The organism is Agromyces sp. NPDC060279 (assembly GCF_042726785.1).
In the GTDB taxonomy this organism is placed as follows: domain Bacteria; phylum Actinomycetota; class Actinomycetes; order Actinomycetales; family Microbacteriaceae; genus Agromyces.
Genome location: NZ_JBHXBK010000006.1, coordinates 56,709 through 112,526 on the forward strand (window position 1 = coordinate 56,709; position 55,818 = coordinate 112,526).

Annotated in this window: 51 protein-coding genes (2 of these 51 running past the window's edge); 23 read left to right on the top strand and 28 right to left on the bottom strand. The window is 72.3% G+C overall.

Translation table 11 applies throughout. The features are described from left to right. The 5 genes from add to rplJ all read right to left on the bottom strand — a co-directional run. Nucleotides 1-445, bottom strand: the 5' portion of a protein-coding gene (gene add, locus ACFWE1_RS14890; protein ID WP_376934190.1) for an adenosine deaminase. It extends 527 nt beyond the left edge of the window; 445 of the gene's 972 nt are visible here — the first part of the coding sequence; the start codon lies at nt 443-445; its stop codon lies off the left edge, out of view. Between the two features lie 10 nt (nt 446-455). Continuing rightward, a complete protein-coding gene (locus ACFWE1_RS14895) occupies nt 456-1,250 on the bottom strand; it encodes a nucleoside phosphorylase (protein ID WP_376934191.1) in 795 nt (264 codons plus the stop codon). Nucleotides 1,251-1,343: 93 nt separating this feature from the next. Then, nucleotides 1,344-2,444, bottom strand: a complete 1,101-nt coding sequence (locus ACFWE1_RS14900; protein ID WP_376934192.1) for a BMP family protein — start codon at nt 2,442-2,444, stop codon at nt 1,344-1,346. 255 nt (nt 2,445-2,699) lie between these two features. Next, nucleotides 2,700-3,092 (bottom strand): 50S ribosomal protein L7/L12, encoded by a 393-nt coding sequence (rplL, locus tag ACFWE1_RS14905; RefSeq protein ID WP_189085699.1) that lies wholly within the window; start codon nt 3,090-3,092, stop codon nt 2,700-2,702. Between the two features lie 43 nt (nt 3,093-3,135). Next, on the bottom strand, nt 3,136-3,651 hold the full coding sequence (gene rplJ / locus ACFWE1_RS14910) for a 50S ribosomal protein L10 (protein ID WP_189085698.1): 516 nt from the start codon (nt 3,649-3,651) through the stop codon (nt 3,136-3,138). A gap of 439 nt (nt 3,652-4,090) precedes the next feature. Here rplJ and ACFWE1_RS14915 point away from each other — a divergent pair, with 439 nt between their 5' ends. After that, on the top strand, nt 4,091-5,821 hold the full coding sequence (locus tag ACFWE1_RS14915; RefSeq protein WP_376934193.1) for an MDR family MFS transporter: 1,731 nt from the start codon (nt 4,091-4,093) through the stop codon (nt 5,819-5,821). 10 nt (nt 5,822-5,831) lie between these two features. Further along, on the top strand, nt 5,832-6,269 hold the full coding sequence (locus ACFWE1_RS14920; protein ID WP_376934194.1) for a MarR family winged helix-turn-helix transcriptional regulator: 438 nt from the start codon (nt 5,832-5,834) through the stop codon (nt 6,267-6,269). A 161-nt stretch (nt 6,270-6,430) separates the two neighbouring features. Here ACFWE1_RS14920 and ACFWE1_RS14925 read toward each other — a convergent pair whose 3' ends face one another. Next, a complete protein-coding gene (locus tag ACFWE1_RS14925; RefSeq protein WP_376934195.1) occupies nt 6,431-7,984 on the bottom strand; it encodes a sensor histidine kinase in 1,554 nt (517 codons plus the stop codon). Beyond that, entirely contained in the window at nt 7,981-8,721 is a 741-nt protein-coding gene (locus tag ACFWE1_RS14930) for a response regulator transcription factor (RefSeq protein WP_376934196.1), read from the bottom strand. The genes ACFWE1_RS14925 and ACFWE1_RS14930 overlap by 4 nt, the downstream gene beginning before the upstream one ends. A 226-nt stretch (nt 8,722-8,947) precedes the next feature. On the opposite strand from ACFWE1_RS14930, the gene ACFWE1_RS14935 reads away from it, so the two are divergent. The 3 genes from ACFWE1_RS14935 (at nt 8,948) to ACFWE1_RS14945 (ending at nt 11,811) form a co-directional block, all read left to right on the top strand. Beyond that, on the top strand, nt 8,948-9,361 hold the full coding sequence (locus ACFWE1_RS14935; RefSeq protein WP_376934197.1) for an SIP domain-containing protein: 414 nt from the start codon (nt 8,948-8,950) through the stop codon (nt 9,359-9,361). 192 nt (nt 9,362-9,553) lie between these two features. Continuing rightward, complete coding sequence (locus ACFWE1_RS14940; RefSeq protein ID WP_376934198.1) at nt 9,554-11,068, top strand: ABC transporter permease; 1,515 nt, start codon at nt 9,554-9,556, stop codon at nt 11,066-11,068. Between the two features lie 71 nt (nt 11,069-11,139). Further along, nucleotides 11,140-11,811 carry an ABC transporter ATP-binding protein gene (locus ACFWE1_RS14945; RefSeq protein WP_376934310.1) on the top strand — a complete coding sequence of 224 codons (672 nt, stop codon included), beginning with the start codon at nt 11,140-11,142 and terminating at the stop codon, nt 11,809-11,811. A gap of 120 nt (nt 11,812-11,931) precedes the next feature. On the opposite strand, the gene ACFWE1_RS14950 is transcribed toward ACFWE1_RS14945, so the two are convergent. The 7 genes from ACFWE1_RS14950 to ACFWE1_RS14980 all read right to left on the bottom strand — a co-directional run bounded on the left by ACFWE1_RS14950 (nt 11,932) and on the right by ACFWE1_RS14980 (nt 20,049). After that, the gene (locus tag ACFWE1_RS14950; RefSeq protein WP_376934199.1) at nt 11,932-12,972 is read right to left on the bottom strand and encodes a sugar phosphate isomerase/epimerase family protein; all 1,041 of its coding nucleotides are present in this window, start codon (nt 12,970-12,972) and stop codon (nt 11,932-11,934) included. Further along, complete coding sequence (locus ACFWE1_RS14955) at nt 12,969-13,838, bottom strand: sugar phosphate isomerase/epimerase family protein (RefSeq protein ID WP_376934200.1); 870 nt, start codon at nt 13,836-13,838, stop codon at nt 12,969-12,971. Before ACFWE1_RS14955 ends, ACFWE1_RS14950 begins: the two co-directional genes overlap by 4 nt. 116 nt (nt 13,839-13,954) lie before the next feature. Then, a complete protein-coding gene (locus tag ACFWE1_RS14960) occupies nt 13,955-15,163 on the bottom strand; it encodes a substrate-binding domain-containing protein (RefSeq protein WP_376934201.1) in 1,209 nt (402 codons plus the stop codon). Continuing rightward, nucleotides 15,163-16,341, bottom strand: a complete 1,179-nt coding sequence (locus ACFWE1_RS14965) for an ABC transporter permease (RefSeq protein WP_376934202.1) — start codon at nt 16,339-16,341, stop codon at nt 15,163-15,165. Before ACFWE1_RS14965 ends, ACFWE1_RS14960 begins: the two co-directional genes overlap by 1 nt. Then, on the bottom strand, nt 16,338-17,441 hold the full coding sequence (locus tag ACFWE1_RS14970) for an ABC transporter permease (RefSeq protein WP_376934203.1): 1,104 nt from the start codon (nt 17,439-17,441) through the stop codon (nt 16,338-16,340). Before ACFWE1_RS14970 ends, ACFWE1_RS14965 begins: the two co-directional genes overlap by 4 nt. Continuing rightward, nucleotides 17,438-18,946 carry a sugar ABC transporter ATP-binding protein gene (locus ACFWE1_RS14975; RefSeq protein WP_376934204.1) on the bottom strand — a complete coding sequence of 503 codons (1,509 nt, stop codon included), beginning with the start codon at nt 18,944-18,946 and terminating at the stop codon, nt 17,438-17,440. The genes ACFWE1_RS14970 and ACFWE1_RS14975 overlap by 4 nt, the downstream gene beginning before the upstream one ends. Next, nucleotides 18,943-20,049, bottom strand: a complete 1,107-nt coding sequence (locus ACFWE1_RS14980; RefSeq protein ID WP_376934205.1) for a Gfo/Idh/MocA family protein — start codon at nt 20,047-20,049, stop codon at nt 18,943-18,945. Before ACFWE1_RS14980 ends, ACFWE1_RS14975 begins: the two co-directional genes overlap by 4 nt. Nucleotides 20,050-20,164: 115 nt before the next feature. Here ACFWE1_RS14980 and ACFWE1_RS14985 point away from each other — a divergent pair, with 115 nt between their 5' ends. Then, complete coding sequence (locus ACFWE1_RS14985; RefSeq protein ID WP_376934206.1) at nt 20,165-21,352, top strand: ROK family protein; 1,188 nt, start codon at nt 20,165-20,167, stop codon at nt 21,350-21,352. Nucleotides 21,353-21,361: 9 nt separating this feature from the next. Here ACFWE1_RS14985 and ACFWE1_RS14990 read toward each other — a convergent pair whose 3' ends face one another. The 4 genes from ACFWE1_RS14990 to ACFWE1_RS15005 all read right to left on the bottom strand — a co-directional run bounded on the left by ACFWE1_RS14990 (nt 21,362) and on the right by ACFWE1_RS15005 (nt 27,001). Beyond that, the gene (locus tag ACFWE1_RS14990) at nt 21,362-22,378 is read right to left on the bottom strand and encodes a LacI family DNA-binding transcriptional regulator (protein ID WP_376934207.1); all 1,017 of its coding nucleotides are present in this window, start codon (nt 22,376-22,378) and stop codon (nt 21,362-21,364) included. A gap of 10 nt (nt 22,379-22,388) precedes the next feature. Then, a complete protein-coding gene (locus ACFWE1_RS14995) occupies nt 22,389-23,354 on the bottom strand; it encodes a nucleoside hydrolase (protein WP_376934208.1) in 966 nt (321 codons plus the stop codon). A gap of 20 nt (nt 23,355-23,374) precedes the next feature. Further along, on the bottom strand, nt 23,375-25,594 hold the full coding sequence (locus tag ACFWE1_RS15000) for an arylsulfatase (protein WP_376934209.1): 2,220 nt from the start codon (nt 25,592-25,594) through the stop codon (nt 23,375-23,377). 66 nt (nt 25,595-25,660) lie between these two features. Then, on the bottom strand, nt 25,661-27,001 hold the full coding sequence (locus tag ACFWE1_RS15005) for an MFS transporter (RefSeq protein WP_376934210.1): 1,341 nt from the start codon (nt 26,999-27,001) through the stop codon (nt 25,661-25,663). Nucleotides 27,002-27,195: 194 nt separating this feature from the next. Between ACFWE1_RS15005 and ACFWE1_RS15010 the strand changes: the two genes are divergently transcribed. Both ACFWE1_RS15010 and ACFWE1_RS15015 read left to right on the top strand, forming a co-directional pair. Continuing rightward, nucleotides 27,196-27,858: a YqaJ viral recombinase family protein gene (locus ACFWE1_RS15010; RefSeq protein ID WP_376934311.1), complete on the top strand. Its 663-nt coding sequence runs from the start codon at nt 27,196-27,198 to the stop codon at nt 27,856-27,858. Continuing rightward, a complete protein-coding gene (locus ACFWE1_RS15015) occupies nt 27,855-28,643 on the top strand; it encodes an alpha/beta fold hydrolase (RefSeq protein ID WP_376934211.1) in 789 nt (262 codons plus the stop codon). The genes ACFWE1_RS15010 and ACFWE1_RS15015 overlap by 4 nt, the downstream gene beginning before the upstream one ends. On the opposite strand, the gene ACFWE1_RS15020 is transcribed toward ACFWE1_RS15015, so the two are convergent. Both ACFWE1_RS15020 and ACFWE1_RS15025 read right to left on the bottom strand, forming a co-directional pair. Further along, nucleotides 28,582-29,289: a Pr6Pr family membrane protein gene (locus tag ACFWE1_RS15020; protein ID WP_376934212.1), complete on the bottom strand. Its 708-nt coding sequence runs from the start codon at nt 29,287-29,289 to the stop codon at nt 28,582-28,584. The two genes, ACFWE1_RS15015 and ACFWE1_RS15020, sit on opposite strands and share 62 nt — an antisense overlap. Before the next feature lie 37 nt (nt 29,290-29,326). Further along, entirely contained in the window at nt 29,327-30,286 is a 960-nt protein-coding gene (locus ACFWE1_RS15025) for a DUF5937 family protein (protein ID WP_376934213.1), read from the bottom strand. 56 nt (nt 30,287-30,342) lie between these two features. Here ACFWE1_RS15025 and ACFWE1_RS15030 point away from each other — a divergent pair, with 56 nt between their 5' ends. Next, a complete protein-coding gene (locus tag ACFWE1_RS15030; RefSeq protein ID WP_376934214.1) occupies nt 30,343-31,704 on the top strand; it encodes an MFS transporter in 1,362 nt (453 codons plus the stop codon). Here the strand turns inward: ACFWE1_RS15030 and ACFWE1_RS15035 are convergent. From ACFWE1_RS15035 to aceA, 3 genes are all read right to left on the bottom strand, one after another. After that, nucleotides 31,701-32,255 (bottom strand): GNAT family N-acetyltransferase, encoded by a 555-nt coding sequence (locus tag ACFWE1_RS15035; protein WP_376934215.1) that lies wholly within the window; start codon nt 32,253-32,255, stop codon nt 31,701-31,703. The two genes, ACFWE1_RS15030 and ACFWE1_RS15035, sit on opposite strands and share 4 nt — an antisense overlap. Nucleotides 32,256-32,327: 72 nt before the next feature. Continuing rightward, nucleotides 32,328-33,992, bottom strand: a complete 1,665-nt coding sequence (gene aceB, locus ACFWE1_RS15040) for a malate synthase A (protein WP_376934216.1) — start codon at nt 33,990-33,992, stop codon at nt 32,328-32,330. Nucleotides 33,993-34,063: 71 nt separating this feature from the next. Continuing rightward, complete coding sequence (gene aceA / locus ACFWE1_RS15045; RefSeq protein ID WP_376934217.1) at nt 34,064-35,398, bottom strand: isocitrate lyase; 1,335 nt, start codon at nt 35,396-35,398, stop codon at nt 34,064-34,066. A 362-nt stretch (nt 35,399-35,760) separates the two neighbouring features. Between aceA and ACFWE1_RS15050 the strand changes: the two genes are divergently transcribed. The 5 genes from ACFWE1_RS15050 (at nt 35,761) to ACFWE1_RS15070 (ending at nt 41,669) form a co-directional block, all read left to right on the top strand. Further along, nucleotides 35,761-36,918, top strand: a complete 1,158-nt coding sequence (locus ACFWE1_RS15050) for an ABC transporter ATP-binding protein (protein ID WP_376934218.1) — start codon at nt 35,761-35,763, stop codon at nt 36,916-36,918. Between the two features lie 55 nt (nt 36,919-36,973). Further along, entirely contained in the window at nt 36,974-38,158 is a 1,185-nt protein-coding gene (locus ACFWE1_RS15055) for a spermidine/putrescine ABC transporter substrate-binding protein (RefSeq protein ID WP_376934219.1), read from the top strand. After that, nucleotides 38,151-39,077: an ABC transporter permease gene (locus ACFWE1_RS15060; RefSeq protein WP_376934220.1), complete on the top strand. Its 927-nt coding sequence runs from the start codon at nt 38,151-38,153 to the stop codon at nt 39,075-39,077. The genes ACFWE1_RS15055 and ACFWE1_RS15060 overlap by 8 nt, the downstream gene beginning before the upstream one ends. Then, nucleotides 39,074-39,916 carry an ABC transporter permease gene (locus ACFWE1_RS15065; protein ID WP_376934221.1) on the top strand — a complete coding sequence of 281 codons (843 nt, stop codon included), beginning with the start codon at nt 39,074-39,076 and terminating at the stop codon, nt 39,914-39,916. The genes ACFWE1_RS15060 and ACFWE1_RS15065 overlap by 4 nt, the downstream gene beginning before the upstream one ends. 97 nt (nt 39,917-40,013) lie before the next feature. After that, nucleotides 40,014-41,669: an amidohydrolase gene (locus ACFWE1_RS15070; RefSeq protein WP_376934222.1), complete on the top strand. Its 1,656-nt coding sequence runs from the start codon at nt 40,014-40,016 to the stop codon at nt 41,667-41,669. Nucleotides 41,670-41,761: 92 nt separating this feature from the next. Here ACFWE1_RS15070 and ACFWE1_RS15075 read toward each other — a convergent pair whose 3' ends face one another. The 3 genes from ACFWE1_RS15075 to ACFWE1_RS15085 all read right to left on the bottom strand — a co-directional run bounded on the left by ACFWE1_RS15075 (nt 41,762) and on the right by ACFWE1_RS15085 (nt 44,011). After that, on the bottom strand, nt 41,762-42,220 hold the full coding sequence (locus ACFWE1_RS15075) for a hypothetical protein (RefSeq protein ID WP_376934223.1): 459 nt from the start codon (nt 42,218-42,220) through the stop codon (nt 41,762-41,764). A 125-nt stretch (nt 42,221-42,345) separates the two neighbouring features. Next, complete coding sequence (locus tag ACFWE1_RS15080; RefSeq protein WP_376934224.1) at nt 42,346-42,990, bottom strand: GNAT family N-acetyltransferase; 645 nt, start codon at nt 42,988-42,990, stop codon at nt 42,346-42,348. Nucleotides 42,991-43,093: 103 nt separating this feature from the next. Further along, nucleotides 43,094-44,011: an NAD-dependent epimerase/dehydratase family protein gene (locus ACFWE1_RS15085; RefSeq protein WP_376934225.1), complete on the bottom strand. Its 918-nt coding sequence runs from the start codon at nt 44,009-44,011 to the stop codon at nt 43,094-43,096. 236 nt (nt 44,012-44,247) lie between these two features. On the opposite strand from ACFWE1_RS15085, the gene ACFWE1_RS15090 reads away from it, so the two are divergent. The 8 genes from ACFWE1_RS15090 (at nt 44,248) to ACFWE1_RS15125 (ending at nt 52,891) form a co-directional block, all read left to right on the top strand. Beyond that, nucleotides 44,248-44,628 (top strand): winged helix-turn-helix transcriptional regulator, encoded by a 381-nt coding sequence (locus ACFWE1_RS15090; protein WP_376934226.1) that lies wholly within the window; start codon nt 44,248-44,250, stop codon nt 44,626-44,628. Nucleotides 44,629-44,812: 184 nt separating this feature from the next. Next, complete coding sequence (locus tag ACFWE1_RS15095) at nt 44,813-46,339, top strand: DUF222 domain-containing protein (protein ID WP_376934227.1); 1,527 nt, start codon at nt 44,813-44,815, stop codon at nt 46,337-46,339. Beyond that, nucleotides 46,336-46,923: a cysteine hydrolase family protein gene (locus ACFWE1_RS15100; protein WP_376934228.1), complete on the top strand. Its 588-nt coding sequence runs from the start codon at nt 46,336-46,338 to the stop codon at nt 46,921-46,923. Before ACFWE1_RS15095 ends, ACFWE1_RS15100 begins: the two co-directional genes overlap by 4 nt. Before the next feature lie 226 nt (nt 46,924-47,149). Beyond that, nucleotides 47,150-48,658 (top strand): helix-turn-helix domain-containing protein, encoded by a 1,509-nt coding sequence (locus ACFWE1_RS15105; RefSeq protein WP_376934229.1) that lies wholly within the window; start codon nt 47,150-47,152, stop codon nt 48,656-48,658. Between the two features lie 130 nt (nt 48,659-48,788). Beyond that, nucleotides 48,789-50,240 (top strand): NAD(P)/FAD-dependent oxidoreductase, encoded by a 1,452-nt coding sequence (locus ACFWE1_RS15110; protein ID WP_376934230.1) that lies wholly within the window; start codon nt 48,789-48,791, stop codon nt 50,238-50,240. Beyond that, nucleotides 50,237-50,653 (top strand): cupin domain-containing protein, encoded by a 417-nt coding sequence (locus ACFWE1_RS15115; RefSeq protein WP_376934231.1) that lies wholly within the window; start codon nt 50,237-50,239, stop codon nt 50,651-50,653. The genes ACFWE1_RS15110 and ACFWE1_RS15115 overlap by 4 nt, the downstream gene beginning before the upstream one ends. Nucleotides 50,654-50,713: 60 nt before the next feature. Further along, entirely contained in the window at nt 50,714-52,090 is a 1,377-nt protein-coding gene (locus ACFWE1_RS15120; protein WP_376934232.1) for an NAD-dependent succinate-semialdehyde dehydrogenase, read from the top strand. Then, entirely contained in the window at nt 52,091-52,891 is an 801-nt protein-coding gene (locus tag ACFWE1_RS15125) for a nitrilase-related carbon-nitrogen hydrolase (protein ID WP_376934233.1), read from the top strand. It begins immediately after the preceding gene. A gap of 37 nt (nt 52,892-52,928) precedes the next feature. Here the strand turns inward: ACFWE1_RS15125 and ACFWE1_RS15130 are convergent, their stop codons facing one another. Both ACFWE1_RS15130 and ACFWE1_RS15135 read right to left on the bottom strand, forming a co-directional pair. Continuing rightward, a complete protein-coding gene (locus ACFWE1_RS15130; protein ID WP_376934234.1) occupies nt 52,929-53,525 on the bottom strand; it encodes a TetR family transcriptional regulator in 597 nt (198 codons plus the stop codon). Continuing rightward, on the bottom strand, nt 53,522-55,003 hold the full coding sequence (locus ACFWE1_RS15135) for an APC family permease (protein ID WP_376934235.1): 1,482 nt from the start codon (nt 55,001-55,003) through the stop codon (nt 53,522-53,524). The genes ACFWE1_RS15130 and ACFWE1_RS15135 overlap by 4 nt, the downstream gene beginning before the upstream one ends. A 144-nt stretch (nt 55,004-55,147) precedes the next feature. Here ACFWE1_RS15135 and ACFWE1_RS15140 point away from each other — a divergent pair, with 144 nt between their 5' ends. Then, on the top strand, nt 55,148-55,818 hold the 5' portion of the coding sequence (locus tag ACFWE1_RS15140; protein WP_376934236.1) for a P1 family peptidase. 472 nt of this gene lie beyond the right edge of the window; only the first 671 of its 1,143 coding nucleotides appear in the window; its start codon is at nt 55,148-55,150; the stop codon falls past the right edge of the window.

The window sequence follows — 55,818 nt, forward strand, 5'->3', positions numbered from 1 at the left end:
CCGCGGCGGCGGCCGCCCGCGCGACGGCGAGGTTCGTCGCCTCGTCGTGGTGGCGGAGGGCGGCGACCACCGCGCCCGAGGGCATCCCGCTCGCAGCGCTGCCCGCGGCCATCCCCCGGGCGACCGCGGCGACGACCTCGGCGAGGCCCCGGTCGTCGTCGGCGTGAGTCGCCGGTCCGAAGCGCAGCTCCAGGTAGTCCTGGCCGCCGGCCGCGGCATCCTCGACCGCCTCCCTGGCGATCCGCTCGATCGCGTCGAGCCGGCGGAAGAACGGATAGCTCGCGGCGACCTTCTCGAGGTACACGGTGAGATCCGCGGGCCCGTCGAGCCGGAGCGCCCGCGCCCAGCCGGCGGGCGGCTCCGGCACGCCGGCCCCCCGAGCGAGCTCGGCGGCCGTCTCCGGCCGCACCCGCCCCTCGAGGTGGCTGTGCAGGTTGATCAGCATCGGCCGGTGATTAGAGCTCGAGCCGCACGGCGGTCTCGAGCGCCGCCTCGATGCTGCGCATCCACCCCTCCTTGAGCGCCTCCTTGACGCCCGAGTAGAGGCTCGTGCCGTCGTAGAGGTTGCTCGAAGTGGAGCAGATCATGCCGGCCCGCACGCCGCGGAGGCGCGCGACGACGAAGATGGCCGAGGCCTCCATCTCGACGTTCGTGACGCCGAGCTCGTGCAGGGTGGAGATCCACTCGGGGGTCTCCGCGTAGAAGGCGTCGTCGCTGACGCTGATGCCGGTGTGCACCTTCGCCTGCGTGCCCTCGGTGAGCTCCCGCGCGGTGCGGGCGAGCTCGGCGGTGATCGCGAGGTCGGGGACGGCCGGGTACCCGGTCATCGCGTACGCCGCGGTCGTGCCGTCGTTGCGGAGCGAGCCCTCGCTCACGAGCAGGTCGCCCGGCGCGATGCCGGCCTGCAGCCCGGCCGAGGAGCCGACGCGGATGAACGAGGTCACCCCGACCCGGACGAGCTCCTCGACCGCGATCGCCGCCGAGGGGCAGCCCATCCCCGTGGAGGTCGCCGTGATCCGCCGCCCCTTGTAGTCGCCCGTCATCGTGAGGTGCTCGCGCTGGTGCGCGACCGTGCGCACGTCGGTGAGGAACTCGGCGATCATCGGCACCCGGAACGGGTCGCCGGGCAGCAGCGCCACCGTCGAGACCTCGCCGGGCGCGACCCCGATGTGGTACTGGCGTTCGCCGATCCCGGCGCTGGCCTTGTCGACGGCGGTGGCGGACTCGGCGGTGGAGGTGGTCGTGGTCATCGTGGCGCGGGCCTTTCGTTCGGGTGCGCGGAGTGCGCGGGCAGGGGGATGCGCGGGAGCGCGATCGGCGGCGGAGCGGGGCGGATGGCCCGCTCAGGCCTTCGGGGAGGAGGGCGACTCGACGACGAACTCGCCGGAGACGATCTGCTGGCGCAGCTCCTCGACCTCGTCGAGCAGGGCCGGGTCGATGCGCGACTCCCAGTCGTGGGTCGGCGCGATGCCGACGCCCTCGTTCTCGAGCGTGCCGATGTAGGGGGTGCTCGAGAAGTCGCCGTCGGCCGCCGCGAGGGTGACCTCTTCGGCCGCGGTCGTGAGGTTCTTCAGCACCGAGGTCAGGTAGTACTGGCGGAACTTCGGCACGGCGTTGTAGACGTCGCCGTTCACGCCGATGATCGCGAGGTCGGTGCCGCGCTCCTCGGCGACCGCGGCGCTCGCCTCGAAGAGGCGCCCGGCGACGGGCATGACGACGTCGGCGCCCTGGTCGAGCAGGCCCTCGGTGAGCGTGCGGGCCTTGATCTGATCGTCGAAGCCGCCGACGAAGAGGCCGTTCTGGGCGGCCTTGTCCCAGCCGAGCACCTTCACGTCGGTGCCGTGGGTCTCGTTGTAGTGCGCGACGCCGTCGGCGAAGCCGTCCATGAACACGGTGACCGAGGGGAACGGCATGCCGCCGTAGGTGCCGACCGCGCCCGTCTTCGTGACGCCCGCGGCGAGGTAGCCGGCGAGGGCCGCAGCCTGGGCGGTGTCGAACAGCACGGGCTTCACGTTGTCGAGCGTGAGCGGGGCACCCTCGGCGTCGGTCACGGTGCTGTCGATGAGCGCGAAGTCGACCTCCGGGGCCTGCTGCGCGGCATCCCTGGTGGCGTTCGCGAGGGCGAAGCCGACCGTGACGATGAAGTCGCAGTCCTGCTCGACGAGGCCCTGGATGTTGCCGGCGTACTGGTCCTCGGTGTTCGAGTCGGCGGTGAGCACCTTGGTCCCGAGCTCGTCGGCCGCAGCCTTCACGCCCTCGTAGGTGAGCTGGTTGAAGTCCTTGTCGTCGAAGCCGGTGATGTCGGAGACGGCGCAGGGGGTGAAGTCGCTCGCGGCGGCCGCATCGTCGCTCGACGTCGGCGCGGCGCCGCAGCCGGTGAGGAGCAGTGCCACGGCGCCGACGGTCAGGCCGGCGGCGAGCAGGGGTCGGGGGAAGCTTCGCATCATGACGTCCTTGTCTGGGGGCGGAGGACGCGGGGCACTCGCTCCCCGCGCAGTATGATGTTATACCTCTCGCTGGACGAAGGCAATGGTCGATGCGCGCGGCCGCGCGGACCGGCGCTCGAGTCGGCTCGCGGCAGCGCCGGACCGGCCCGGAACGACGGATGCCCCGTGCCGAACGAATCGGCACGGGGCATCCGTGTACTGCAGCGACGTTCGTCGCCTCAAGCGGGGTGCACTCGCGGGGAGTGCGCCGGATTACTTGAGGGTGACGGTGGCGCCGGCCTCCTCGAGGGCGGCCTTGGCCTTCTCGGCGGTCTCCTTGTTGGCGCCCTCGAGGACGGCCTTCGGAGCACCGTCGACGACGGCCTTCGCCTCACCGAGGCCGAGCGAGGTGAGCTCGCGGACGACCTTGATGACCTGGATCTTCTTGTCGCCGGCGGCCTCGAGGACGACGTCGAACGAGTCCTTCTCCTCCTCGGCGGCGGCGTCGCCACCACCGGCGGCGGGCGCACCAGCGGCCGCGACGGCGACCGGGGCGGCGGCGGTGACCTCGAAGGTCTCCTCGAACGCCTTGACGAACTCCGAGAGCTCGATGAGGGTGAGCTCCTTGAACGCCTCGAGCAGCTCTTCAGTCGAAAGCTTTGCCATTTTTCTCTCCTTGTTGTGTACTCACCGCAGCGTGGCTCGCGCCTTACGCAGCGGACTCCTGCTTCTCGCGCAGCGCGTCGACCGTGCGGACGGCCTTCGACAGCGGCGCGTTGAACAGATATGCGGCTCCGAACAGCGAGGCCTTGAAGGCACCGGCGAGCTTCGCCAGCAGCACTTCGCGGGACTCGAGGTCGGCGAGCTTGCCTACCTCTTCGGCGGTCAGGGGCTTGCCATCGAAATAGCCGCCCTTGACCACGAGGAGGGGGTTCGCCTTGGCGAAGTCACGCAGCGACTTCGCGACGGCGACGGGGTCGCCGTGCACGAACGCGATCGCCGACGGCCCCGCGAGGGCGTCGTCGAACGCCGAGATGCCGGCGTTGTTCGCGGCGATCTTGGTCAGCGTGTTCTTCACCACGGCGTAGCTCGCGTCCCCACTGATGGACTTGCGCAGCTCCTTGAGCTGGGCAACAGTGAGGCCGCGGTATTCGGTCAGCAGAACGGCGGTCGAGCTCTGGAACATCTCCTGGAGCTCGGCAACCGCGGCTTCCTTGTTCGCCATGGCCACTCCTTGTGTCTTCATCGCGCATCGCGGTGACGATGCACGGCCTGGGAGCGCTGGCATGAAAAAAGCTCCGGCGCAGACGCGCGGAGCTTCGGGCCGGAGAATTCCGGAGAGACTTCGTCACACCTGCGCGGGCCCCTTGCTCTCGCAAGAACTTCGGTCGAACCCCTTCGGGCACGACGACCAGCGGTCTTTGGCTCGGATTAGCGTACCCGACCCCGGCGCATCCGCCAAATCCCCCTCCCCACAACTCAGGAACATGTGGCGGTTATGCGCGGCGGGGCATCCGGCGAGCCCAGGGATGACGCGGATGCCGATTCGATTCTTCCTGAGTTGTGAAAAGAGGAGGGGAATAGTTGACCGAGGTCGATAGTTGACGTACATCAACGACAGGTATATCGTTGACGCACATCAACTTTCTACGAGGACTACTTCTTTGACGTCTCAGCTCACCGCCTCGACCACCGAGGCACCCCGCTCCGCCCGTGAGGTGTTCACCGCACTCTCCGGGCTCATCATGGGCATGTTCGTGGCCGTGCTCTCCGGCACGGTCGTCTCGACCTCGATGCCCGTCATCATCGCCGACCTCGGCGGCGACCAGTCCGCCTACACGTGGGTCATCACCGCGAGCCTGCTCGCGACCGCCGTCTCCACCCCGATCTGGGGCAAGCTCGCCGACCTCGTCGACCGCAAGGTGCTCCTGCAGCTCGCGCTCGGCCTCTTCGTCGTCGGCACGGCGATCGCCGGCTTCGCGCAGGACACCGGCATGCTCATCGCCGTCCGCGTCGTGCAGGGCCTCGGCGCCGGCGGCCTCATGTCGCTCGTCATGATCGCGGTCGCGCTCATCATCTCCCCGCGCGAGCGCGGCAAGTACATGGGCGTCGTCGGCGGCATCATGGCGCTCGCCACGATCGGCGGCCCGCTCCTCGGCGGCGTCATCACCGACGCCTTCGGCTGGCGCGCCAACTTCTTCATCGGCATCCCCTTCGCGGTCGCCGCGATCATCATGATCCAGCGCACCCTGCACCTGCCGAAGCCGAACCGCGAGCGCGTGCGCATCGACTACCTCGGCGCCGTGCTGCTCACCGTCGGCGTCTCCGTGCTCCTCATCTGGGTGTCCATGGGCGGCAGCCAGTTCGAGTGGGACTCCATGCAGAGCTACCTCATGATCGGCGGCGCGGTGATCGCGCTCCTCGCCTTCATCGTGACCGAGTTCTTCGTGGCCGAGCCGATCGTGCCCATGTCGCTGTTCCGCAACCGCACCTTCACCCTCTCCGTGATCGCCTCGATCTCGGTGGGTGTGGCGATGTTCGCGACGAGCGTCTTCCTCGCGCAGTACTTCCAGCTCGCCCGCGGCGCCACCCCGACCGAGTCGGGCCTCATGACGATCCCGATGATCGTCGGCCAGATGGGCGCGTCGATCGGCATCGGCCAGCTCGTCTCGCGCTTCGGCAAGTGGAAGGGCTGGATGCTGCTCGGCTCCGCGCTCATCATCGCGGGCGTGAGCCTCATGTCGACGCTCCGCTACGACACCGACTTCCTCTGGGTCTCGGTGTACATGGTGATCCTCGGCGCCGGCCTCGGCATGGTCATGCAGAACCTCACCCTCATCGTGCAGAACGACACCCCGGCCTCGCAGCTCGGCGCCGCGAGCTCGAACGTGAACTTCTTCCGCTCGATCGCCGGCACCATCGGCGTGACGATCATGGGTTCGGTGCTCGCCAGCCAGGTGACAACCCACATCACCGACGGGCTCGCGAAGTTCACGCCGTCCTCGGCCGACGAGGTCGCGGCGCTCAAGGGCCTCGCGTCGGGCAACGTGCCGAAGGTCGGCGAGCTCCCCGACACGATCCGCGTGATCGTCGAGGGCGCCTACGGCCACGGCATCGCCGACGTGTTCATCATCGCCATCCCGCTGGCCGTGCTCAGCCTCATCGCGATCGCCTTCCTGCCGAACAAGCCGCTGTCGACGAAGAACGCCGCGCAGTCGCTGGCCGAGGAGGCCGAGGAGGTCGCCATCGACCTCGCTGAGGCCGAGACCGGCTCGCCGGCCACCGCCTCGGTCGCGATCGGGCGGGCGGATGCCTCGCGCGAGCCGCGCCCGGCAACGGATGCCGAGGCATCCACCGCCGCCTCGGAGGACGAGCCGGCCCCGGCCCGCAAGTAGCATGAGTGCCATGACCGAGTCCTCCGTCGACGAGGCGATCGCGCGCGTGGAAGACCAGCTCTCCGTCGTGTTCGGCCGCGCCCGCACCGTGTGGAAGGAGGCGGCGCAGCAGATCCACCCCGAGCTGAACCCGGCCGGCTACAAGCTGCTGTCGACCGTCGTGCGACTCGGATCCACGAACGCCCACGTGCTCGCGGAGCTGTTCGACATGGACAAGAGCGTCGTCAGCCGCCAGCTGCGCATGCTCGAGGAGGTCGGGCTCGTCGAGAGTCGCCCCGACGAGCGCGACGGGCGGGTGCGCGTGCTCGTGCCGACGCCCGTGGCGCTCGAGCGGGTGACCTCGGTGCGGGCGCGCAACCAGTCGCGCTTGCATGCGGCGCTCCGCGAGCGCACGCCCGAGGAGCTGCTGCTCTTCGCCGAGATGCTCGGCGTCATCGCCGACGCGTAGGCCCGGTCGGCACTTACGTCGAACGGCCCGTCCCTCCGGGGGCGGGCCGTTCGGCGTGCTGCGCTTGCCACAACTCAGGACGAATCGGATCGGCATCCGCGTCATCCTTGGGTTCGCCGGATGCCTCGGCGCGCATACCTGCCGGATGTTCCTGAGTTGTGTCAGGGGGCGAGTGGGAGCTCGACGGTGAAGACGGTGCGGCCGGGCTCGGACTCGACGGAGACCGAGCCGTGCTGCGCCTCGACCACGGCCCGCACGATGGCGAGGCCGAGGCCCGTCGAGCCGGCCCGCCGGGAGCGCGAGGCGTCGCCACGGGCGAAGCGCTCGAACATCGTGTCGCGCACCTCCTCGTCGATGCCGGGACCGTCGTCGGCGACCTCGACACGGACGACGCCGGGGTCCTCGCCGGCACCGGGCTCGGGGGTGACGGTCACGTGCACCGCGGTGCCGGCCGGCGTGTGCACCCGCGCGTTCGCGAGCAGGTTCGCGAGCACCTGACGGAGCCGGGCGTCGTCGCCGGACACCTCGACGGGCCCCTCGGGCAGCTCGACCGACCACTCGTGGTCCGGGCCCGCGACCTGGGCGTCGCCGACGGCGTCGACGACGATGGTGCGCAGGTCGAGCCGGCTGTGCACGAGCTCGCGCCCCTCGTCGAGGCGGGCGAGGAGCAGCAGGTCCTCGACGAGCTCGGTCATCCGCAGCGACTCGGACTCGATGCGGGAGATCGCGTGCGTGACATCCTCGGGCAGCGTGCCGCCGTGCAGGCGGGTGAGCTCCGCGTAGCCGCGGATGGAGGCGAGCGGGGTGCGCAGCTCGTGCGAGGCATCCGCCACGAAGCGGCGCACCTTGCGCTCGGACTGCTCGCGCGCCGAGAGCGAGCTCGAGACATGCCCGAGCATGCGGTTGAACGCGGTGCCGAGCCGGCCCACCTCGGTGCGCGGGTCGTCGACCGGCACGCGTTCGTCGAGGTCGACGTCGCCGCGGTCGAGCGGACGCTCGGACACGGCGAGCGCGGTATCGGTCATGCGCGCGAGCGGTACGAGGGCGCGGCGCACGATGAGCGTGCCGAAGGCGATCGCGAAGAAGAGGCCGGCGAGGGCGACGAGGGCGATCGTCAGGGCGAGCTGGCCGGTGGCACGGTTCACGCCGGCGAGCGGCAGCGCCACGACGACGTTCAGCTGCGGCAGCACGGGCGTCGCCATCGCGCGGTACTCGCCGAGCCGTCCGCCGAAGGAGACGGTGTGCGCCCGGCCGTCGGCGGCCACGTCGCCGAGCTCGGCGACCGCGCCGGACTGGAATGTCAGCACCTGTCCCCCGTCGGCGATGTAGCGGGCGCCGTCGACGGAGCCGTCGTCGTTCACGAACGCCGCGATCGTGCCCGCCGACTGGCCGGGCACGTCGAGCGCGAGGCCAACGTCGCCGCCCGGGGTGGGCACGGCGGCGATGCCCGTCGCGGCGCGCTGCAGCGAGGTGCGCAGGTCGTCGTCGACGCTCTGCACCGATGAGCCGTGGAAGACGGTGACGCTGACGACGCCGACCACGACGCTGACGGCCGCGAGGAGGGCCGCCATCGCGACGACGAGGCGGCGCTCCAGGGTCCAGCGACGGCGGGCGGATGCCTCGGCGCCGACGTGCGCCTCGGCATCCGCCCCGTCGCCGCGCTCGGCCCGCGCCCGCGACTCGGCCGCGTAGCCCGGGTCGCCCGGCCGCGTCACTCCGCGGCCTTCAGCAGGTAGCCCGCGCCGCGGACCGTGTGGATCATCGGCGTGCGGCCGGCGTCGATCTTCTTGCGCAGGTAGGAGATGTAGAGCTCGACGACGGACTCCTTGCCGCCGAAGTCGTACGACCAGACGCGGTCGAGGATCTGCGCCTTCGAGAGCACCCGGCGGGGGTTGCGCATGAGGTAGCGGAGCAGCTCGAACTCGGTGGCGGTGAGCTCGATCAGCTCGCCGTCGCGGTGCACCTCGTAGGAGTCCTCGTCGAGGGTGAGGTCGCCGACGCGGAGCACCGGGTCCTTCGCCTGGGCGAGCGTGAGCGTCGAGCGGCGGATGAGGCCGCGCAGGCGGGCGACGACCTCTTCGAGGCTGAACGGCTTCGTGACGTAGTCGTCGCCGCCGGCGGTGAGCCCGGCGATGCGGTCGTCGAGCGCGTCCTTCGCGGTGAGGAACAGCACGGGGGTCTCCGTGCCGTCGGCGCGCACGCGCTGCAGCACCTCGAGGCCGTCGATGTCGGGCAGCATGATGTCGAGCACGATCGCGTCGGGGCGGAACTCGCGGGCGATCTTCACGGCGGTGAGCCCGTCGCCCGCGGTGCGCACGTCCCAGCCCTCGTACTTCAGCGCCATCTTCAGCAGCTCGGTGAGCGAGTGCTCGTCGTCGACGACGAGGACGCGCACCATCGAGCCGTCGGGCTTCGCGATCTGCGGCGCGCGGGCGGGTGCGGGGGTGCTCATGCTTCCAAGTATCCGCGTCGGGCTATGCGTTGGCTATGACACGGCTGTGCGCTTCCCGGTGCCTCGTTCCCTGAGCTCGTCGAAGGGAACGCGCCGCGCTTCGACAGGCTCAGCGGACCATCCAGTAGTTCCCTGAGCTTGTCGAAGGGAACGCGCACGCTTCGACAGGCTCAGCGGACCACCTCCACCTCTTGCGTCTTAGGTTAGGCATACCTAAGCTGCTTGCATGCTCTGCTTCCTCCCGAACCGCCGGCCGGACCTTGTCGACGACGGGCCCCCGCCCCGCCGCCACCTCCTGATCGCTGCCGGCGCCGCCGACCTCCTCGAGGTCAGCCGGGTGCTCGCCGTCGCCCCGGTCGACGTGCGCGGGTTCGTGGCCCTGGAAGCCGACGGGCCGATCCCGGCGCAGCCGATGAGCGCGCCCGAGGGTGTCGCCATCCGCTGGTTCCGTCGGACCGGCGCCGCAGGTGCGGCCTGCGTGCGCGCCGCCGACGCCTGGCTCGACGAGTGGATGCGCGCCGATGAGGACCCCCGGGCGGAGTACGCGATCTGGATCGGCTGCGAAGGCAGCGACCTCGTCAGCGGCTTCGTGCACGCCATCGGCCTCGAGCTCGCCGCGAACCGCGCCGGGGAGGGCTGAGCGCCACCGGTGCGCTGAGGGGGTTCCCTTCGACGGGCTCAGGGAACCAGCGGATGGTTCGCTGAGCCTGTCGAAGCGTGGGGTTCCCTTCGACGGGCTCAGGGAACCAGGGGGAACGCATAGCCGGGCCAAAGTCCCGCCATAGGGCGTGTGCCTAGCGTCTCGTCGACCCCCATCGACGAGAGGACCCCCATGTTCTTCACCTTCCTCCGGCGCGAACTCGCCGGCAGGCGGAGGCAGACCGCGATCGTCGCGATCGGGATGGCGCTCGCCATCGCGCTCGTGATGATCGTGAACGCCGTCTCCACCGGCATGCGCGACGCTCAGGCCGAGGTGCTGCAGTCCGTGTACGGCGTCGGCACCGACCTGACGGTCACCGCGACCCCCGCCGCGCCCGGCGAGGGCGACGCCGCTGCGGGTCCGCAGCGCTTCGAGTTCGACGCCGGCGCCGGCCAGACCGCCGACGGCTCGACGGCGCTCAGTCAGTCCCGGCTCACCTCCGGGCCCGGCAGTCAGACCTTCGACGGGACCGCGCTCGACACCGTGCAGGCGATCGACGGTGTCGAGGCCGCGGCCGCGACGCTCGCGCTCGAGAACGTCACCTTCTCCGGCGAGCTGCCTGCGATGAACCAGGACCAGGGCGGCACCGACGTGCAGGCCGCCCCGGGCGCCGATGGGCCGCCGCAGGGCGGCTTCGACGGCGCCGGCGGCAGCGCCTTCGACGTCGACCGGGTGACCGTGCTCGGCATCGACCCGGCGGGCGCCGCCGTGGGCCCGCTGTCGGCGGCGGCCGTCGACGCGGGGCGCGGGCTCGAGGCATCCGACGCCGGCCAGGCGGTCGCCGTGCTCGACGCGAGTTACGCGGCGAGCGCCGGGCTCGGCGTCGGCGACGCGATCGAGTTCGGCGGGACCGAGTTCGAGATCGTCGGGACGGTCGCGTCGACCTCCGCGGACGCGACGACCGCGTCGAACGCCTACGTGCCGCTCGACCTCGCGCAGTCGCTCTCCGGCCAGGAGGGCAAGGTCAGCGACGTGTACGTGCAGGCCGCCTCGGCGGACCGGATCGACGCCGTGCAGGCCTCGATCGAGGAGGCGCTGCCCGACACGAGCGTGTCGACCCAGTCGGACCTCGCGGCGCAGGTGTCCGGCTCGCTCGGCAGCGCCTCGGCGCTCATCTCGAACCTCGGCCTGTGGGTGTCGATCGCCGTGCTCGCGGCGGCGTTCCTCACGGCCATCCTGTTCACGATCCAGGGCGTCACCCGCCGCACCCGCGAGTTCGGCACGCTCAAGGCGATCGGCTGGCGCAACCGCCGCATCGTCGGTCAGGTCGCGGGCGAATCCCTCGTGCAGGGACTCATCGGCGGCGCGGCAGGACTCATCGTCGGACTCGCCGGCATCTGGGTCGTGAACCTGCTCGGGCTCACGCTCGGCGGCAGCACCGGGGGCGGCTTCACCGCCGGCGGTCCTGGCGCGATGCAGGGAGCGGATGCCTCGGCCGGCGCCCCTCCGGGCGGGATGGCCGGCGGACCGTTCGGCGCGGCCTCGAGCCAGACCGCGACGGAGGTCGTGCTGAGCGCTCCGGTGACCGTGAGCGTCATCGCGATCGCCGTCGGGCTGGCCGTGCTCGGCGGTCTGCTCGCCGGGGTCATCGGCGGCTGGCGCGCCGCCCGGCTGCGGCCGGCCGAAGCCCTGCGGAGCGTCGCATGAGCGCCGCGGCATCCACCCCGCCCAGCGCCACGAGCGCCCCGCCGAGCGACCCGACCCAGAGGAGCACCGCCATGTACCGGCTCGAGCACGTGACCAAGCAGTACCAGGGCAAGCGCACCGTGACCGCGCTGAACGACGTGACGCTCGAGATCCCGGCCGGGCAGCACGTCGCCATCCAGGGGCCCACCGGCGGTGGCAAGTCGACGCTGCTGCAGATGCTCGGCGCACTCGACCGGCCGACGAGCGGACGGGTCGTACTCGGCGAGGCCGAGCTGTCGCACCTGCCGGACGCGAAGCTCGCCGGGGTGCGCGCGGCGCAGCTCGGCTTCGTGTTCCAGGGATTCAACCTGATCCCGACGCTCACCGCGCAGGAGAACGTCGAGGCCGCCCTCGCACCGCTCGGCGTCGGCGCGGCCGAACGCACACGGCGGGCCGGCGAGGCACTGGCCGCGGTGGGGCTCGCGGAGCGGGCCGGGCACATGCCGGGCGAGCTGTCCGGCGGGCAGCAGCAGCGCGTCGCGATCGCCAGGGCGCTCGTGAAGGAGCCCGAGGTGCTGCTCGCCGACGAGCCGACGGGCGCCCTCGACGAGGCCACGCGGGACGAGATCCTGGAGCTGCTCGAGGGCATCCGCCGCGATCGCGGGCTCACCCTCGTCATCGTGACGCACGACTCGGCCGTAGCGCGGCGGGCGGAGCGGCGGCTGCACCTCCGCGACGGGGTGGTGACGGAGGGGGGCCGCTGAGCCCGGTGGTTCGCTGAGCTCGGTGGTTCGCTGAGCTTGTCGAAGCGGCGGAGTTCCCTTCGACGGGCTCAGGGAACCAGGGGAACCGGGCGCCCTTCGACGGGCTCAGGGGGCCAGGGGCTACTGGTTCGAGAAGACCGCGTCGAAGGCGGCGGTGGGCCGCGGGAAGAGCTGCGTGCGCACGAACTCGAGCGCCTCCGGGGCGCCGTGCAGACGGTCCATCCCGGCATCCTCCCACTCGATCGAGATCGGCCCGGTGTAGCCGATCCGGTCGAGGGCGCGGAACGCGTCCTCCCAGGGCACGTCGCCGCGCCCCGTCGAGACGAAGTCCCAGCCGCGCCGCGGGTCGCCCCACGCGAGGTGCGAGCCGAGGATGCCGGCGCGGCCGGTGGGCGGGCGGAGCCGGGTGTCCTTGCAGTCGACGTGGTAGATGCGGTCGGCGAAGTCGACGATGAAGCCGATCGGGTCGATCCCCTGCCACATCATGTGCGAGGGATCCCAGTTGAAGCCGAACGCCTCCCGCCGGCCGATCGCCTCGAGCGTGCGCACGCTCGACCAGTAGTCGTAGGCGATTTCGGAGGGGTGCACCTCGTGCGCGAAGCGCACGCCCTCGGCGTCGAACACGTCGAGGATCGGATTCCAGCGGGTCGCGAAGTCCTCGTAGCCCGCGTCGATCACCGATGCCGGCACCGGCGGGAACATCGCCACGTACGGCCAGATCGACGAGCCCGTGAAGCCGACGACCGTGTCGACGCCGAGGCGCCGGGCCACCCGGGCAGCCCGCTTCATGTCCTCGGCGGCGCGCTGCCTGACCCCCTCGGGGTCGCCGTCGCCCCACGTGTACCGCCGCACGATCGCCTCGTGCCGGAAGTCGATGGGGTCGTCGCAGACCGCCTGGCCGGTGAGGTGGTTCGAGATGGCGTGCACTTCGAGGCCGTGCCGCTTCAGCAGTTCGACCCGCTCGGCGAGGTAGCCGGGCTCCTCCTCGGCGAGCTTCAGGTCGAGGTGGTCGCCGGAGCAGGCGAGCTCGAGCCCGTCGTAGCCCCAGCCGGCGGCGAGCCGGGCGACCTCCTCGAGCGGGAGGTCGGCCCACTGGCCGGTGAAGAGGGTGACGGGGTGGCCCCCGTTCGCGCCCGTCGAGGATGCGGTCGTCTCGGTCATGCCCGTGCCCTTTCGTCCTGCAGTGCCTGGAGGTAGCGGATGCTTCGCGCGGCGAGCTCGTCCTGCGAAGCCGCGAGCGGGCGCCAGACTGAGGCGGCGACCGCGATGGTGGCGTTCTCGCCGGTGAAGCTCTCGAGCCCGAGCGGGCCGGCGTAGCCGGCGTCGTCGAGGGCGTCGAGGAAGGCCGGCCAGTCGAGGTGGTCGTCGCCGACGGGGCCGCGGTCGTTGCCGCAGACCTGCACGTGCGCGAGGTGCTCGCCCGCGGCGCGGATGGCGTCGCCGATCGAGCGCTCCTCGATGTTCAGGTGGTAGCTGTCGAGCGCGAGGCCGAGGCCCGGCCCGAGCAGCGGGCCGAGGGCGTCGAGCGCCTGCTCGACGGTGTTCACGAGGCTCGTCTCGTAGCGGTTCAGCGGCTCGACGGCGAGGCGGATGCCGCGGGCCTCCGCCTGGCGCACGACCGGCGCGAGGTTGCGACGGAGTTCCTCGATCCGCTCGCGGCGCTCCGCGGCATCCATCCGCCACGCCCGTCCGGTGGCCGAGGTGAACGGGCCGGCGACGACGCGCGCCCCGAGCCGTTCGGCGACGCCGAGGCAGTGCACGAGGTAGTTCTGCGTCGCGACGATCTCGGAGCCGGGCGCCGCGAGGAGGTTGCGGCCGGGGCCCATGGCGCCGACCACGATCGGGGCGAGCCCGTGCCGGGCCAGCACCTCGGCGGCCCGCTCGGGCGCCCAGTCCCCCGGCTGCTCGACGGGGAGTTCGATCGCGCCGAAGCCGAGCCCGGCCGCCTTCGCGGCGAGCTCCGGCAGGTTCTCGTCGGTGAGGGGCGATGCCCACACCCAGGTGTTCACGCCGATGATGCGGCGCATGCGGCCTCCTCGCAGCGCCTCGCCCTCGCCGGCGCTCGTGTCGATGGTGAGCGTATCGGGACCGCGGCGCGTGCCGCGGCCCCGATACGCGATCGGCGTGTTCCCCCAGCGCCGGCTTACGGGATGACCCGGTCCTCCCAGACCTGCGGGTAGCCCGGCAGGTCCTCGCCGCCGAACTTGGCGTAGTGCCCGTCGGGCATGCCCTCGTTCAGCGCGAGGTACTGGTCGACCTCCTCGGCGGTGATCGGCGACTGCGGCAGCACCCACTCGGCCGGCACCTGCTCGCCCGCGAAGATCTTCTGCGCGGCCAGCAGCGGCGTGCGCCACTGGAAGTTGGAGTACACGGGGGCGAGCCCGGTGAGGCCCGTCTCCTTCCACTTGCGGAGGAAGCTCATCTCGTCCTCGCCCGTCATCACGGGGTAGTCCGCACCGGCGTCCTCGAAGGCCTCGATCGCGGCGACGGCGCCGTCACCGGCATCCATCCAGACTCCCTTGACCTCGCCCTTGGCGAGCTCGTCCGAGATGATCTTCTTGATCTCGGCCGGGTCCGCACCGGTGAAGTAATCGACCGCGTCGATGCCGGCCTCGTCGAACAGCTTCTCGGCCGCGGCCCAGCGCTGCTCGAGCACGTCGACGCCCGGCAGGATGCGGAGCGCGACCACCTTGTCGCCCTTCTCGAGGTTGTCGATCAGGAACTCGGCCGTGTCGATGCCCCAGGCGAAGCCGCCGATCGGGTGGATGAAGGTCACCGGGCAGTCGGTCTGCACGCCGCGGTCGAAGACCACGACGGGCTTGCCGGTGTCGCAGGCGCGCTCGACCGCGGGCGTCATCGCCGCCGTCGAGTTCGGCGAGATCAGGAAGATGTCGCAGTTGCCCTCGTCGATGAAGTAGTCGATGTCGGCGATCTGGGTGTCGTCGGAGTCCTGCGCGTCGCGGGTCTCCATCTCGCTGATGACGCCCGCGTCCTGCAGCACCTTGAGCTGCTGGTTCATGGTGATCCAGCCGGTCTGGCGCCACGGGTTCGAGATCGAGGCGTTCGCGAAGCAGGCCTTCTTGGGCCCGGTGCTCGCGAACTGCGCAGTGTCGACGAGCTCCGCGTTGATGGTCTGCAGCCAGGGCTGCCCGTCGGGGCCCTCGGGCACGACGGTGCGCTCGGCGTTCTGCTTGTCGAAGAGGGCCTGGTCGAACCACTCGACCGAGGCCTCCTCGCTGGACTCGGGCGCCTCGCTCGAGTCGGTCACGCTCGGATCGGTCGTGCAACCGGCGAGCGTCATCAGCGCCACGGCGCCGACCATGGCGGATGCCACGGTGAACCTGCGTCGCATCACGAACCTCCCTTGGTTTCGTTGTCTGCCCTCTGCGTCGAGGGAATGGGTGCAGGGGTGGCGGGCGTCTCCGGGGAGTCGTCCGTCTTCGCTCCGGATGCGGGCGAAGTCTCTGGGGCCGCCGGGCTCGGCGGGACGCCGGGCGGCTGGCCGACCGGGGCCTCGAGGGCCCGGCCGCGGCGCCTGGCGCGGAAGGTGGTCGCCGAGTAGGCGACGGCGAGGATGATGATCGCGCCCTGCACCGCGTCGCGGTACGTCGAGGGCACGCCGGCGAAGTTCAGCAGCGTGAAGAGCGCTTCGAGGGCGAAGGCGCCGGCCGCCGCGGCGACGACCCACCCGCGCCCGCCGCCGAGCACGACGCCGCCGAGCACCACCGCGGTGATCGCCGTGAACTCGTAGCCGCGGCCGACGGAGGGGTGCACGCCGGCGTAGCCGACGAGGAGCACGCCCGCGACCGTCGCCGAGAGCGAGGAGATCATGAACGTCGAGGTCTTCACCCACCAGCTGCGGGTGCCCGAGAACCGCGCGGTCGTGGGGTTGTCGCCGAGGGCGATGATGGTGCGGCCGAAGGGGCGCCGGGCGAACCAGACGGCGAGCGCGAGCACCACGACGAGGATGACGACCGACCACGGCAGGATGTCGATGACCGGGATGCCGCGGATGCCGCCGCGGCCGATCTCGCGGAAGCCGTCGGCGGGGTTGCCGGTCGCTGCGCCGCCGGTCCAGTAGAGGACCGCGCCGAGCAGGGCGAGCATCATGCCGAGGGTGACGATGAAGCTCGGCACCTTGAGGAACGAGACGATGAGCCCGTTCACGAGGCCGATCACCGCGCCGAAGCCGAGCATGAGGGCGAGCACCGGCAGCGCCTTCGACTCGTCCTGGCCGATGAGGTTGCCGGCGATCACCACCTGGGCGGTGACGACCGAGCCCATCGAGAGGTCGAACTCGCCGCCGACGATGACGAAGTACTGGCCGATCGCGACGATCGCGACGGGGGCGACCCGCTGGATGAAGCGGATGAACTGGCTCGGCTCGGCGAAGGAGGGGTTCAGCACCGCGATCGCGACGAGCAGCAGCACGAGCAGCAGGAAGACGGCGCCGCGGGGGCTGATCAGGGTGCGGGCGAGACCCGCGAGACGCTGCCCGGCGCTCGGGCGGAGCTCGGTGGCGGCGGTCATCGGACCCCTCCTTCCGCGGCGGCGGGCTCGGCGGCCCCGGCGCGGTCGGCGGCGCGGTTGGCGGGGTCGGCGGACGCGGCGGTGTCGGCCGGCGGCGCACCGCCGCCGTCGAAGCGCGGCCGGCGGCGCTCGACCGAGCGGCTCGCGTAGACCGCGACGGCGGCGACGATGACGATGCCGCGCACGACGTCCTTCAGGAAGGGGTTCACCTGCATGACGCTCATCACGTTGTCGACGACGGCGAAGATCGCGACGCCGCCGATGGTGCCCCACACGGAGCCGCGGCCGCCGAGCAGCAGGGTGCCGCCGAGCACGACCGCCGCGATCGAGAGCAGGTCGTACCCGCCCTGCGCGCCGAACGTCGGGTTGCCGACGCCGGAACGGCTGGCGAGCAGCAGGCCGGCGAGGGCCGCGCTCATCGAGCACAGCACGTGGGCGACGATCACCGGCCGGGCGGTGCGGATGCCGGAGAGCCGGGCGACCTGCTCGTTGCCGCCGACGGCGTAGATGTGGTGGCCGGTGCGGGTGCGGCTGAGGAACAACCACACGAGCACGGCGACGGCGAGCATCAGGATCGTCGACACCGGCACGGGGCCGAGCCCGGTGGCGCCGATGAGCCGGAACTCCATCGGGACGTCGCCGCTCGTGCCCTTGTAGTTCGAGTCGAGGAAGCCCTTGATGATGAGCCCGGTGCCGAGGGTGGCGATGAAGCCGTTCACCTTCAGCTTCGTCACGATGAGCCCGTTCGCGAGGCCGATGAGCGCGGCGACGCCGAGCGAGACGGCGAGCGCGAGCGGGATGTTCGCCGGGTTGCCGGCCATCAGATCGGCGGCGATGAGGCTCGACAGGCTGATCACATAGAGCACGGAGAGGTCGAGCGAGGCGCAGAGCACGACGAGCGTCTGCCCGATCGCGACGAAGCCGAGCACGCTCATGCCGGTGAGGATGTCGCGGATGTTGCCGGGGCTGAAGAAGTTGCGGCCGACGGTGGCGACGAGCACCGCGCCGATCGCGATCACCACGACGAGCGCGATGCCGACGACGAGCGAGGAGTCGAGGCGGCCGCGCCGGCGGCGGGCGGTGGGGGTCGCGGTGCTCATGCCGCCCCTCCCCCGGGCTCGATCGCGGCGAGGGTGCCGGTGGCGGCGGCGAGGATGGTGGCCTCGTCGCTGCGCGCGGGCAGTTCGGCAGAGGCGCGCCCGTCGTGCATCACGATGATGCGGTCGGACATGCCGATCACCTCTGGCAGTTCGGAGGAGATCATGAGGATAGCGACTCCTTCTCGGGTGAGCCGGCGCATGAGCCGGTAGACGGCGACCTTCGCGCCGACGTCGATGCCGCGGGTCGGCTCGTCCATGAGCACGACGCGCGGGTTCGTGGCGAGCCACTTGGCCAGCACGACCTTCTGCTGGTTGCCGCCGGAGAGGTACTGCACCTCCTGCTCGACGCCGCGGGAGGCGACTTCGAGGCTGGAGAGCACGCCCGGCAGCTCCCGCCGCACCGCGGCGGTGCGCCGCGAGAACACGGAGCGGATGACGAGCAGCGCGTTGTCGAGCACGGACTGGTTCAGGGCGAGGCCCTGGGCCTTGCGGTCCTCGGTGACGAGGGCGAGGCCCTCGCGGACGGCCTGGCGGGCGCCGGTGACGCGGATGGCCCGGCCGTCGAGCTCCATGGTGCCGCGGGTGAACGGGGCGATGCCGAAGACGGCCTCGGCGAGCTCGGTGCGGCCGGAGCCCTGCAGTCCGGCGACGCCGACGATCTCGCCGGCGCGCAGCTCGAGTTCGATGCCGTCGACGTAGCCGTTGCCCGCGCCGCGCAGCACGAGCCGGGGCTCGCCGAGCTCGGTGCCGGGCTCCGCCTCGGGGAAGTAGGTCTCGATGGGGCGGCCGACCATGCGGCGCACGAGCTCGTCGGTGTCGAGCTCGGCGGCCGGGCCGGTGGAGACGAGCGCCCCGTCCTTCAGCACCGTGATCGTGTCGCAGAGGTCGAAGATCTCCTTCAGCCGGTGCGAGACGTAGAGGATGGCGACGCCCCTGGCCTTCAGCCGGGCGACGATCGCGTAGAGCAGCTCGACCTCGTGGTCGGCGAGCGCGGCGGTCGGCTCGTCCATCTGGATCACGCGGGCGTCGACGGAGAGCGCCTTCACGATCTCGACGATCTGCTGCTCGGCGACGCTCAGCCGTCGCACCGGGGCATCCGCGTCGATGAAGTCGATGCCGAGCTCGGCGAGCAGCTGCTCGGTCTGGCGGACCATCCGCCGTCGGTCGACGAGGCCGAAGCGGCGCGGTTCGCGACCGACGAAGACGTTCTCGGCGACGGTGCGCTCGGGCAGCAGGTTGAACTCCTGGAATACGGTGGCGAGACCGGCCTCGGCCGCCTGCACCGGGTGCTGGAAGTCGACCTCCGCACCGGCGATGCGCACGGTGCCGCCGTCGCGCTGGTACACGCCGGCGAGGATCTTCATGAACGTCGACTTGCCGGCGCCGTTCTCGCCGATGAGCCCGTGCACCTCGCCCGGGTGCAGGGTGAGGCCGACGCCGCGGAGGACCTGCACGCCGAAGAAGGACTTCTCGAGGCCCTCGGCGACGAGGATCGGCTCGCTCATGCCGCCACCTCCGCCCAGTCGCCGCTCCGGGCGGAGGCGAGCACGGCCTCGGTCACCCGCGCGGAGCGGAGGCCGTCGCCGAAGTCGGGCAGGCCGTCGGGCCGGGCGCCGCCGATGGCGGCGTAGGCGTCGGCCACGAAGGCGTTGAAGGCGTCCTGATAGCCCATCGGATGCCCCGCCGGCACGAGGGAGAGCCGGGCCGCGTCGCTCGAGAGCCGGGCGGGATCGCGGTCGACGAGCACCGAGCCCTCGACCCGGCCGAGCCAGAGCCGCTCGGGGCGCTCCTGCTCGAAGCGCACCGTCTCGCGGGCGCCGGAGAGCTCGACCACGAGCGCGTTCTTCCGACCGGGCGCGACCTGCGAGATGAGCAGGGTGCCGATCGCCCCGCCGGCGAGCTCGACGACGACGGCGACGAGGTCCTCGGTGGCGATGGCGTCGCGGCCGGCGCGGTTCGGGTAGACGGTGCGGGTGCGGGCGTTCAGGCGCAGGATGCGCTCGCCGGCGACGAACTCGAGCAGGTCGACGAGGTGCGAGCCGATGTCGGCGAACGCCCGCGACGGTCCGCCGAGCGCGGGGTCGACCCGCCAGTCGTCGGCCTGCGGGTCGGCGAGCCAGTCCTGCAGGTAGGCGCCGTGCACGCTGAGGAGGGGGCCGGCGTCGCCCGTCGCGATCCGCGCCCTGGCCTCGCGGGCCATGGGGTGGAAGCGGTAGATGAAGGGGACCGCGGCGACGAGGCCGCGCTCGGCCGCGAGCCCGGCGAGCTCGGCGGCGTCGGCGGCGTTCGTGGCGAGCGGCTTCTCGCAGATGACGTGCTTGCCCGCGAGGAGCGCGGCCCTGGCGTAGTCGGCGTGCGTCGTGTTGGGCGTGCAGACGTGGACGACGTCGATCGCCGGGTCGGCGAGCAGCTCCTCAGCCGAGTCGTAGGCGGCGGCGATGCCGAGCCGCTCGGCGGCCTCGGCCGCCCGTCCTGCGGAGGAGGAGGCGGAGCCGGCGAGCGCCCCGCTCGCGGCGCGCGCCGCCCGCGAGTGCACCGCCGCCATGAAGCCGCCGCCGATGATGCCGGCGTGGACCGCACGGGCTGGAGCGCTGACGTCCGTTGTCATGCTGCACATCGTGACACGGTTCGCCGACTTTTGCTAGTCAAAAATCAAAAGTTGATTTCTTCGTTCCGAATTTGTGATGGGCGGGAGCGTCAAGGCGGTGTGCTTTACTCGATACATGGTCGACACGAGTCGGGTGTCCGCGCCCGGCACCTCCGGGGCGAGCGAGCTCTTCCAGCTGCTGCGCGACGGCGCGCCGCGCACCCGTGCCGCCCTCGCCCAGGCCACCGGCCTCGCGCGTTCGACCGTCGCCGCGCGCGTCGACGAGCTCATGCGCCTCGGCCTCGTCGCCCCCGTCGCCGACGCCGCCTCCACGGGCGGCCGGCCGCCCTCGCAGTTCGCCCTGAACCCCAGCGCCCGCGTCGTCCTCGCCGCCGACCTGGGCGCCTCGCACGCCACCCTCGCCATCACCGACCTCACGGGGGCGGTGCTCCTCGAGCGCAGCGAGCCGATCGACATCGCCGAGGGGCCGGAGGCCGTGCTCGGCTGGCTCGTCGAGACGGGCGTCGCCATGCTCCGCGAGCTCGGCCGCGACCGCACCGAGCTCGTCGCGATCGGCATCGGCATCCCCGGCCCGGTCGAGCACTCGACCGGGCGACCGGTGAACCCGCCGATCATGCCCGGCTGGAACCGCTTCGACGTGCCCGGCTGGGTGCAGCAGCACCTCGAGGTGCCCGTGCTCGTCGACAACGACGTGAACATCATGGCCCTCGGCGAGCGCCAGGCCGCCTGGCCGCACACCGACCATCTCATGTTCGTGAAGGTCGCGACGGGCATCGGCGCGGGCATCATCTCGGGCGGGCTGCTGCAGCGCGGCGCGCAGGGCATCGCCGGCGACATCGGCCACGTCCGCGTCTCGCGCGGCGGCGGCGTGCCCTGCAGCTGCGGCAACCAGGACTGCCTCGAGGCGCTCGCCTCCGGCCCCGCGATCGCCCGCGCCCTCCGCGAGCGCGGGCTCGACGCGGCGGGCGGCCGCGACGTGGTCGCGCTCGTGCAGCGCGGCGACCTCGACGCCATCCAGGCGGTGCGTCAGGCGGGCCGCGACATCGGCGAAGTGCTCACCGCCTCGGTGAGCCTCATCAACCCCTCCGTCATCGCGATCGGCGGCTCGATGGCCCGCGCCGGCGAGCACCTCATCGCGGGCGTGCGCGAGGCGGTCTACACCCGCTCGATGCCGCTCGCCACGGAGCACCTGCAGATCGTGCAGTCGGCGGCCGCGGAGAACGCGGCCGTGCTCGGCGCGAGCATGCTCGCCATCCAGCACGTGCTCTCGCCGGAGGGCGTCGACCAGCTCGCCGCCCGCTGAGCCGCGCGGCTACCGCGCCGGCACGAAGGACTCGCGCACGACGAGCTCGGCCTCGAGCGGCGGGCGCGGGGCGTCCCGCCCGGCGAGGGCGTCGGCGAGCAGCCGCATGATCGCGTGCCCGTTGCGCTCCGCGCCCGCGGACAGGGTCGTGATCGCCGGCCGCACCTGGGCGGCGAGCGGCACCTCCTCGCCGCTCAGCACGACGAGGTCGTCCGGCACCCGCAACCCGCGCACCTCGGCCGCGCGGATCGCGCCGATCGCCATCGGCACCGTCGCGGCCAGGATGCCGCCCACGCTCGAGCGGTCCAGGAGCGCCGCGGCGGCCGCCTGCGCGCCGTCGAAGTCGTACGGCGTCTCGACGACGAGCTCGGGCGCGCCGGGCGACAGCGCGTCGAGGTAGCCGGCCACGAGCTGCCGCCCGAGCGGGCCGATGCCGGCGCCGACGAGCAGGGCGACGGGACCGTGCCCCGACCCGGCCATCGCGCTCGTCGCCGCCCTCGCGGGCTCGCGGTAGTCGAAGCCGAGGCTCAGCGCGTGCCGCGCGTCGTCGCGGTCGACGGTGGTGAGCACCGGGATGCCGTGCTCGTGCAGCACGTCGAGCGCCTGCAGCGTCTCGGGCTCGACGAGCGCGTCGGCGGTCGCGAGCACGACCGCGTCGACGCCCTGCTTCGGCAGCTTCTCGAGCACCCGTCGCAGGCGGGTCTCGCTGTGCGCGAGGTCGTAGAGCATGACGCTGTAGCCGAGGTCGTCGGCCTCGTGCGAGATCGTCTTGGCGAGGCCGCCGTGGAAGGGCTGCGACACGTCGCCCACGAGGAGCGCGATGGTGCCGGTCCGCCCGTTCCGGAGGCTCCGGGCGGCGGCGCTCGGCACGAAGTTCAGCCGGTCCGCGGCGGCGCGCACCTTCGCGAGCGTGTCCGGCGTGACCCGCTCCGGCTCGTTCAGCACTCGGGAGACGGTGGTGCGGGAGACGCCGGCGAGCCGGGCGACATCCAGGATGGTCGCCTGGCCGCGTTCCGGTGCCGTCACATCCGCGATCCTATCGAGCCGGGACCGCCGCACCGGCGTCGACGGCGGCGAGGAAGAGCTCCGCGCAGCGCGCGCCGTCGAGGTCGAGCACGACCTCGACGTGGCTCTCGGCATCCTTCGTCGTCTCCCCGCCCGCGCCGAGCCCGCTGCGGAGGTCGACGACGGTGCAGCCGCGCGTCGGCCCCTCGGCGAGCGCGACGCGCACGGGCGAGCGCCGGAGCTGCAGCAGCGTCGGATCGATCACCGCCGCGACCGCGCCGGCGTCGCCGATCGCCGCGGCCCCGACCCCGTCGACCCGGCCCTCGTCCTCGGTGACCCCGGCGAGGTGCGCGAGCAGCGAGCCCGCGGCGCGGGCGACCGGATCGGCCGAACGGCCGAGCTCCGCGATCCGCTCGGCGGGCACCGTCGCGCGGTAGAAGGGCTCGAGCCCGTACATCACGACGGGCACGCCGCTCGTGAGCACGATCTCGGCGGCCTCGGGGTCGTGCCAGACGTTGAACTCCGCCGCGGCGGTCGCGTTGCCGGCGCCGATCGCGCCGCCCATCATGACGATCCGCGCGATGCGGGGCCCCACCTCGGGATGCATCCGCAGCAGCACCGCGACGTTGGTGAGCGGCGCGAGGGCGATCACGGTGACCGGCTCCGGCGCGGCGAGCAGCGTGCGGCGCAGCAGCTCGACCGCGTGCACCGGCTCGACCTCGCGCTTGCTCGGCGGCAGCTCCAGGGCGCCGAGCCCCGTGGCTCCGTGCACATAGCTCGCGTGCTGCGGCGTCTCGACGAGCGGCCGGTGCATGCCCGCGGCGATCGGCACGGGCGGCGCGCCGGCGAGGTCGAGCACGCGCCGGGTGTTCTCCACGACCTGGGCGAGCGGCACGTTGCCGCCCGCGCAGCTGATCGCGAGGAGCTCGAGGGCGGGATGGCGCACCGCGAGCAGCAGGGCGAGGGCGTCGTCGACGCCCGTGTCCACGTCGAGCACGACAGGGATCGGCCGCGCGCTCATTCGCTCGCCAGGATCAGCTCGGCGTACTCGGCGGCGTCGTCGGCCGCGGGGTGCACGTCGATCGCGACGAGCTCGAGCAGGGCGGGGTCGACCGGCACGGCCTGCAGCGGGCTGAAGGCGCTGACCGGCGCGAGGCCGACGTCGAGGCCCCAGAACGACAGGTGCGCCCCAGTGCGCGGGATCCGCGCCGAGCCGAGCTCCTCGCCGCCGGACTCGAGCACGAGCTCGCCGCTGAGGTCGGGCAGCGAACGCAGCCGGAACCCGGCCTCCCGCTCGCCCGGTGCGAGGGGCCGTGAGGCGCGCAGCTCGACGGTCTCGCCGAGCGCCGAGTGGGCGAAGGCGAGCACGCCGTCCTCCAGCGCGAGCACGTAGCCGCCCTGCGCGTTGCCGCTCGACAGCAGCACGCCGCTCGCGGCCGAGGCGTCGGCGCGGAACCGCGCCCGCACGTCGATCGAGCGGTTCGAGCCGGTCACGGCGCTCGGGAACGGCACGTGGCTCTGGCCGGGGCGCAGCACGATCCGCCGCTCGGCGTAGAGGCCGATCGGCCCGCGCGCCTCGATGACCTCGTGCAGCGGCCGGTCGTCGAGCGGGAAGACGTCGTGCCGGCGCGCCTCCCGCCACCACAGCTCCTGCAGCTCGGCAAGCCGTTCGGGCTCGCGCGCCGCGACGTCGGTGGCCTCCGCGAAGTCGGCGGCTGTGTCGTAGAGCCGCCACTCGTCGTCGGCGTAGTCGGTGCCGGGGACGTGCGCGGTGACGGCGCGCCATCCCTCGTGCCAGATCGCCCGGTGGCCGAGCGTCTCCCAGTACTGGGTGCTGCGTCCGGCCGGGCGGTCGGCGTCGGCGAGGGTCGCGGCGACGCTGCGGCCGTCGAGCTCGCCGGGCGCTTGGATGCCGAGCAGCTCGTAGAGCGTCGGCGCGATGTCGATCGCGTGCACGAACTGCCGGCGCACCCCGCCCGGCGTGCCCGGCCCGTTCGGCCAGGAGACGACGAGCGGCGAGCGCACCCCGCCGAGGTCGACGAACTGCTTGTAGCGGCGGAAGGGCGTGTTGCCCGCCATCGCCCAGCCCTCCGGGTAGTGCGAGCCGCCGGTCAGGGTGCCCACCCGGTCGAGCTCCCCGACGAGCTCGGCGGCCGGGCGGCGGATGCCGCTGTAGGGCGCGTTGGTGTCGACGTCGCCGCCGGGCCCGCCCTCGCGGCTGGCGCCGTTGTCGCTCGTGACGAGCACGATCGTGTCGTCGAGCTCGCCGAACTCGCGCAGCGCGGCGACGACGCGGCCGAGCTGCGCGTCGGCGTGCTCGAGGAACCCGGCGAACGCCGCCTGCAGCGCGGCGTAGACGCGGCGCTCGTCCTCGTCGAGCTCGGCCCAGGGGCGCACCCCCTCGTTGCGCTCGGCGAGCGGGGTGCCCTCGGGCACGAGCCCGGCCTCGATCTGCCGGGCGAGGCGGGCGCGACGCGTCTCGTCCCAGCCGGCGGTGAAGGTGTCGAGGTACTGCTCGATGAACTCCCGCGGGGCCTGGAACGGTGCGTGCGTCGCACCGAAGGCGAGGTGCAGGTAGAACGGGTCGCCGGGCCGGAACGCGAGGTGGTCGCGCACGTAGCCGATGGCGCGGTCGGCGAGGTCCTCGCTGAGGTGGTAGCCCTCGCGCTCGGGCACGGGAGCGGGGTGGTTGTCCTCGAAGAGCTCGGGCTCGTACTGGTCGGTGCAGCCGTCGAGGAAGCCGTAGTAGCGGTCGAACCCGCGGGCGAGCGGCCAGTTGCCGTAGGGGCCGGCGGGCGTGATCTCGTGCAGCGGTGCGAGGTGCCACTTGCCGACGAGGTAGGTGCCGTAGCCCTCGCCCCGGAGCACCTCCGGCAGCAGCGGCACGTCGCGGCGGATCGAGCCGCGCGAGTTCGGGAAGCCGGTGTCGGTGTCGGCGAGGAAGCGCATGCCGATGCCGTGGTGGTTGCGCCCGCTCAGCAGGGCGGCGCGGGTCGGCGAGCAGAGCGGGGTGACGTGGAACCCCGTGTAGCGGAGGCCGGCATCGGCCAGGGCGTCGATCGTCGGCGTCCGCACCTCGGAGCCGTAGCAGCCGAGATCGCCCCAGCCCGTGTCGTCGAGGATGACGACGACGACGTTCGGGCGCTTGGGCCCCTCGCGCCGCTCGGGCCACCACGGGGTGGACTCGGCGACGGTGGTGCCGATCCGGCCGGGGAAGTCGGGATGCGTGGTCGACATGGTGGTGCCTTTCCGGGCCGGGCGGATGCCCCGGCCGATGCCTGGTCGCGGGAGTGGTGCCGGGGCTCAGCCGGCGTGGCTGCGCGCCGCCGGCTCCGGCAGCGGCAGCACGGCGTGCGAGCCGAAGCGCGGCTTCACGATCGCGGTGAACACGAGCGCGACGACGGCGACGAGCACGAGGTAGCTCGAGACCGACCAGGTCTGCCCGCCCGCGGCGTTCGTGAGCGCCTGCGCGATGAGCGGGCCGAAGCCGCCGCCGAGCACGGTGCCGAGCTGGAAGCCGAGCGACATGCCCGAGTAGCGCACGCGCGGCTCGAAGAGGTCGGCGAAGAGCGTCGCCTGCTGGCTGAACAGCAGGCCGACGAGGATGCCGCTGACGCCCGTCGCCGCGAAGAGGCCGACGACGGTCTCGGTGCCGATGAGCCAGAACATCGGGAACGCCCAGAGCACCAGCAGCCCGAGCCCGACCATGAGCAGCCGGCGCTGGCCGTAGCGGTCGCCGAGGTGTCCGGCGATCGGCGTGGTGACGAGGTTCGTGAGCGAGGAGAACACGTTCGCGAGCAGCACGACGGTGGGGTCCATGCCGAGGGCGCCGGAGGCGTAGCCGAGCACGAAGACGCCCTGGATGAGGCCCAGGGTGGTGTCGCTGGTGTGGATGAAGACCGCCGCTGCGATCTCCTTCGGGTAGCGCCGGGTGGCCTCCCAGACGGGCAGCTTCGCCTCCTCCTTCTTCTCCTGCACGGCGACGAACTCGGGGCTCTCGTCGACCTTCAGGCGCAGGAAGACGCCGACGACGAGCAGCAGCGCGCTCGCGAGGAAGGGGATGCGCCAGCCCCAGGCGACGAGCGCCTCGAGGCCGATGGTGGCGGTGAGCAGGGCGACGACGCCGCTCGAGAGGATGACGCCGATCGGGGCGCCGGCCTGCACGAGGCTGCCGAAGAAGCCGCGCCGGGCGGTCGGGGCGTGTTCGACCGCGAGGAGGGCCGCGCCGCCCCATTCGCCGCCGATGCCGATGCCCTGCAGCACGCGCAGCACGACGAGCAGGATGGGCGCGGCGACGCCGATCTGCGCGTACGTCGGCAGCACGCCGATGAGCACGGTGACGGTGCCGGTGAGCATGAAGGTGAACAGCAGCACGCGCTTGCGGCCGATGCGGTCGCCGAAGTGGCCGAGGATGATGCCGCCGAGGGGTCGGGCGATGAAGCCGACCGTGAAGGTGGCGAGGGAGAGCAGGGTGGCGACCCCGGCGTCGCCGGCCGGGAAGAAGACCTGCCCGAAGACGAGGGCGGAGAGCGTGCCGAAGACGAAGAAGTCGTAGTACTCGAGCACCGATCCGATGGTGCTGGCGGTGACGGCGCGCCAGGAGGCCGCTGGGGCCTTCGTGGGCGAGGGGGCGGTCGTGTCCATGTCACTCCTCATTGAACGTGCGGACTCGGTGATTGGGGGATGGAATCGATTCCGGAATCGATTCCAAAGCGTACGACGCGATCCCGCGGTCGTCAACACCCGCGGCCGCCGCGTCCGCCGTCGCCCGACGGCGGTACCCTCGGAGGGTGACCGAGCCCTTCGCCCTCTTCGACCTCGACGAGGTCGCCCCGAGGGTGTCCGAGGCGCTCCGGCACGAGCCGCATCCGCACGAGCGGCGCATCGTCGCCGACTCGGGCGACCGCGTCGCCTGGCTGCGGGCGCGCAGCCAGGGCATCACCGCGACGGATGCCGCGAAGCTCGCCACCCGCGAGTCGGTCCGTGCTGCCGCGCACGAGAAGCTGCACGGCTCGCGGCGCAGCTTCGGCGGCAGCCGCTTCACCGATCACGGCCGCGAGCGCGAGCCCGTGATCGCGGCCTGGGTCAGGCAGACGCACGGCATCCTGCCGTCGAGCCTGCTGTTCCACGCCGAGACCGAGCGCCGCCACCTCGCCACGCCCGACGGACTCGTCGCCGACGCGGCCGGCCGGCTGACGCTCTGCGAGATCAAGACCACCTCGAAGCCCTGGCGCTCCATCCCCCGCTCGTACCTCCGCCAGGTCTGGTGGCAGCAGTACGTGCTCGGCGCCGAGCGCACCCTCGTCGTCTGGGAGCAGCACGACGACTTCGTGCCCGTCGAGCCCGAGCCGCGCTGCCGCTGGGTCGACCGCGACGACGACGAGATCCAGCGCCTCGTCACCCTCGCCGGCGAGCTGCTCGAGGCGATCGGGCCGCGGCCGCCCGTCCAGCAGCCCCGCGAGCACGACCGCTCGTTCTACCGCCCGGGCGCCCTGGCGTGACCGCGCTGCTCCTGCACGGACTCGGCGCCGACCGTCGCCAACCGTTGGAGCTGCTCGCCCCGCCGCTGCTCGGCGTCGACGGGCCCGAGGTGCGCCTCCTCGCCACCGACGTCCGGGCGCACGGCGACTCGACCCGCATCGGCGAGCCCGGCGACTTCGCGCTCGACCGGCTCGCCGAGGAGGCCGTCGCCGACGCGCTCGCCCTCGACCCCGGCCTCGCCGAGGGTCCGGTGACACTCCTCGGCATCTCGATGGGCGCCGCCCTCGCCCTGCGCATCGCGCTGCGCGGTCTGCTGCCCGTCGACCGGGCGGTGTTCGTGCGCCCCTCCTTCGACGACACGTCCTATCCCGAGCATCTCCGGCCGTTCCCCGTGATCGGGCAGCTGCTGCACGACCGGGGCCCGGCCGCGGTCGAGGACTTCCGCGAGAGCTGGCACTACCGCGCGGTGGAGCACCGCTCCCCGGCGGGCGCGCGGGCGCTGCTCAGCCAGTTCGGCTCGCCACGGGCGGCCGAGCGGGCCGTGCGCCTCGTCGAGGTACCGCGCAACCGTGCGTTCTCGGACGACGCGGAGCTCGCGGGCGTGCCCGGGGCGGGCATCCGCTCCCTCGTCGTCGCCGCCGAGCGCGACCCCGTGCACCCGCTGGAGCTCGGCGAGCGCTGGGCGGCGGGCCTGCACGCCGAGCTCGTCGTCGTGCCGCCGCGGGAGGACGGCATCCCCGCGCTCAGCGCGCGGATTCGCGAGGGCGTGGCGCGCTGGCTCGAGGCGAACCCGCCGCGCCGCTGAGCGCCGGGTCGGCCCGGTACGGCCAGCTCGTGCGGCTGAGGGCGAGCACGCCGGCCCCCATCAGCAGGATGAACGCGGCGATCGCGACGACGTAGACGAGCACGCCGTCGTAGCCGACGCCGGGCGCGACGTCCGGGTTGAGGAACGGGTACGGGTACCAGCCGACGAGCGCGCCGCGCAGCATCGTGTACGCCGCCCAGACGAGCGGGTAGACGGCGACGAGCCAGAGCCGGCGCCAGGCGATGGGGCGCCGCCCGGGCGCGAGCACCCAGTCGAGCAGCACGTACAGCGGCGCCCAGACGTGCAGGATCTCGTTCGACCACGGCACCGTCGCGGCCTGGTCGAGCGCGAGGTCGCGCAGCAGCAGGTTGAACACGACGAGCGTCGTCGTGAGGTACGTCGTCGCGCAGGCGCGCACGAGCGCGAACGCCGGGGAGTCGTCGCGCCCGCGGAAGGCGAGCCAGGCCCCGACGACGAGCACGACGGCGCCGATCAGGTTCGACTGGATGGTGAAGAAGCTGAAGAAGTTCACCAGGAACACGCCGGGCTCGGGCACGAGCGAGAGGCTCTTGACGAACTGGCCGACCACGGCGACGACGATGGCCGCGGCGGCGACGAGCCGCAGGACCGCGAAGGCGATGCGCATGGCCAGAGCATAGCGGTGGGCCGAGCGGTGGGCGGGGCTACGCGCTGCGCCCCGCGAGCAGCGCCGAGCCGAGCTCGCTGCGCAGGTAGAGCACGCTCCGGCCGGAGCGGGTGCCCACGAGGAGGCCGGCGTCGCGGAGCGCGCGCAGGTGCTGGTTCACGGCGCTCGTCGTCACGCCGAAACGCACGCCGAGTTCGGTCGAGGAGGCGGGGTCGCCGAGCGCCGCGAGCAGCTTCGCACGGGTCTCGCCGAGGATGCCGGCGAGCGCCGCGGGATTCGCGACCGGCTCGGTCTCCCAGAGCGCGCCCTGCCCGCGCGCCGGGTACATCAGCATGGGCGGCCCCTCGCCGACGGGCGCGGACGCGCGCCGGGTGAACATCGTCGGCACGAGGGTGAGCCCGTTGCCGTCGATGGGCTGCACGCGGTCGGCGGGGTCGCGCAGCCGCACCGCGACGACCCCGTCGGCGTAGTCGACCGTGGAGGAGATGCCGTTCAGCATGGTCGACAGCCCGCCCTGGGCGATCTGCCGGCCGCGGTAGACGACGTCAGCCTCGAGCACGGTGCGCATGCGCGGCCAGTAGGGCTCGAAGGTCGCGGTCCAGAGCTCGCGGAGCGCGCGGACGACCCGCCGGAACGCCGCGCGCGGGGGCCCGTTCAGCGCCTCCGGGATCCGGCCGTGCACGGCGACGAGGTCGGCGAGGAACACCTCGAGCGGCAGAGCTTCGAGGGCGGCGAACTCGTCGTCGATGCGGGTGAGCGGCGAGGCCGGGCGCGGGTTCAGGAAGTCGGGCGTCCAGAGCCGCTCGTCGATGAGCGCCTGGAGCACCTCGAGGTCGAGCTCGGCACGGGCCTCCTCGGTGCGCCGGAGCCAGGGCAGCTGCAACGGGAATCCGGCGGGCACCATGACGGCACGCAGCGAGAGGCCGAGCTCGCACAGGGGCGAGATGCCGAAGCGCACGGCGCCGACGTCGGACTCGTTCAGCACGTACCTGAGCATGAAGCACAACGCTACATCGTTTTTGCGAGGCATCCGCCTCTGGCAGAACTGAATCCGTGACCAGCACCCCGCCCGCCGACGCCCCCGTCCGCCCCCCGCTCCGCGCCCGCCTCGCCGCCGCGGTGAGCGACCCCGTGCTGCGCATCCTCGTCGGCTCGACCCTCATCTCGCGCGTCGGCCGCGGCATCTTCCTCACGGTCACGGTGCTCTACTTCACCCTGATCGTCGGGCTCACCCCCGGTGAGGTCGCGATCGTACTCGCCTCGGCGAGCGCGGCAGGTGTCCTCGCCTCCTTCGCGGGCGGGTGGCTCGCCGACCGGGTGAGCGCGAGGCGACTGCTGCTCTGGGCGACCGGGATCGAGGGCGTCGCCCTCATCGCCTACGTCTTCGCCGGGGACTTCCTCACCGCCCTCGTCATCGCGATCGTCTGCGGGCTCTTCGAGCAAGGCGCGAACTCCACCCGCTCGGCGATCATCGCCCGCGCGTTCCAGGGCGAGGCGCGGGTCGGCGCGCGGGCGGTGCTGCGCACGGTCACGAACGCCTCGATCGCGGTCGGCTCGGGCCTCGGCGCGCTCGCCCTCGCGATCGGCACCGCCGAGGCGTACCGGGCGCTCATCGTCGGCGCGGGCCTGCTCTACCTGCTCGGCCTCGTGCAGCTCGTGAAGCTGCCCGCCCGGGTCGACGCTCCGGCCCGGGCGCCGATCGCCGAGGTCGTCACCGCGACCGGCTCGGTGGATGCCTCGGCCACCGCCGCGGCCGCGCGCACCGCGCGCTGCGACTGGCGCAGCCACTCCCCCTGGCGGAACCCCAGGTACCTGCTGCTCACCGCCCTCAGCGCGATCTTCGGCATGCAGTTCGGCGTCGCCGAGCTCGGCGTTCCGCTCTGGGTCACCCGCGAGACGGCCGTGCCCGAGGTGCTCATCTCGGTGCTGCTCATCCTGAACACCGTGATCGTCATCGTCTTCCAGGTGCCCGCCTCGCGCGGCACGCACGACCTGCGCGTCGCCGGGCGCGTCTCGGGCATCGCGGCGTGGCTGATGGCGGCGGCGTGCCTCGTCTACGCCGCGGCCGCCGGGCTGCCCGTCGGCTTCGCGATCGCCGTGCTCGTCATCGCCGCCGTCGCGCACGCCTTCGCCGAGGTGCTCTCCCAGGCGGGCGGCTGGGGGCTCAGCTTCGAGCTCGCCGACCCGGTGCGCGCGGGGGCCTTCCAGGGCGTGTTCGGCATGGGCTACTCGCTCGGCGCGCTCGCGGCGCCGCTCGTCGTGAACGCGACGGCGATCTCGCACGGCCTCCTCGGCTGGGCCGTGCTGGCCGGGGTGTTCCTCGCCTCGGGCCTCGGCATCCGCTGGATCGCCCGGCGCGCGGCGAACCGGGCCGACGCCCTGTCGGCCGAGCTGCCCGAGCCGGCCGCCGCCTAGGCGCCGACGGGCGCGTCGAAGGCGCGCTCGAGCACGAGGTCGTGCTCGAGGCGGCCGCCGAGACGGAACCGCTTCGTGCCCACGCGGGCGAAGCCCTGCTTCTCGTAGAAGCGGATCGCCCGCGCGTTCTCGGCGTTCACGCCGAGCCAGACGCTCGCGGCCCCGCCCGCCGCGGCGACCTCGAGGCTCGCGGTCATGAGCTCGGCCGCCACCCCGCGGCCGTGCACGCCGGCGCGGGTGTAGAACTTGCTGAGCTCGATCGTGGGTCGGGCGGCGACGGCGGCCGCGGCATCCGCGTCACCCGGTTCGCCGCCCACGAGCATCGACCAGCCGATCAGCCGGCCGCCCTCGTCCGCGGCGAGGAGCAGGGCCCTGGCCGGGTCGTCCAGGTGCGCCGCGAAGCGCTCCGGCGTGAGCTCGGCCGCGAGGTACGCCGCGATGTCCTCCGCGGTGGCCCCGGGCGGGCAGGCGAGCGGGAAGGTCTCGGCGGCGAGCTCGGCCAGCTCGTCGAGGTCGGCGGGCGCGGCGGCGCGGATCGTCAGCACGGTCACCCCCCGATTCTGCCCGAACACGACTTGCCCGACTTTCATGAAAGTCGGGCAAGTCGTGGGGTGGGGCGGCGTTCAGAGGAAGCGGGCGTACGCGCCGAGGGTGAGGAACGTGGGGAACTCCGGCTCGAGCGCCACCGTGCGGAACACCTGGATGGCGTCGTCGAAGCGGTCGCCCTCGAAGCGCGGCAGCCCGCGCACGGCCTCGCCCATCGCCTGCACGATGTAGGTCTGGTCGATGCGGGTGCCCTCGGCGGTCACCGTGTTGTCGTGCAGCCACTGCCAGATCTGCGAGCGCGAGATCTCGGCCGTCGCGGCATCCTCCATCAGGTGCTCGATGGCGGCCGCACCGACGCCGCGCAGCCAGGACTCCACGTAGCGGATGGCGATCTGGATGTTGTCGATCACGCCCGCCTCGGTGACCGCGCCGCCGACCGAGGGGATGTCGAGCAGCTGCGCCGCCGTGACCTCGACGTCCTCGCGGAGCCGCTCGAGCTGGTTCGGCCGCTCGCCGAGCACCCGGTCGAACTCGGCGCGCGCCGTCGGGATGAGATCCGGGTGCGCGACCCAGGTGCCGTCGAAGCCGTCGCCCGCCTCGCGGCGCTTGTCGGCGGCGACCGCGGCGAGCGCGCGCTCCGTGATCTCCGGGTCGCGGCGATCGGGGATGAACGCGCTCATGCCGCCGATGGCATGCGCCCCGCGGCCGTGCGCCGTCTGCACGAGCAGCTCGGTGTACGCCCGCATGAACGGCACCGTCATGGTGATCTGCGCCCGGTCGGGCAGCACCCAGCGGCGGCCGCGGCTGCGGAACGTCTTCACGATCGAGAAGATGTAGTCCCAGCGGCCGGCGTTCAGCCCGGCGCAGTGCTCGCGCAGCTCGTAGAGGATCTCCTCCATCTGGAACGCGGCCTGGATCGTCTCGATCAGCACCGTCGCCCGGATCGTGCCCTGCGGGATGCCGAGCGCGTTCTGCGCGAAGACGAAGACGTCGTTCCAGAGCCGGGCCTCGAGGTGCGACTCGAGCTTCGGCAGGTAGAAGTACGGTCCGCGGCCGAGCTCGATGAGCCGGCGCGCGTTGTGGAACACGTAGAGGCCGAAGTCGACGAGTGAGCCGGAGGCGTGCATGGCGCGCCCGGTGCGGTCGTGGAAGCGCAGGTGCTTCTCGGTGAGGTGCCAGCCGCGGGGGCGGAACACGATCGTCGGGGTCTCGGCGAGCTCGCGCTCGACGCGGTACTCCTTGCCCTCCGGGCTCGTGAAACCGAGGCGGCCGCGCAGGGCGTCGGCGAGGTTCAGCTGGCCCTCGACGATGTTGCGCCAGGTCGGGCTCGTGGCGTCCTCGTGGTCGGCGAGCCAGACCTTCGCGTCGGAGTTCAGCGCGTTGATCGTCATCTTGCGGTCGGTCGGGCCGGTGATCTCGACGCGGCGGTCCTCGAGCCCGGGGCCGGCGCCCGCGACCCGCCAGCTGCGGTCGGCGCGGATCTCGGCGGTCTCGGGGAGGAAGCGGGGGTCGCGGCCGTTCGCGGCGTCGACGCGGGTCTGCAGCCGGGCGGCGAGCAGCTCGTGCCTGGTGTGCGCGAAGCGGTCGTGCAGCGCCGCGAGGAAGTCGAGCGCGGCCGGGGTGAGGATCTCCTCGTAGCGCTCGCCGAGCGGGGCGGTCACCTCGATCCACGGCGAGACGGTGGCGAAGCCGCCGGCGCTCTGGCGGGGCTCGGTGCGGTCGAGGGCGGGTGCGATGGTCATGAGGTCGTCTCCTTGGTTCCGTGGAGGTGAGGCCCGGCGCGCCGAGGGGATGCCTCGGCGCGCTCAGGGCGTCAGAACTGGTCTTCCTCGGTCGATCCGACGAGGGCGAGCGTGGCGCTCTGCGGGTTCAGCGCGGTGGCGATGCGGTCGAAGTAACCGGTGCCGACCTCGCGCTGGTGGCGCGTGGCGGTGTAGCCGGCGGCCTCCGAGGCGAATTCCGCCTCCTGGAGCTCGACGTAGGCCGACATGTGCCGCTCGCTGTAGTCCTTGGCGAGCGTGAACATGCCGTGGTTCAGGGAGTGGAAGCCGGCGAGGGTGATGAACTGGAACGCGTAGCCCATCGCCGCGAGCTCGCGCTGGAACTTCGCGATCTGCTCGTCGTCGAGGTGGCGCTTCCAGTTGAACGAGGGCGAGCAGTTGTAGCTCAAGCGCTTGCCGGGGAACTTCGCGTGCACGGCCTCGGCGAAGCGGCGGGCGAGCTCGAGGTCGGGCTCGGCCGACTCCACCCAGAGCAGGTCGGCGTACTCGGCGTAGGCGAGGCCGCGGGCGATGACCGGCTCGATGCCGTTCTGCACCTCGTAGAAGCCCTCGGCGGTGCGCTCGCCCGTGACGAAGGGGCGGTCGCGCTCGTCGTGGTCGCTCGTGAGCAGGGTCGCGGCGAGCGCGTCGGTGCGGGCGATGATGATCGACGGCACCCCGGCGACGTCGGCCGCGAGCCGGGCGGCGTTGATGGTGCGGATGTGCTGGCTCGTCGGGATGAGCACCTTGCCGCCCATGTGGCCGCACTTCTTCTCGCTCGCGAGCTGGTCCTCCCAGTGCACGCCGGCGGCGCCCGCCTCGATCATCTGGTGCATGAGCTCGTAGGCGTTCAGGGGGCCGCCGAAGCCGGCCTCGGCGTCGGCGACGATCGGGGCCATCCAGTCCTTCTGCTCCTGCTCGGCCGCACCCTCCCCCGCCTCGATCTGGCCGGCGCGCAGCAGCGCGTTGTTGATCCGGCGCACCACCGCGGGGACCGAGTTCGCCGGGTACAGCGACTGGTCGGGGTAGGTCTGGCCGGAGAGGTTCGCGTCGGCGGCGACCTGCCAGCCGGAGAGGTAGATCGCCTTCAACCCGGCCCGCACCTGCTGCACGGCCTGGTTGCCGGTGAGGGCGCCGAGCGCGGCCGACCACTCGGGCTCGGCCATGGGCTCGAAGGCGGTGCCGGTGTTGCGCTGGAGGTCCTCCCAGAGCCGCTCGGCGCCGCGCTTGGCGAGGGTGCGCTCCTCGCGCACCGGACCGCGCAGCGCGATGACGTCCTCGGCGGTGTAGTCGCGCCGGACGCCCTCCCAACGCGGGTTCGCGTCCCACTCGAGCTGCAGCTCGGCAGCGGTCTGGGTCTGGTCGCCGGGGCGGAAGGGGGTGCTCATCGTCGTGCTCCGTTCGAGTTCGCCGCGGGGTGCGGTTCGCTGTGGTGCCATCCATGCTGCGTCCGGCCCGAGGGTCCCGGATGACGATCCAGGGGGTGAACTTTCCGGGAAGTTCTGCGCGACGGAAAACCCCGCCGGCGTCGCCGCGCGAACCGCGCCCATAGCCCCTCCGAACCGCGCTCGGGTTTCGGCGCGGTGACGAGACCTCGGACGAACTGTCGCCCTTCGCTCGCGGGGGCCGATGGATCGTCCGGTTCTGCACTCGGCCATTGCCCCCACCCGCCCCCGGCGGTTGAATGGCGGCACGCGAGTGAACGGCGGCACGCACGGTGGCGTGCCGCGGACCCGGGAGGTACCACGAGGTGACGACGGCGACCGAGGCGAGAACGGCCTCCCAATCCAGTGTTCGGGCGGGCTCCGTCGAGATCGACCGGGTCACGAAGCGCTACGGCGAGCAGACCGCCGTCGACGGCGTCTCGCTCACGATCGAGCCGGGCGAGTTCCTCTCCCTGCTCGGCCCCTCCGGCTGCGGCAAGACGACGACGCTGCGCATGATCGCCGGCTTCGAGCAGCCGAACGAGGGCGACATCCGCGTCTCCGGGCGTTCGGTGCTCGGCCTGCCGCCGTACCGGCGCGACGTCAACACGGTGTTCCAGGCCTACGCCCTGTTCCCGCACATGTCGGTCGCCGAGAACGTCGCGTACGGCCTGCAGCAGCGGCGCACCCCGAAGTCCGAGCTCCGCGAGCGCGTGGCCGAGGCGCTCGAACTCGTGCAGATGCGCCGCTTCGCCGACCGCAAGCCGACCCAGCTCTCGGGCGGCCAGCAGCAGCGCATCGCGCTCGCCCGGGCGCTCGTGAACCGCCCGGCCGTGCTCCTGCTCGACGAGCCGCTCGGCGCCCTCGACCGGCAGCTCCGCGAGGAGATGCAGCTCGAGCTGAAGCTCCTGCAGTCCCGGCTCGGCATCACCTTCGTCTTCGTCACGCACGACCAGGGCGAGGCGCTGTCGATGAGCGACCGCATCGCGATCATGCGCGACGGCCGCATCGAGCAGCTCGCCGACGCCGACACGATCTACGCCCGCCCCGTCTCGGCGTACGTCGCCGCCTTCGTCGGGCAGCAGAACTTCTTCCGCGGGCCCGTCGTCGCGGGCGGCGCGGCCGTCGAGTCGCCGCACGCCGTCGTGCAGGGCACGGGCGCGACGCTCGCCGGCGTGGCCAACGGCCAGGCCGCGGTGCGGCCCGAGTTCGTGCGCATCGAGGCCGACGACGCGGCGGCGCCCTCCGCGCCGAACTCGGTGCGCGGCACCCTGCTCGGCGTCTCGCACCTCGGCGAGACCATGCAGTACCTCGTGCGGCTCGGCGAGGAGCAGAGCGTCATCGCCCGGAGGCCCACCCCCGAGGCGCCGGCGCTCGAACTCGGCCAGGCCGTGCGCTGCTCCTGGTCGGCCGAGAGCGTGCTGCTCTTCCCCGCCGACGAGGCCGCGCAGGCCGGCGGCTACGTCCCGCCGCCGACCGAGTGACCGCCCCGGCATCCCCCGCTCCCCGCTGTCCCGCAGAACGACCCAGGAGGACCCCATGACCGAATCGACCCCCACCGTGCGGATCCTCGCGAGCACCGACGCCGCGAAGGTCATCCGCCGCGAGCTCAGCCGCCGCGGCTTCCTGAGCGCCGCGGTCGCCGCCGGCGCGACCGGCGTGCTCGCCGCGTGCAGCCCGGGCGGTGGGGCGCAGAACGCGCCCGTCGCGACCGGCGGGCCGCTCGAGTCGAAGCTGTCGATCTACACCTGGGGCGACTACGACGCGCCCGACGTGCTCGAGGCGTTCACGAAGGAGCTGGGCCCGAAGATCACGCTGAGCTCCTTCAACTCGAACGAGGAGCTCATCTCGAAGCTCGTCGCGGCGAAGGGCACGAGCGGCTTCGACATCGTCGTGCCGACCGGCACGTTCATCCCGCAGATGATCGAGAACGGGCTGCTGCAGAAGTTCAACATGGAGCTCATCCCGAACATCGAGCACATGGACCCGGCGTTCCTCGGCCGGGCCTGGGACCCCGACAACGAGTACTCGATCTGCAAGGCCTGGGGCACGACCGGCTTCGTCTACGACAAGACGGTCATCACGCGCGAGCTGAAGGACTGGAACGACTTCATCGACGCCGCGCAGAACGAGGCGAGCGGCAAGACGAGCGTGCTCGACGACCCCGCCGAGCTCACCGGCATCTACTTCTGGGCGAACGGCATCGACTGGACCACCACCGACCCGGCCGAGCTCGACGCCGCCGAGGACTTCCTCGTGAACACGCTCGCCCCGCACGTCGCCGCATTCGACTCCTACCCCGGCGGCTCGGCGATCCCGCAGGGCACCCAGGTGCTCATGCAGTCGTGGAACGGCGACGCCCGCCTCGGCATCCTGGAGAGCCCGGACCCCAGCCGCTGGCAGTGGGTGCTCGGCTCCCCCGCGACCGAGCTGTGGATGGACAACTGGGCCATCCCGACCGGCGCGCCGAACCCCGAGGCCGCGCACGCCTTCATCAACTACGTACTGACCCCCGAGAACTCGCTCGCCGAGCTCGACTACATCGGCTACCACACGGGCGCGACCGGCATCGAGCAGGCGGCGGCCGACGCCGAGCTGCCGATGCTCGACCTCGTGTTCTTCACGCCCGAGCAGGTCGAGACGATGCACGAGGGCGAGGTGAACGAGGCGCAGGAGCGCATCGTGGAGATCTGGAACACGATGAAGGCGGCCGCCGGTGCGTAAGAGCGCCGGCGTCGCCCTCGCCTTCCCGGCGTGGGTGTGGCTGCTGGTCTTCTTCGTCGCCCCGGTGGGCATGGTGATCTGGTTCAGTTTCGGCTACAAACCGGGCATCTTCGGCACCCACGCCAACGACGTGCTGAGCTTCGACCGCTACGTCGAGGCGATGTCGCCGACGTTCTTCGCGACGTTCCAGAACACGCTCTGGGTCGGCATCGCGGGCACGGTGATCTGCCTGCTCGTCGGCCTGCCGGTGGCGTACTGGATGGCCGTCAAAGCGCCGCCGTCGCGCCGGGGCCTGCTCGTCGCGCTCGTGATGGTGCCGTTCTGGACGAACTTCCTCGTGCGCACCATCGGCTGGCAGGTGATCCTGGCGCCGGAGGGCTGGCTGTCCAGCACGCTGCAGGCGGTCGGCCTCATCGACGGCCCGCTCGATCTGCTGTACACGCGCGGGGCCGTGCTGCTCGGGGTGGTCTACAACTACCTGCCGCTCATGATCCTGCCGCTCTTCGTGGCGTTCGACCGGGTCAGCGGCCCGCTGCGCGAAGCCTCGAAGGACCTCGGCGCCGGCCGCTGGACGACCTTCTTCCGGGTCACGCTGCCGCTCGCCCGCCCGGGCGTCGTCGCCGGCGTGCTGCTCGTGTTCATCCCGCTGATGGGCGACTACATCACGGCGACCGTGCTCGGCGGTGCGAAGGGCAACATGGTCGGCCAGCTCGTCGCGAGCCAGTTCCAGACCGCCCAGAACTGGGCACTGGGCTCGGCGATGGCGGTGCTGCTCATCATCGTGATCATGGCGACCGTGGCAATCGGGGCGGGCCTCGTCTGGCTCGTCACGCTGCCGTTCCGCAGCCGGAACCGGCTCGTGCTCGGCGAGCCCGAGCCATCCGCCGTGTCGAAGCCCGTCGAGGAGGTGGCCGCATGAAGCAGCGGTCGTGGTCGGATGTCGTCCTGAGCGTCTGGGGCGTGCTCGTCTTCGTGTTCCTCTTCGCGCCGATCCTCGTGATCATCGTGTCGTCGTTCAACGTGGGGCGCCTGCTCGTGTCATGGCAGTCGTTCGGCTTCGACTCGTTCCTCGCGCTCTTCGAGAAGCCCGCCATCCGGGACGCCGTGTGGATCTCGGTGCAGACGGGCTTCATCGCCGCGATCGTCGCGACGCTGCTCGGCACCCTCGCCGGCATCGCCATGGCGCGCCACCCCGGCAAGTGGGTGTGGTGGTTCCTCGGGCTGCTGCTGCTCGTCTCGGTGACGCCCGAGATCGTCGACGCCGTGGCGCTGCTGCCGTGGCTCGTGTTCCTCGGCCAGGACCTCGGCATCGGCCTGTTCAACGACGGCATCATCCGCCTCGTGATCGGCCATTCACTGTTCTCGGTCGCAGTGGTCTCGTACCTCGTGCGGGCCCGGCTCGTCGGGCAGGAGGGCCAGCTCGAGGAAGCGTCCGCCGACCTCTACGCGAAGCCGCCCGCCACGTTCCGCCGGGTGACCCTGCCGCTCGCGATGCCCGCCGTGCTCGCCGGCTTCCTGCTGTCGTTCACGCTGAGCCTCGACAACACCGTCATCGCCGCGTTCGTGCAGGTGTCGGGCACGACCCCGTGGCCGGTCTACGTGCTGAGCGCGCTGCGCAGCGGCCTCCGACCGGAGATCGCCGCGGTGTCGACGATCATGCTCGTGCTGACCCTGCTCGCCCTGGGCCTCGTCGCGTACGTGCTGCGGCGCGCGGGCGACTCGGCCGCCGACATCGCGCGCACCATGGGCGGCGGCTGAGCCGCCGCGCGCACCCGCTCACGCCTCGCGCCGCTCGCGCCTCGCGCCGCTCGCGCCTCCCGCCTCGCGCCTCGCGCCTCCTCGAAAGGACTCACGGATGCCTCACGCCGATCTCGTCTTCACGGGCGGACCCGTCTTCACCGCCGACCCGGTGCGCTCGCGCGCCTCGGCCGTCGCCGTCTCTGGCGGCCGCATCGTCGCCGTCGGCGCGGACGACGACGTGCGGGAGCTCATCGGCCCCGGCACCGAGCACGTCGACCTCCGCGGCCGGCTGCTCGTGCCCGGCTTCCAGGACGCGCACGTGCACCCCGTCTGGGGCGGGCTCGACATGCTGCGCTGCGACCTCCGCGACGGCGAGACCGAGGGCGCCTACCTCGACACCATCGCGGCGTACGCGTCGGCGCACCCCGACGCGCCCTGGATCCTCGGCGGCGGCTGGGGCATGTCCGCGTTCCCCGGCGGCACCCCCACCGCCGCGGCGCTCGACCGGGTGCTGCCCGACCGGCCGGCGTTCCTGCCGAACCGCGACGGGCACGGCGCCTGGGTGAACAGCGCCGCGCTGCGACTGGCCGGGATCGACCGGCACACCCCCGACCCCGCCGACGGCCGCATCGAGCGCGACGCCGACGGGATGCCGAGCGGCACGCTGCACGAGGGCGCCATGGACCTCGTGCGCCGGCACCTGCCCGCCACGACGCCGGAGGAGCTCGAGGCGGCGGTGCTCGAGGGGCAGCGGTACCTGCACTCCTTCGGCGTGACCGCCTGGCAGGACGCGATCGTCGGCGACTACGGCGTCGGCGACGATCCCGGCCGCGCGTACCTCTCCGCCGCGGCATCCGGCCGGCTCACCGGGCGCGTCGTCGGCGCACTCTGGTGGGACCGCGCGAAGGGCCTCGAGCAGATCGACGGGCTCCTCGCGAAGCGCGAGGAGTACCGCGGCGGCCGCTTCGCCGCGACGAGCGTGAAGATCATGCAGGACGGCGTCGCCGAGAACTTCACGGCCTCGATGCTCGAGCCGTACTGCGACGGCCACGGGCACCCGACCGACAACTCGGGCATCTCCTTCGTGCCGCCGGAGCTCCTGAACGAGGCCGCGCCCCGTCTCGACGAGCTCGGCTTCCAGCTGCACTTCCACGCGATCGGCGACCGGGCGGTGCGCGAGTGCCTCGACGCCGTCGAGCACGCGATCGCCCGCAACGGCCGGAACGACCACCGGCACCACATCGCCCACCTGCAGGTGGTGCATCCGGACGACGTGCCGCGCTTCCGTGAGCTCGGCGTGGTGGCGAACATGCAGTCGCTGTGGGCGGCGCTCGAGCCGCAGATGGTGGAGCTGACGCTGCCGTTCCTCGGTTCGCCGCGGGATGCCTGGCAGTACCCCTTCGGCGACCTGCTGCGCTCCGGGGCGGTGCTCGCGGCCGGCAGCGATTGGTCGGTGTCGACGCCGAACCCGCTGGCGGCCATCCACGTCGCGGTGAACCGGGTGTCGGCGCCGGGCGAGGAGGAGGGCGAGTACCCGCCGTTCCTGCCCGAGCAGGCGATCGATCTCGCGACCTCGCTCACCGCGTACACTGCGGGCTCGGCCTTCGTGAACCATCTCGACGAGACCGGCACGATCGCCGTCGGCAAGCTCGCCGACTTCGCCCTGCTCGACCGGGATCCCTTCGCCGGACCGGCCGGAGAGATCGGCGCGACGCGGGTGCTGCAGACCTTCGTCGACGGCGAGCGGGTGCACGCGGCCGTGGACGCCTGAGGCCCATTCCTCGGACGACGACGGCCCGCCCCGATCGGGGCGGGCCGTCGTGCTGCGCCGGGTTCGCGGCGCGCGGGTTCAGCCGAGGCGCGTCAGCCGGCGCAGACGGTGCCGAGCTCGGTGACCGACTCCTGCAGCGAGGTGATGTGCTCGCTCATGGCCGAGATGTCGGCGTTGGCCGGGTCGGCGACCATGCCGTCGAGGTAGACGACGTACTCGTCGAGCGCGACGGCGGCCTGGTCGGCAGCGGCCTTGACCTCGGGGTTGCCGACCTTGGCGGCGGTCTCCGAGACGGTGCCCGACGCCTCCTTGAGTGCAGCGAGCGCCGCAGCGGGGTCGCTGGAGTCGACCGAGCTCAGGCTCGAGAGCTCCTGCAGCGCGGTCTGCACGTCGGTGCACGCCTCCTGCTTGGTCTGCTCGGCCGCGGGCGCCTCGGCCTGCTTCTCTGCCTTCGCGGCGGTGCCCTCGGCGTTGCCGCCTGAGGCGCAGCCGGCGAGCAGCAGGGCCATCGCGGCGAACGAGACGGCGGCGATCTTACGGGTTGCGGTCATGATGGTTCTGGTTCCCTCCGGTTCCCGGGTCGGTCCCGGTCCCCCGCGGACCATCCAAGCAGCAGAGCGCGCTCCCCCCAAATGGGGAGGGGTGCCCACCGGTCTCGTACCCGGGCGTCCGGGGCTCACGCCAGCAGGAACGGGCGCGCCGCTTCGAGTCCGTGCACCTCGAGCTCCCACTCGGGACGCCGGAACTCGGAGGCCTCCAGCCGCAGCCGCACCTCGTCCTCCACCACACCAGGCTTCGGCGAGCGCCGCGTGACGCCGTTCTCGCGGTAGCCGAGCTTCCTCGAGACGGCGAGCGAGGGCGAGTTCCACTCGTACGCCTCCGACTCAGCGACCGTCGCGCCGAGGTGGTCGAACGCGAACATGAGCAGGGCCGCGCGCATCTCGGTGCCGAGCCCCACGCCCTGCCGGGAGCGGGTCAACCACGACCCGCTCGACACCGTGCGCAGCGCGGCGAAGTCCGCCACCCGCAGGTCCTGCACACCGATCGGGCGGCCGTCCTCGAGCACCGCGAAGAGGAGGTTCCACTCGTCGGGGGCGACGCCCGCGCGCTCGCGCCAGACGAACCGCGCGAGATTCGGCAGCAGCTCCTCGCGCGGCGCGTCGGTCCACGGGATGCCGAACGGGGTGCGCTCCGAGTCATGGACCCCGTCGAGTGCCGCCTGGGCGAGGCCCGGGAGATCGGCGTCCCGCACCGGTCGCAACTCGAGCCGCGGCGTGCGCAGCCGGAGCCGGAAGACGGGCCAGACGTCGAGGAGTTCCATCCGTCGACGATACCGGCGGGGTGCCGGGCGAGCGGCGCCTGCATGGCGCTTCGTCGTGCTGAGCCTCCTCGTCACTGAGCCTCCTCGTCACTGAGCCTCCTCGTCACTGAGCTCCGGCGTCACCTGGCTTCGTCATCACCGGTTCGTCGTTCCCGGTTCGTCGTTCCCAGGCTTCGTCGCCGAACACCTCCTCGAGCACGCTGCGGTGCGCGGGCTGCCAGCCGAGCGCACGCGCCTTCTCGCCGAGCGCGCGCTGGTCGAGCAGCAGGGCGTCGGCGAAGGGGGTGCCGAGCCGTGCGCGCGTCTCCTCGACCGACTCCTCGACCAGGGCGGTCGCCCGCCCCGCGGCAACGGTCGCTTCGCCGATCGCCCGCACGGTCTGCGGCCGGCCGTCGACCGCGATGAGCCGTCCCTGCTCCTGCGGGTGCTCGACGGCGATGCGGTAGAGCCGCGCCAGGTCGCCCCGGTGCACGAGGCTCCAGTGCTGTCGACCGTCGCCCACGAGCCGGACCCGTCCATCCGGCCCCGGCGTCGTGAGCAGTTCGGGAATCCCTCCGGCGCCGTAGACGACGCCCGGTGCGATGATCGTCGCGGAGACGGGTCCCGCGAGGAGCCGCTCTTCGAGGGGCACCCGCCACGCCACGATCTCCGGCGGGTCGAGCGGTCCGTCGTCCTGCAGGGTCGCACCCGAACCGTACTCCCAGATCCCGCTCGTGTGCACGAATCGCCGCCCGGTCGCCGCGAACTCGGCCCCGACGGCCTCGAGCACGGCAGCGTCGAACTCGGCCGCGCCACTCGCCGGCGCGGCGGTGTGGATCGCGGCGTCGGCCTCGGCGAGCTCGGCGCCGAACCAGCTGGCGTCCGTCACCTCACCGAGCCGAGCGACGGCGCCTCGTGCTGCGACCGCCCGAGCCGACTGCTCGCTCCGGACGATCGCTCGCACCTCGTGTCCAGCCTCGACGAGCTCGTCGAGCACCGCCGAGCCGATGGTCCCGGTTGCCCCGGTCAGTAGGATTCTCATGTCGGCAACGCTATGGATGCACCGCCGGTTACTTCAACGGAACTTCCCTCGGGGAAACCACGACGCCGGACGGGACGCCGCCCATGCCTCAACCGAACGCACACCCTGCCGCCGCCGGTGCTGCCTCCGCCACGGTCTCTGCCTCTGCGTACGTCTCCGCCTCCGGCGCCTCTGCCTCTGCCTCCGCCTCTGACTCTGCCGCCGCCTCTGCTCCCGCCTCCGAGGAGCCGCGCGACGTGCTCGCCCCGGACTGCCCGAGCCGAGTGGTGTTCGAGCGGATCGGCGAGCGTTGGACCATGTTCGTGCTGCTCGCGCTCGAACGGGGCGGCACCTTGCGCTTCGGCGAGCTCCGCGAGCGGGTCGGCCGTGTCACTCCGAAGGTGCTCACCGAGACGCTGCGCGCGCTCGAGGCTGACGGCCTGATCGTGCGCCGAGCGTTCCGCGATTCTCCCCCGCGAGTCGAGTACTCGCTCACGGAGCTCGGCACCTCCCTGCTCGACCCGATTCGGGCGATGCGCGAGTGGGCGGAGGCGCATGTCCCCGAAGTGCTCGCGGCTCGCGATCGAGCAGCTGACGCCGAGCGGCAGTCACACCGCGTCTCAACAATTCGTACATAAGTTCGAATTTCACTCCTTCTCTTCCAGCCCTCAGCCTCTGGCCACTCGTCGATTCGACGTCACCTCGATGCTCCGCCTTGCCGAGTAATCCAGAGCGTACTCGAGCGCAGCGACCGCGTTCGGAGTTTATCCACAAGTCGAACATTTCTTCGAATTAACTGCGGAATCGGGCCACAATAGGGGCATGCACTCCACGACCGCCGTCACCCCCTTCGCCGACGCCGCCGCCGACGCGGTCGCGACCTGGGTCGGCGCGCTGGCCGGGGCGGCGAACGGCGTCGACGCCGAAGTGCACGCGATGAGCGGAGCGGGGCTGGTCCGCACGGTCGAAGCACTCGCCAGAGCGGCGCGCGCCCTCGAGGCCCTGCAGGCTCGGTGCGCGGCCGAGCTCGCCGACCGTTCGTGCGGAGAGGTCGACGCCGACCTCGCCCGCGAGCACGGGTTCCCGAACGCCGCCAAGCTCCTCACTGCCGCCGGCGGAGGCCGAAGCATCGACGCGGTCCGCCTCATCGAGGTCGGTCGGGCCATCTCCGCCAGGCGCAGCTTCTTCGACGAGGAGCTCCCGGCGAAGCGCCCGCTCGTCGCTGCGGCGATGCACCGCGGCGAACTCTGCGTGGATGCGGCCGGCGTCATCGTCCGATTCCTCGATCGCATCGCCCTCCGATGCGAGCCCGAGGCGATGGCGTCCGCCGAAACCCTGCTCGTCGAGCGTGCGCCCGTCGTCGGCATCGACGGCCTGCACGCCCTCATCAAGCGACTCGAGGCGCACCTCGACCCCGACGGAGTGCAGCCGCGCGAAGACGAGCTGCGCGCTCGACGCTCGCTCTCGATCCGCGAAGACCGTTTCGGCATGGTGCTCGTGCGCGGGGCGTTCGACCCCGAGAGCGGAGCCGCGATCAAGACCGCGGTCGATGCGCTCGTCGGCGCCGCACTGCGCGCCGGGCGAGGCGGCAACCGCACCGAGGCCCGCGGCAGCGGTCACGACCCCGTTGGCCGCGCCTCCGTCGACCCGCTGTTCCGCGAAGACCGCTCGATCGCGCAGCTCAACGCCGACGCGCTCGCCGATCTCGCCCGGCACGCCCTCGGCTGCGGCGACGCGCCGACCGCGCTGCGTCGCGTGACCGTCGTCGCCAGGGTCGACGCCGAAGCGCTGACCACCGGCGAGGGGCACGCGACGATCGACGGCATCGATCAGCCGGTCTCGATCGCGACCGCCCGGGCTCTGGCCCTGAGCGCGGGCATCAGCCCGCTCCTCCTCGGCGAGGGCCGCGCACGACTCGATCTGGGCCGCGCGGCCCGACTCTTCAGCACTGAGCAGAAACTCGTCCTCGTCGACCGCGACGGCGGCTGCGCCTGGCCGGGATGCCTCAGGCCGCCGGGCTACGCCGAGGCGCACCACATCGCGTGGTGGCAGCGCGACGAGGGGCGCACCGATACCGGCAACGGCATCATGCTGTGCAGCCACCACCACCATCGGGTCCACCGCGACGGCTGGCGCATCCACGTGCACGACGACCGCAGTTGGTTCGTCCCGCCGGCGCATCTCGATCCGCAGCAGGTTCCCCGTCCGGGAAATCTCGCGAGCGAGAGGCGGATCGCCGAACGATTCGCGAAGCGCCGGCGCGCCCCCGGTGCTTCCCGCGGCGCGCCCCGCCGAAGTTCGCCAAGCGCACCCGCGACGCCGCAACCTCCAGCTAGCGTGAGCGCATGACCCGCACGTTGCTCATCATCGACATCCAGCAGGACTACTTCCCCGGCGGCCGGCACCCGCTGGTCGGGCCCGAGGCCGCAGCCGACCGGGCTGCGGAGGTGCTCGCCGCGTGGCGCGAGCGCGGCGAGCCGGTGGTGCACATCCAACACATCTGGGATGCTCCGGATGCGGCGTTCTTCCAGCCGGGCACCCCGGGCGTTGAGATCCACCCGAGTGTGGCACCGCGCGACGACGAGACGCTGCTCACGAAGGCGCTTCCGAACGCGTTCCTCGGCACCGGGCTCGAAGGCGTGCTTCGCGAGCAGCACGCGGCGACCGCCGCAGAGGCCGCCGAGGCCGCCGAGGGAGCGCCCCAGCTCGTCGTCATGGGCATGATGTCGAGCATGTGCGTCGATGCCACCGTCCGGGCCGCGGCCGACCTGGGCTTCCAGGTCACCGTCGTGCACGATGCCTGCGCGGCACCCGACCTCAGCTTCGACGGCGTGACCGTGCCCGCCGCCCAGGTGCACGCCGCGTTCATGGCCGCGCTCGGCGACAGCTATGCGGAGATCACGAGTGCCGAGGAGCTCCTGATCGGGAGCTGAACCGCGAGCCCGCGAGCCCGCGAGCCCGCGAACCCGCGCCCGCGCGCCCGCGCGCCCACTCGGCACGGCCGCACTCCACGGCTTCAGCACTTCGCAGCTTCTTCACTCCATTGCCCGCGAATTCGCCCCAATCACCCCTGAGAACCCGCACCACCGCCCCACGAGGCCAGAATTCTTGCAGAAGTTCCGTTTGCGGCATCCGCCATCGCATGTGACCATCGTTGACATGATCGCCGTCGATCGAACCCCGCCCGAGCCGGGCACCGCTGCCGCCACCGCAGCCGCCGATGGAACCGCCACCGCCGGCGAGGTCGACGCGCTCACGCTCGGCCGCCGCATCCGCGAGCACCGCACTGCCCGCGGCATGACGCTCGGCGAGCTGGCCCGCGCGATCGATCGGGCGCCCAGCCAGGTCTCCGCGATCGAGAACGGCAAGCGCGAGCCGCGCCTCTCGATGCTCCGCACCATCGCCCTCGCGCTCGGCACCACGGTCGACGAGCTGCTCCGCGCCGACGCTCCGAGCGAGCGCGCCGCGCTCGAGATCGCGGTCGAACGCGCCCAGCGCGGTCCGGTCTTCGCAGCACTCGGGCTCGAGCCGTTCCGCGTCGCGAAGACGATGAACGACCAGACCCTGCAGACGATCCTGGCGCTGCACAACGAGATCGACCGCCTGCACCGCGAGCGCGCGGCGACGCCGGAGGAGGCCCGCCGCGCGAACGCGGAGCTGCGCGCCGAGATGCGCGCCCGCGACAACTTCTACCCCGAGCTCGAACGCGTCGCCGCCGAGCTCCTCGAGGCGGTCGGCCACACCGGCGGGCCCGTCTCGCACCAGCTCGTCGCCGACATGGCCTCGCACCTCGGCTACTCCCTGCACTACGTCGGCGACCTGCCGCACTCGACGCGCTCGGTCACCGACAAGCGGCACGGGCGCATCTACCTGCCCACCCAGCAGTCCCCCTCGCGCGATTCCCGCTCACCGATCCTGCAGGCGCTCGCGAGCCATCTGTTGCACCACGAGGAGCCGCGCGATTACGGCGAGTTCCTGCGCCAGCGGGTCGAGACGAACTACCTGACCGCGGCGATCCTCCTCCCCGAGCAGGCCGCCGTGCGCTTCCTCGCTGAGGCGAAGAACCTGCGCCGCATCTCGATGGAGGAGCTGCGCGACCACTTCGCGGTCTCCTACGAGACCGCCGGCCACCGCTTCACGAACCTCGCGACCGCTCGCCTCGAGATCCCGGTGCACTTCATGAAGGTGCACGAGTCCGGCACGATCATCAAGGCGTACGAGAACGACCGGGTCCGCTTCCCCTCCGACGCGCTCGGCGCCGTCGAGGGCACCACCGTCTGCCGCAACTGGACGGCCCGCACCGTCTTCGACGTCGAGGACCGCTTCAGCCCCTGGTACCAGTACACGGACACTCCGTCCGGCACCTTCTGGTGCACCTCCCGCATCGAGAAGGCGAAGGAGGGCGAGTACTCGGTCTCGGTCGGCGTGCCCTTCGAGCACGTGAAGTGGTTCCGGGGGCGGGAGACGCCGCACCGCGCCGTCTCGCGCTGCCCGGACCCGAGCTGCTGCCAGGCGCCGGAGGGGCTCGCCGACAAGTGGGCGGATGCCTCGTGGCCGGCCGCGCGCACGCCGACGAGCCTGCTCGCCGCGCTGCCCACCGGCACGTTCCCGGGCGTCGACCAGACCGAGGTCTACGAGTTCCTCGAGCAGCACGCCCCCGCGAGCTGAGCCGGCGACGGCCGACCGCATCCCGTCAATCTGTCCGGAGGCGCCCCGATTCCGCGACAGCGGCGGGCTGGCGGCCCGGCCGCCGCCGCGTCAGGATGGTGGGAACCAAACACGCATCGGAGTGATCCCCGTGGGCACCACCGTCTTCGAACGACGTCGACCCTCTTCATCCGTCATCGAGCATGCGCTCGCCGACACCCGCCACTCGGTCTTCTGGCGGGACGACCTGCCGGAGGCGCTGAAGCCCTCCCGGCCCAAGCTCGCCGGCAACATCGTCGCCGACCTCGTCATCGTCGGCGGCGGCTACACCGGCCTGTGGACGGCGCTCCTCGCGAAGGAGCGCGCGCCCGAGTCGCACGTCGTCCTCGTCGAGGCGAAGCGCGTCGGCTGGGCGGCGTCGGGCCGCAACGGCGGGTTCTGCGAGGCGAGCCTCACGCACGGCCGCGAGAACGGACTCTCCCGCTGGCCGAAGGAGATGCCGCTCCTCGACCGGCTCGGGCTCGAGAACCTCGACGCCATCGAGGCGAGCGAGCAGCGCTACGGCATGGACTTCGAGTTCGAGCGCACCGGTCAGCTGGCCCCCGCGATCGAGGAGCACCAGCTCGAGTGGCTGCGGGAATGGGCCGACGAAGCCGCCGCAGCGGGCGAGGCCGACGAGGTCGTCTTCCTCGACGAGGCCGCGGCCCAGGCATCCGTCCACTCCCCGACCTACCTCGGCGCGGTGTGGGAGAAGCGCACGAACGCGATGGTGCACCCGGCCCGTCTCGCGGCCGAGCTCGCGCGCGTCGCCGAGGAGCGCGGCGTCGAGATCTTCGAGCAGTCGCCGGTGCGCCGCCTCGATACCCCCGGTTCGACGGGTGCCGTGAGCGTCGTCACCGACGGCGGACGCGTCGACGCGAAGCACGCGGTGCTCGCGACGAACGTGTTCCCCTCGCTGCTGAAGCGCAACCGTCTGATGACCGTGCCGGTCTACGACTACGTGCTCATGACCGAGCCGCTCTCGGCCGAACAGCTCGACTCGATCGGCTGGAAGGACCGCCAGGGCATCGGCGACATGGCGAACCAGTTCCACTACTACCGGCTCTCGAAGGACAACCGCATCCTCTTCGGCGGCTACGACGCCGTGTACCACTACGGCCGCAAGGTGCGCGAGCAGTACGAGAACCGCCCCGAGTCGTGGCAGAAGCTCGCGAGCCACTTCTTCACGACCTTCCCGCAGCTCGAGGGCCTGCAGTTCAGCCACCAGTGGGCCGGGGCGATCGACACCTCGACCCAGTTCACCGCCTTCTTCGGCACGGCGCGCGAGCACCGCATCGCGTACGCGGCGGGCTTCACCGGCCTCGGGGTGGGTTCGACCCGCTTCGCCGCCGAGGTCATGCTCGACCTGCTCGAGCGCCGCGACAACGAGCGCACGCAGCTCGAGATGGTGCGCAAGCGCCCGCTGCCGTTCCCGCCCGAGCCGGCCGCCGCGATCGGCATCAACGCGACCCGCTGGTCGCTCGACCGCGCCGACCACAACCGCGGCAAGCGCAACGTGCTGCTGAAGACCCTCGACGCCCTCGGCCTCGGGTTCGACTCGTGAGCACCGAACAGCAGAGCACCGAGCAGCAGGGCACCGAGCAGCAGGGCGCCGAGCAGCAGGGCGCCGAGCGCCTCGCACCCGGCGCGCTCGTCGACGGCCCGGCCGTCGCGCTCCAGCACGAGCCGGTGCCCGCCGAGCAGTCCGTCGCCGGCGAGCCGAGCACCGCGTACCTGCCGCTCGACGTCTCGGCGGCGGGCGAGATCGGCATCTGGGAGATGAGCCGCGGCACGATGCGCGACACCGAGGTCGACGAGGTGTTCGTCGTGCTCGCGGGCGACGCGACCGTCGAGTTCGTCGAGCCCGCCCGCGACGCGATCGTGCTCGCGCCAGGCTCGGTGGTGCGCCTGGAAGCCGGCATGCAGACCATCTGGACCGTGCGCGAACCGCTGCGCAAGGTGTTCATCGAGCGCTGAGCGCTCCCGCGCGGGCCCGCCGCCCGCGCCACAGACCCACGAAGACGAAGGAGAGCCAAGATGGCGAAGTACCGGGTGCAGAACCCCGCGACCGGCGAGATCGTCGAGACCTTCGAGGTCGCGACCGACGCAGAGATCGAGCAGACGCTCGCGGCGGCCGACGGCGCCTACCGCGAATGGCGCGAGCGCAGCGTTCAGGAGCGCGCCGCCGTCGTGAAGCGCGTCGCCGAGCTGTTCGAGGAGCGCAAGGAGGAACTCGCCCGCCTGATCGCGGTCGAGATGGGCAAGTCCCTCGCCGAGTCGATCGACGAGGTCGAGTTCGCGACCGCGATCATCGACTACTACGCGGTGCACGGGCCGAGCCTCATCACCGACTACGAGATCCCCTCGACCATCCCCGGCAAGGCGGTCATCGAGCAGCTGCCCATCGGCGCCCTGCTCGGCGTGATGCCGTGGAACTTCCCCTACTACCAGGTGGCCCGCTTCGCGGCCCCGAACCTGGTGCTCGGCAACACGATCATCCTGAAGCACGCCGACATCTGCGCCCGCTCGGCGCTGACGATCCAGGAGATCATGGAGGAGGCGGGCGTGCCCGTCGGCGGCTACCAGAACGTCTTCGCCTCGCACGAGCAGATCGCCACGATGATCGCCGACGACCGGGTGCAGGGCGTCTCGCTCACCGGCTCCGAGCGGGCCGGGGCGATCATCGGCGAGCAGGCGGGCCGGCACCTGAAGAAGTGCGTGCTCGAGCTCGGCGGCATCGACCCGATGGTCGTGCTCGACGCCGACGACGTCGCGAGCGTCGCGAAGGCGGCGTGGGACTTCCGCGTCTACAACGGCGGCCAGGTCTGCAACTCGAACAAGCGGATGATCGTCATGGACGACATCTACGACGAGTTCGTCGCGGAGCTGAAGAAGCTGGCCGACGGCCTCGTCCCGGGCGACCAGCTCACCCTCGGCGAGGGCGAGTACGCCCCGCTGTCCACGCGGGTGGCCGCCGAGACGGTGCACGAGCAGGTGCAGCGGGCGGTCGCCGCCGGTGCGACCCTCGAGGCGGGCGGCGTGCTCTCCGACGGCCCCGGCGCGTACTACTCGCCGGCCGTGCTCACGGGCGTGCCGCGCGACTCCGCGTCGTACCGCGAGGAGATCTTCGGACCGGTCGCGACCGTCTACCGGGTGCACAGCGACGAAGAGGCCCTCGAGCTCGCGAACGACTGCGACCTCGGCCTCGGCGGCTCGGTGTTCTCGACCGACGAGGCGCGCGCGGCGCGCGTCGCCTCGCGGCTCGAGGTCGGCATGACCCACGTCAACACGATCGCCGCGGAGGCCGCGGAGCTGCCCTTCGGCGGCGTGAAGCGCTCCGGCTTCGGCCGCGAGATGGGTCCGATCGGCATCGGCGAGTTCGCGAACCGCCGCCTGTCCTTCGTCGCGAAGTAGATGAACGGGTACGCGGGGACCGCCCGGGAGCGCGAGCTCCGGGTGGTCCTCGCGCAGCTCGCGGCCGCACCGCGCGATCTCCGGGCGAACGCGGCGACCATCCGCGAGGTGCTGGCGGGCCATCCGGATGCCGAGCTCGCCGTCTTCCCGGAGCTGTTCCTCTGCGGGTACTCCGGCGAGCGCGTGGGCGAGCTCGCCCTGACGCTCGACGACCCGCTGCTCGCCGAGCTCGCGACCGCCTGCGCCGAGTCGGGCACGGCCATCGCCTTCGGCTTCGCCGAGCGCGGCGAGCGGGATGCCTCGCACCCCGACGGCGCCGTGCACAACGCGCTCGCGATCATCGACGCCGAGGGCCGGCTCGCCGCCGTGTACCGCAAGCGCCTGCTCTTCGGTGCGGAGGCGGAGGCCTTCGTCCCGGGCGAGGACGATTTGCTCGGCACCGCGGCGGGCACCGCGATCGGCGCACTGATCTGCTTCGACATCGAGTTCCCGGAGCCGGCGCGCCGGCTCGCCCTCGCCGGGGCCGAGCTGCTGGTCTCGGTCGCCGCGAACATGGCCCCCTACCTGGCCGACCACGAGCTCGCCTCGCGGGCCCGGGCGCTCGACAACCGCCTGCCGCACGTCTACGTCAACGCCGTGGGCGAGGCCGAAGGGCTGCGCTTCGTCGGCGGTTCGCGCGCGGTGCGGGCAGACGGCTCGGTCGCCCTCGAGCTCGGCGCCGGCGAGGAGGTCGCCGAAGCGGTGCTCACCGTGGGCGCGGCGGTCGACCCCGCGGTGGACTACCTGCGCTTCCTGCGCTGAACGGCGCGCACGGCACGCACGGCGCGCACGGCGCGCGTCAGCCGAGCGCGCAGTCCAGTGCGAGCTCGGCGTACTCGACGACCGCCCGGCGGCACGCCGCCCGGTCGAGCTCGACCCCGATCAGCGGGTAGAGGTCGTAGGCGTCCTCGAGCGCGACGAGGTTGCGCGCGATCGTCGCCTGCTCCTGCCGCGGCCGGAACGCGCCGAGCGCCGTGCCGACCTCGATCGTCGAGCGGTACAGCATCACCTGCCGCTCCACGATCGAGCGGTGCAGCGGCTTGTACTGCGGTTTCTCGCGCAGCAGCCCGATGCTCTCGTAGACGAGTCGGAGGTCGTCGCTGATCACGTCGGGCACGCCGGCTTCGATGAGCGCGCGGAGTCTCGCCGCGGCATCCACTTCCCGCTCGGCGATCGCCCGTCGGCGCTCGTAGAACTCCTCGAGCACGCCCTCGACGGCGGCGAACTGCAGCTGCTCGAAGCTGTCGAAGTAGTAGAGCACGCTGCCGGCGCTCACCTCGGCCTCGGCGGCGACGGCGCGCACATTGGCCTGGGCCATCCCCCGCTCCCGCGCGACGCGGCGCAGCGCCGCGACGAGGTCGTCGCGGCGCTGCGCGTGCTTCGCGGATCGCGTCACGCCTCGGCCCGTTCGTCGTCGAGGTTCTCGGCGAGCGCGGCGTAGCGGCCCGGGTCGCGTCGGCGGATGATCATGGCGATCACGATACCGACGATGAACAGCAGCGGGGTGGGCGCGAGCAGCACCCAGTTGATCGGGCCGGTCATCGTCGTCACGATCTCGAAGTTGAACGCGATGAGGAGGAAGCCGGTGATGAGGCCGGCCGCCCCGACCGCGGGCGCGACGATCACCCGCCAGACGCTGTGCCCGCGGCGGTTCCTCGCGAAGAAGCCCACGACGGCGACCGCGGCGACCGCCTGGGCGAAGACGAGGCCGGCGACGCCCGTGGCGTACGTCCAGATCGCGAACTGCAGGAAGGGGTCGGCGCCCAGCAGGAACGCGACGAGGATGGCGGCGACGGCGATCACGCTCATCACCGCGCTCGCGACGTAGGGCGCCTTCGTCTTCGGGTGCGTGCGGCCGAGGGCGGCCGGCAGCAGCCGCTCGCGACCGAGCGAGTAGAGGTAGCGGCTTGACGCGTTGTGGAAGGCGAGCAGGCACGCGAAGAAGCTCGTCACGATGAGCACCTGCATGACGGCGGCGGCCCAGTCCCCGAGGTACTCGGCGCCCGCGGCGAACACCATGGTCTCGAAGGCGTCGCCGCGGGCGATCTCGATCACCCCGTCGGCGCCGAACGCGACGGTGAGCATCCAGAAGGTGAAGGCGTAGAAGACGCCGAGGAAGCCGATGGCGAGGTACGTGGCGATCGGCACGGTGCGCCGCGGGTTGCGGGCCTCCTCGGCGTAGATCGCGGTGCCCTCGAAGCCGAGGTACGCGCCGAAGCCGACGACGAAGAGGCTGCCGGCGCCGGCGGCGAAGAAGATCTCTTTCGGGTCGAAGGGCGCGGCGCTCCACCGCTCGGGACCGCCCTGCACCAGCACGGCGACCGAGAGCACGAGGAGGATGGCGACCTCCGCCGTCAGCAGGACGCCGAGCACCTTCGCGCCGACGTCGATCTTGCGGTAGCCGAGCAGCGCGACCACGGCGGCGGCGATCAGGGACCAGACCACCCAGGGCAGCTGGATGCCGAAGAGGCCGCCGAAGGTGAGCTCGCCGAAGAAACCGATGAAGCCGTAGAAGCAGACCGTGAGGATCGCGTAGGCGAAGATCGTCACGAACGACACCCCGAGGCCGGCCGGCTTGCCGAGGCCGCGCGAGACGTAGGCGTAGAAGGCGCCGGTGTTGCGCACGTGCGTCGACATCGCGGTGAAGCCCAGGGCGAAGAGGATCAGCACGACGGCGCAGACGAGCATGGCGCCCGCCGCGCCGATGCCGCCCATGCGCATCGAGGTCGGCGCGGCGCTCGCGACGACGGTGAGCGGCGCGGCGGCGGAGACGACGAAGAAGACGACGTCGCCGACGCCCAGCCGGCCGGCGGCGAGCGAGCCTCTTCGGGTGGACGGGGCACGCTCGGCGGTGTTGATCGGGTGTTCAGACATCATCGTCTCCTCGGCCTGGGGGCAGCCGCGTTCGCTGCGGCAGAATCTGAACGCTCATTCAACCCACGCTGCTGCACGCTGTCAAGCGTGCTAGCGTGATCGTCACCCGAAAGTTGAACGGGCGTTCGAGAACGAGGAGTGTCGATGACGACCACCAGCCAGTCCCCCGTGGAGTCCGCGCGGGCCAGAGACCTCGGGGTGCCCTTCGAGGGCGCGCCCGGCCCGGCGAACGCGATCACCGACGTGCCCGGCGTGCAGGTCGGCTACACCACCCTCGTGAGCGGCCCCGACGACGCGGGCACCGCGCGCACCGGCGTCACGGCCATCCTGCCGCGCGGCCGCGACGGCGTCGGCGTGCCCTGCGCCGCCGGCACCTACTCCCTGAACGGCAACGGCGAGCTCACCGGGCGCAGCTGGATCGACGAGGCCGGCGCCCTCGCCCTCCCGATCGCGATCACGAACTCGCACGCCGTCGGCGCCGTGCACCAGGGCGTCGACGAGTGGGTGCACGAGACGCACCCGGGGGTGTCCGCGCAGTGGATGCTGCCCGTGGTCGGCGAGACCTGGGACGGCTATCTGAACGAGATCAACGGCGGGCACGTGCGGCCCGAGCACGCGCGCGCCGCGCTCGACGCCGCCGCGGGCGGCCCGATCGCCGAGGGCAACGTCGGCGGCGGCACGGGCATGAACTGTTATGCGTTCAAGGGCGGCACCGGCACGGCGTCGCGCGTCGTCAGCACCGCGGGCGGCGCGTACACCGTCGGCGTGCTCCTGCAGGCGAACTTCGGCGACCGCGACGAGCTGCGCCTCGCCGG

Bases quoted from the DNA above. Each gene is read 5' to 3' on its own strand.
- ACFWE1_RS14895 (WP_376934191.1), bottom strand. From the start codon at position 1,250: ATGACCACGACCACCTCCACCGCCGAGTCCGCCACCGCCGTCGACAAG.
- ACFWE1_RS14900 (WP_376934192.1), bottom strand. From the start codon at position 2,444: ATGCGAAGCTTCCCCCGACCCCTGCTCGCCGCCGGCCTGACCGTCGGC.
- rplL (WP_189085699.1), bottom strand. From the start codon at position 3,092: ATGGCAAAGCTTTCGACTGAAGAGCTGCTCGAGGCGTTCAAGGAGCTC.
- rplJ (WP_189085698.1), bottom strand. From the start codon at position 3,651: ATGGCGAACAAGGAAGCCGCGGTTGCCGAGCTCCAGGAGATGTTCCAG.
- ACFWE1_RS14920 (WP_376934194.1), top strand. From the start codon at position 5,832: ATGACCGAGTCCTCCGTCGACGAGGCGATCGCGCGCGTGGAAGACCAG.
- ACFWE1_RS14930 (WP_376934196.1), bottom strand. From the start codon at position 8,721: ATGAGCACCCCCGCACCCGCCCGCGCGCCGCAGATCGCGAAGCCCGAC.
- ACFWE1_RS14935 (WP_376934197.1), top strand. From the start codon at position 8,948: ATGCTCTGCTTCCTCCCGAACCGCCGGCCGGACCTTGTCGACGACGGG.
- ACFWE1_RS14940 (WP_376934198.1), top strand. From the start codon at position 9,554: ATGTTCTTCACCTTCCTCCGGCGCGAACTCGCCGGCAGGCGGAGGCAG.
- ACFWE1_RS14945 (WP_376934310.1), top strand. From the start codon at position 11,140: ATGTACCGGCTCGAGCACGTGACCAAGCAGTACCAGGGCAAGCGCACC.
- ACFWE1_RS14950 (WP_376934199.1), bottom strand. From the start codon at position 12,972: ATGACCGAGACGACCGCATCCTCGACGGGCGCGAACGGGGGCCACCCC.
- ACFWE1_RS14955 (WP_376934200.1), bottom strand. From the start codon at position 13,838: ATGCGCCGCATCATCGGCGTGAACACCTGGGTGTGGGCATCGCCCCTC.
- ACFWE1_RS14960 (WP_376934201.1), bottom strand. From the start codon at position 15,163: ATGCGACGCAGGTTCACCGTGGCATCCGCCATGGTCGGCGCCGTGGCG.
- ACFWE1_RS14965 (WP_376934202.1), bottom strand. From the start codon at position 16,341: ATGACCGCCGCCACCGAGCTCCGCCCGAGCGCCGGGCAGCGTCTCGCG.
- ACFWE1_RS14970 (WP_376934203.1), bottom strand. From the start codon at position 17,441: ATGAGCACCGCGACCCCCACCGCCCGCCGCCGGCGCGGCCGCCTCGAC.
- ACFWE1_RS14975 (WP_376934204.1), bottom strand. From the start codon at position 18,946: ATGAGCGAGCCGATCCTCGTCGCCGAGGGCCTCGAGAAGTCCTTCTTC.
- ACFWE1_RS14980 (WP_376934205.1), bottom strand. From the start codon at position 20,049: ATGACAACGGACGTCAGCGCTCCAGCCCGTGCGGTCCACGCCGGCATC.
- ACFWE1_RS14985 (WP_376934206.1), top strand. From the start codon at position 20,165: ATGGTCGACACGAGTCGGGTGTCCGCGCCCGGCACCTCCGGGGCGAGC.
- ACFWE1_RS15000 (WP_376934209.1), bottom strand. From the start codon at position 25,594: ATGTCGACCACGCATCCCGACTTCCCCGGCCGGATCGGCACCACCGTC.
- ACFWE1_RS15005 (WP_376934210.1), bottom strand. From the start codon at position 27,001: ATGGACACGACCGCCCCCTCGCCCACGAAGGCCCCAGCGGCCTCCTGG.
- ACFWE1_RS15020 (WP_376934212.1), bottom strand. From the start codon at position 29,289: ATGCGCATCGCCTTCGCGGTCCTGCGGCTCGTCGCCGCCGCGGCCATC.
- ACFWE1_RS15025 (WP_376934213.1), bottom strand. From the start codon at position 30,286: ATGCTCAGGTACGTGCTGAACGAGTCCGACGTCGGCGCCGTGCGCTTC.
- aceB (WP_376934216.1), bottom strand. From the start codon at position 33,992: ATGACCATCGCACCCGCCCTCGACCGCACCGAGCCCCGCCAGAGCGCC.
- aceA (WP_376934217.1), bottom strand. From the start codon at position 35,398: ATGAGCACCCCCTTCCGCCCCGGCGACCAGACCCAGACCGCTGCCGAG.
- ACFWE1_RS15055 (WP_376934219.1), top strand. From the start codon at position 36,974: ATGACCGAATCGACCCCCACCGTGCGGATCCTCGCGAGCACCGACGCC.
- ACFWE1_RS15065 (WP_376934221.1), top strand. From the start codon at position 39,074: ATGAAGCAGCGGTCGTGGTCGGATGTCGTCCTGAGCGTCTGGGGCGTG.
- ACFWE1_RS15070 (WP_376934222.1), top strand. From the start codon at position 40,014: ATGCCTCACGCCGATCTCGTCTTCACGGGCGGACCCGTCTTCACCGCC.
- ACFWE1_RS15075 (WP_376934223.1), bottom strand. From the start codon at position 42,220: ATGACCGCAACCCGTAAGATCGCCGCCGTCTCGTTCGCCGCGATGGCC.
- ACFWE1_RS15080 (WP_376934224.1), bottom strand. From the start codon at position 42,990: ATGGAACTCCTCGACGTCTGGCCCGTCTTCCGGCTCCGGCTGCGCACG.
- ACFWE1_RS15085 (WP_376934225.1), bottom strand. From the start codon at position 44,011: ATGAGAATCCTACTGACCGGGGCAACCGGGACCATCGGCTCGGCGGTG.
- ACFWE1_RS15095 (WP_376934227.1), top strand. From the start codon at position 44,813: ATGCACTCCACGACCGCCGTCACCCCCTTCGCCGACGCCGCCGCCGAC.
- ACFWE1_RS15100 (WP_376934228.1), top strand. From the start codon at position 46,336: ATGACCCGCACGTTGCTCATCATCGACATCCAGCAGGACTACTTCCCC.
- ACFWE1_RS15105 (WP_376934229.1), top strand. From the start codon at position 47,150: ATGATCGCCGTCGATCGAACCCCGCCCGAGCCGGGCACCGCTGCCGCC.
- ACFWE1_RS15120 (WP_376934232.1), top strand. From the start codon at position 50,714: ATGGCGAAGTACCGGGTGCAGAACCCCGCGACCGGCGAGATCGTCGAG.
- ACFWE1_RS15125 (WP_376934233.1), top strand. From the start codon at position 52,091: ATGAACGGGTACGCGGGGACCGCCCGGGAGCGCGAGCTCCGGGTGGTC.
- ACFWE1_RS15135 (WP_376934235.1), bottom strand. From the start codon at position 55,003: ATGTCTGAACACCCGATCAACACCGCCGAGCGTGCCCCGTCCACCCGA.